Below are 57,344 nucleotides of genomic sequence, written 5' to 3' on the forward strand. Positions count from 1 at the left end.
TGATGCTGGCCTATGGCCGGGGTGAGCGCCAGATCGATGCCGGTCTGGTGCACCTCGCCATTCGCGATACCGACGATGCCAGTCGCCCCGGTCGAGGGCGCTGGTGGCCACTGTTACTACTGCTGGGGTGCGCCCTGGCTTACGGAGTCTGGCCATGAGCGTGATCAACCAGATGCTCAAGGATCTGGAACAGCGTCAGCAGGGGGCCGAGGGGGCCGTCTATGTGCCTCCCGTGCGGCAGCAGGGCTGGTGGATGCTGGTGCTGACCCTGATCTGCGGTTTGGCCCTCGGCATTCTCGGCTGGCGGACCTGGATCTACTGGCAGCAGAGCCAGCGGGTCGCACCGCAGAGTCTGGCGCAGGCGACCAGCGAGCCAGGACCGGATGCCGTTGCCCGCGCTGTGCCGGTCACACCGACGGACGAGGAGCAGGAGCAGGTGGATCTGGTGGTGGCCTTGCCCACCCCAGGCGCCAGGCCCGAGCCCCATGCGGCCGTTGACCCTGAGCCAGCGGTGGAGGATCAGGATGAAACCGGTTATGTCGAGGTGACCCCGAGCGATGAATCGCTGCAGCCAGACCTCTATGCCGAGCTGGAAGCGGAACAAGAGGCGGTCGCCCCGCCGCCGCGCAAACCGGGCGTGCTGAAGATAGAGACAGTGAACCTCTCCGAGGCCGAGCTGGCGACCCTGGCCGAGCGCAAGGCCACCACCGCCATGGCCAAGGGGCAACTGCGCGATGCCCAGGATAACTACTATCAGGTGCTGGTCCACGACCCGAACAATCAGGGCGCCCGTGAACAACTGGCGGGTCTGCTTTATGGCGAGGGTCGGCTGAGCGAGGCCACCCAACTGCTGGAAGAGGGGATCCGGCTCGATCCCGCGCAGGCGGATTTTCGGTTGTTGCTGGCGCGGCTTGCTATCAGCAGCGGCGATCAGCTCAAGGCGCTCGGCTGGTTGACCGGTTATCAACCTGATTTGGCCAGCAATCTGGATTATTACGCCACCTGGGCCGGCCTGACCCAGGAGCTGGGCCGCAACGCCGAGGCGGCCGAGATCTATGTGACCTTGCTGCGTCAGCAGCCGGATCAGGGCCGCTGGTGGCTCGGGCTCGGCGTGGCCGAAGATGGCCAGGGTCACAGCCAGCGGGCGCTTGACGCCTATCGCAACGCCCAGCTGCACGGCAACCTCGGCGAGGCATCGGCCAGCTGGATTGAACAGCGAATTGCCCAGCTTGCCCCCTGACGGGCGAGACGGTTAACTTTTTTGGAGTTTGCATGGCACAACCCAGACTGAAAATGCGCCTCGGCGACCTGCTGGTGCAAGAGCAGATCATCTCGGATGATCAGCTGCAGCTCGCCCTGCAGCAGCAGCGTCAGACCGGCCGCAAGCTGGGCACCACACTGATCGATCTCGGCTTCATCAGCGAGGTACAGCTGCTGCAGTTTCTTGCCCGCCAGCTGGACGTGCCCTTCTTCGATCTCAACAACCTCACCATAGACGCCTCGGCGGTGCCGCTGTTGCCCGAGGTGCAGGCGCGTCGCTATCGCGCGCTGGCGGTCAACCTCACCGACAACCGGGTGACCGTGGCCATGTCGGATCCGGCGGACTTGAGTGCCCTCGACGCCATCGCGGCGCTGCTGCGCCCGCGGGAGATGGTGCTGGCGGTGGCGCGGGAAGGCCAGCTGCTGGAGTATTTCGACCGCCTCTATCGCCGTACCCGTGAAATAGAGAGCTTCGCCGAACAGCTGCAGGAGGAGTACCAGGATACCGGCTTCGAACTGGGTTCCAGCAACCTCGGGGCCAACGACGAGGGGGAGGCGACGGTGGCCAAGCTGCTGCGTTCCCTGTTCGAGGACGCGGTGCAGGTGGGAGCCTCCGACATTCACATAGAGCCGGACGAGAAGGTGCTGCGCATTCGCCAGCGGATCGACGGCATACTGCACGAGAATATCCTGAGCGAGGTGCGCATCGCCCAGGCGCTGGTGCTGCGCCTGAAACTGGTGGCCGGGCTCGATATCTCCGAGAAGCGGCTGCCCCAGGATGGCCGCTTCAACATGAAGGTGCGCGGCCGGGACGTGGATGTGCGTATGTCCACCATGCCGGTGCAGTACGGCGAGTCCGTGGTGATGCGGCTGCTGGATCAATCCTCCGGCATATTGTCGCTGAGCGAGACCGGCATGCCGCCGGAGATCCTGACCCGTTTCCGTCGTCAGCTCAAACGCCCCCACGGCATGATTTTGGTGACGGGGCCCACCGGGAGCGGCAAGACCACCACCCTCTACGGCGCCCTCTCAGAGCTCAATCAGGCCAGCCACAAGATCATCACGGTGGAAGATCCGGTGGAATACCGGCTGCCCAGGGTCAACCAGGTGCAGGTGAACCCCAAGATCGGCCTCACCTTCTCCCATGTGCTGCGTTCCACCCTGCGCCAGGATCCGGACATACTGCTGGTGGGCGAGATGCGGGACAACGAGACGGTGGAGATAGGCCTGCGCGGCGCCATCACAGGCCATCTTGTGTTGACCACACTGCACACCAACGATGCGGTCACCAGCGCCCTGCGCCTCATCGACATGGGGGCGCCCGGCTATCTGGTGGCGAGCGCGCTGCGGGCCGTGGTGGCCCAGCGGCTGGTACGGCGGGTGTGCGAGCACTGCGTCGAGGAGAGGGCGCCTGACGAGGGTCAGACCACCTGGCTGACAGTGCTCTCCGGCGAGGCGCCCGGTCAGCATGCCTATCACAAGGGGCGTGGCTGCCAGAGCTGCAACTTCACCGGCTACTCCGGCCGGATCGGGGTCTACGAGCTGCTGGAGCTGGATCAACCCATGATGGATGCCCTGCGCCGCAACGATGCCGAAGGCTTCGCCAAGGCGGCGCGCCAGCATGAACACTACCGGCCGCTTGCCCTCACCGCCCTTGACTACGCCCGCCAGGGGATCACCTCGGTGGACGAGGTGCTGCGGTTGGCCGAGGATCTGGGGTAAGCCATGACTCACTTCAACGCCAACCCCCGTGCTGGTTGTCATGACGCTGTCGGTCAGGGGCACTCCTCATGAGTACCTTTGCCTACAAGGGGCGCGACAGCCAGGGCAATGCCGTCAGCGGCGTGGTGGACGCCGCCAACGAGATGGCGGCGGCCGAGCAGCTGATGCGCCGCGGCGTGATGCCGACCGAACTCAAGCCGGGCAAGACGAAATCCGCTGCCATCGACTGGTCGCTGTTGCTGGAAGGGGGCGTCAAGCTGGACGAGCTGGTGGTGTTCAGCCGCCAGATGTACGCCCTGACCCGGGCGGGGATCCCGATCCTGCGTGCCATCGCCGGGCTTGAGGAGAGCGCCCACAGCAAGCCGCTCAAGCGAGCGCTGCACGCGCTGGGGGAGGATCTTGGCAACGGCCGGCCGCTGTCGAGCTCGATGCAGGCTCACCCCAAGGTATTCGGCAGCCTGTTCGTCGCCATCATTCACGTGGGCGAGAACACGGGTCAGCTGGAAGAGGCCTTTTTGCAGCTCGCCAACTATTTCGATCTGGAGCTGGAGACCCGCAAGCGGATCAAGACCGCCATGCGTTACCCCAGCTTCGTGCTGGTGGCCATCGGTATCGCCATGGTGATCCTCAATATCATGGTGATCCCGGTCTTTGCCGGCATGTTTGCCAAGTTCGGCGTCGAGTTGCCGCTGGCGACCCGGATCCTGCTCGCCACCTCCCACTTCTTCGTCCACTACTGGTGGCTGCTGCTCGGCATACTGCTGGCCATGGTGTTTGGCTGGCGCCGCTGGGTGAGCACGGTCAAGGGCAAGCTGACCTGGCACAGATGGCAACTCAGGCTGCCCATCGTCGGCACCATCATAGAGCGCTCCCTGCTGGCCCGTTTCGCCCGCAGCTTCTCCATGATGCTCAAGGCCGGAGTGCCGCTTAATACGGCGCTGACCCTGGTGGCCGATGCGGTGGACAACGCCTGGATGGCGGGCCAGATCCGCGATATGCGGGCCGGTATCGAACGGGGTGAGAGCCTGCTGCGCACCGCTGGCAGCAGCGGCCTGTTTACCCCCTTGGTAATGCAGATGATCGCGGTGGGGGAAGAGACGGGCCAGGTCGACGATCTGTTGCACGAGGCGGCCGAGTATTACGAGCGGGAGGTGGACTATGACCTCAAGAGTCTGACCGCCCGTATCGAGCCCATCCTGATCGGCATAGTCGCCGTCATGGTGCTGGTGCTGGCGCTCGGTATCTTCACGCCCATGTGGGACATGATGCGGGCCGTGCGTGGCAAGTAAACAGGCAGCTTTACCGTCAGTGATGCGGGGAGTGGATGAGCGGCAGTATGTGGAGCGAAACGGGTGAGCAGACAGTCACAACAGGATGATCGTTGGCTGGGGGGATATAGACGGATGGCCGTGCTGATCTTGCTGCTGATCATAGTGGCGACCCTGGCCCAGAGCTATCGCACCCACAGAGCGGAGGCGCTGGCCCTCGGCCTGGCCCTGCTGGGAGAACAGTTTGCCGAGCGGGCACAAAGGTTGCACGGGCTCTGGCTGGATCAGCGCCGTCCCGCGAGTCTGTTCGCCGATGGTCTGGCCTGGCAGTTCGATGACAGGGGTTGGCCGATCGGGGCCGGATCCCTGTTGGCACCCTCGGAAAATTGCCGCCAGCTCTGGTTGTCGATCATAGGCGCACAGAGCCAGGATCTGCCGCCGCTGCAAGCGCTGGCGAGCTCGGGTGGCGAGGGATGCGAGTTCGGTTGGGAAGGTAATTGGCTGATTTATCAATTTTCGGATGGCAGAGTGCAGAAAAAGCCTTGAATGAGGCCAATTGTGTGGCTCAGTTAAATGATTTTTTTATATCTGCATGAAATAATGCGGATTATTACGGAGGGACCATGGCAACAAATCGAATGGCACCAATACATTCCGGGTTGGTGATGACACCTCGGGCGGCGGGTTTCTCGTTGATCGAACTGGTGATCGTCATCGTTATCCTGGGGATCCTGGCGGTGACCGCCTTGCCTCGCTTCCTCGATGTGACCGACGAGGCCAAGAAGGCCAGTGTGGAAGGGGTCTCCGGCGGCTTTGCCACCGGCGTTTCCCTGGTGCGGGCCCAGTGGGAAGCGGAGGGACGTGCCAAGCAGGACAGCCTCAATACCGTGCTGTATGACGGTTCCCGCTTCTATCTGACCACGCCGACCGAGACCCAGGTCAGCAATGGTGAGCTCTCCCCCGGTTATCCCATGGATACCTCGGCGGGTGGCGGTATCGATGTGGACCCGGCCAACCTGACGGCCCCGCGCTGTCTCAAGATTTGGGAGGGTCTGTTGCAGAACCCGCCCAAGGCTACTGCCAGCTTTAACGAGGTGCGCGGTAGCGGCAATGACCTGAAATACTATGTCAGTATGACCAATAACGGCCTGGACTCGGTCTGCCGCTACTATCTGGTCAATAGTTTGAGTAAGGGTAGTGATGGCAAGTATCAGGATCCGCAAGGCAGCACTGATGCATTCATGAGTTTTAGTTACCGTCCGGCTTCCGGTCAGGTGACCACCAATATCAATTGACAGAGGAAAGTAAAATGAAAAAACAGGCGGGTTTTACCCTGATCGAGCTGGTCATAGTGATCATCATTCTGGGCATTCTGGCAGTGACAGCTGCGCCCAAGTTCCTGAATCTGCAGGATGATGCGCGTACTTCCACCCTGAAAGGGGTTGAGGGATCCTTGAACTCAGCCGGTGCCATGGTTTACAGCAAGGCTGTACTCAAAGGTAAAGATAAAGAAAGTACCGCATACGCCTTGGATCTGGGTAACGGCAAGACAGTATCGACTCTGTTTGGCTACCCTGTTGCGACTTCAGCTGCGCTGTCTGCAGTGGTTGAGCTGAACGCAAATGATTGGGCGTTTGCTGCCCCGACAGGTACTAGTCCTGCATCCATCAAGATCTTCCCGAACGGAGTATCTACCAGTTCGGCAACTTGCTACATAACCTATACCGAAGCTACTTCTACTGCGGTCCCATCTGCAGTTACTAAAGCTTGTAATTAATGAAATGATGAAGGAAGCAGAGAGATTTTCTCTCTGCTTCCTTCAAATGGGTAAATATTGCATGCGACAAGCATTAATAAGCAGACATGGCTTTACCCTGATTGAACTGGTGATTGTGATCCTGTTGCTCGGGATTCTGGCCGCCTTTGCCGTGCCCAAGTTGCTGGGCAAAGGCGGCTTTGAAACTCAAACCCTCCGCGATGAGCTGTTGACCCGGCTGCGGCTGGTGCAGACCGTCAATATGCACGAACCTGCCAACCGCTGTACCCAGCTGGTTGTAGCTTCCCCCCGTTTTGCCCATCGTACCTATGGCGTCACGGCTCAAACACCTTGCCCGGGCAGCGATCCCTTGACTGGCTGGACTGACAACCAACTGACCCGTGGTCGGGTGGTAAGCGCCTCATCCGGCATGCTGCTCTCTCTGGTCGGTACCGGTAATGGCGGTTTTGTGCTCCGCTTTGATCAGATGGGGCGGCCGCTGGGCGCCTGTGCGGGCGGCTGCACTCTGCAGGTGAGCGATGGGGGCGAGACGAGTCGCATCAAGATCGAATCCGAGGGGTATATCCATGAGAGCCCCTGAGCGCGGCTTTACCCTGATAGAGCTGATCGTCGGCATAGTGCTGCTGGCGGTGGCGCTGACCGGTATTCTCGGGCTCTTGATCAATCAGGCGCCCCAGGCGGTGGACCCGGTGCAGCAGGTACGTGCCGCTCAGCTGGCTCAGCGCCTGGCCGGGGAGATACTGCAAAAGTCGTTTGATGAAAACTCGGATCACAACGGTGGCCGTTACCGCTGTGGCGAGACGGTCGTCGGCGTCACCATTCCTGCCTGTTCGACTCGTTATGGCACGGATGGCGAGCCGGCCCCTTATGCTTTCAACGATGTGGATGACTTCGATACCTCGGGTAACTGGGTGGATGCCAATCTGTTTACCCAGACGGCAGCGGGGATCAGCAGCGAGGAGTATCGCAACTATCGGGTCAAAATCGCGGTAAGTGCGGTCGATTTCAGCGATGGTTCCTTCAAGAGCTGTGCTGTGCCCTGTTCTGTGGGCAAACGCATCGATCTGCAGGTGCGGCTGCCGGATCAGAGCGTGCTCGACTTCTCCTTCTACCGGGGGAACTACTGATGAGAGGGGCGATGCGCGGTTTTACCCTGATCGAACTGGTGATGGTGATCCTGCTGCTCGGCATCATGGCAACCTTTACCAGCCAGTTTATCGGCATCGGCACCCAGATCTATGGCGATGCCAGCAGCCGCGAGCAGTTGATGAGCGATGCCCGTTTCGCCATGGAGCGGCTCAATCGCGAGCTGCGTGATGCTGTGCCGGGTTCAGAGCGGATTGAAGACCAGAATGGCAACTGGCTTGACGAGGGGGCCTGCCTGCGTTTCTGGCCCATCAGCGCCTCCAGCCGCTATCTTGCCCTCAATCGAGCCATGTCGGGCAGCGGCGCTACCCTGGAGCTGGTGATGGCAACCCCCGCCTCTGCGGCCAATCCACTGAGTCAGGATGCCAATGCCGTCAAGGCAGGGGAGCTGATGGCCGTCTTCCCGGTGCCGAATTCAGACGTGGATTCACTGACCGCTGGTTGCGACTATGGCCGTTGTGTCGCCCGAGTGACCGAGGTGCTGGCTCCGGTATCCGGGGCCCAGACCATTCGCTACAGCAGTAGCGAGACCCTGGCAGGCCTCTCGCCGGGCAGCCGGATCTACTTTGCCAGCCAGCAGGTACGTTACTGTGTGGAAGGCAGTACGATGACGCGATCCCGTGCCGCTATTGGTGCCCCTTTTGCTGCGGGCGTGCTGATGGCGGAGTCCCTTCGTACTGGCGCTTTCTATCGGGAAACCTCGGCCTTCAACGCCGAAGGGGAGTTTGGCATGCGGCTGGTGTTTGAGCGCAAAGGTGAATCCGTCGCCTTCAACCACAAGATAGGGGTGCTCAATGTGCCCTGATGCCAGGCAACCGAGACGGGCGGGGGGCAGCGCCCTGATGATAGCCCTGTTTGTCATAGTGGTGATGGCGCTGCTGGCGGCCGCCATGGGCCGCTTTCTGACCGACAGCAGCGAGAAAAACACGGTGGAGGTGCGCAGTGTGCGTGCCCTGCTGGCAGCCCAGAGCGGGCTTGAGGTCACGCTTTATCGGTTGTTCCCGAATCGCACCCTGGCGCAACCTCTGCCGCCGGCGCTCTGTGACGCCAGCTTTGTGACCTCTTTCCCCGGCAATGCGGGCCTTGCTGGCTGCAGAGCCGAGGTGAGCTGCGCCAGGGTGCCCGTTACCTACAATGGCAACGTCACGAACGGTTACCGCCTGGTCAGCACGGGGGCTTGTGGGGTAGAGGATATCAATAGTGCCAACCCGGATTTTGCCGTGAGTCGCACTCTGGCCGTTGAAGCCTATGATGGAGGTTCATGATGAAATGGCTATGGGCGCTGGCCCTCTTCACTGGCCCGGTCTGGGCATTTGACCCCATCGACACCAGCACCTTCTTCCCCGCCGTGGTGCAGGGCCATCATGGCGACAACAACAATACCTGCTATCAGATCAGCGGCGACCAGCTGAGCCAGCTCAACAATCCCAAGATCAATGGCACCGGCGGGCAGCCACTCAACTTCTGCTCCATCCTGCCCGATCAGAACAATACGCCCCGCTGCGATAACGGGGCTGGTGGTTACAAGGTCTGTGCCATCACCGGCAGCGATATTCGCGGCCTCCCTTTGACAGGGAACAACAAGTTTCCAACCATCACCTCTGTGGTGCCGCTTGCCTGCCAGCTGGGCCAGCTGACAGCCCTCTTTTCGGACTACGGGTCTGCCACTGTCGAGAACTGCACCGTGACCTTCCCGAGCCGCAGCACCTACCAGATCAAGTCGTTGAGCGTTCGCAACAACGGCATCTTGGTGCTGGGGGATGGGGATTACTTTATCGATTCATTGATCCTCGACAATGCCACCATCCGTCTGTCCGGCAGTGGCACGACCCGTATTTTTGTCAATCAGGACGTGAAGCTGCTCAACACGGTCAACATCAATGCGACCAATCAGGGCAGCCTTGTCTGGGTCAACTATGGCGACATGACCATAGACAACAACTCCCGATTTTATGGCTACCTCTACGCTGATGGTCGTTTGACTATGAACAACAATGCGGCCGTCTATGGACGGGTGACGGCCCGCTACTTGAGCATGGATACCCAATCCAGCATTAATGATGCAGCTTTGCCACCACCGTTATCGTGTTTCAGTGATGACTTCGGTACGACTCCTCTTGACACTAATAACTGGGTTGTTGCTCGTAGTAGTGGCACTTTTACGCCCTCTATTGTTAGCCAGCGCCTGCGTTTGACACAGGCGGTAGGTAACCAGTCAACGTCTACCACGTATCAGCGGCTATTCCCTGCTGCCAACAACCTTGTCACCATAGAATTTGATCATTATGCCTATAACGGAACAGGTGCTGATGGCATGGCAGTGGTACTGTCGGATGCCAAAGTGACACCTCAGCCAGGCGCTTTCGGCGGGCCGCTTGGCTACGGCTTCAAGACTGGGATCAGCGGCTTCGCTGGCGGTTGGCTCGGGGTCGGCATCGATGAATATGGTAACTTTTCTGGTGAGGGAGGCTCGGTCAACGTAGGCCAGCGGCGCCAGGCTGTGGCGGTGCGGGGATCTGGTTCGGGTACGACTGGCTACCGTTATCTGAAGGGAACCTGTAATAACGGCACCACCAATACCAACGGTAGTTGTCTCAGTCCTACGGTGGATAATAACGGTGCTGCTAACCATCGCTATCGGCTGACAGTCGATTCCCGCATAGTCGGTCAGTCCATGGTTAAGATTGAGCGCAGTACGGGCTCTGGCTATGTCACTCTGATCGATAGTTTCAATGCTGTTGGTCAGACGGGTCAAGCCGCCGTGCCTGATGACTTTTTACTGTCATTGACCGGATCTACCGGCGGCTCCACCAATATTCACGAAATCGACAACGTGCGGATCTGTGCTCTACGATCCAGCCCGGTCGGGGTGCAGATCGACCACTTCCAGCTCGATCACTCCGGTCAGGCACTGACATGCAATCCGGAGACTGTGACTATCAAGGCGTGCGCCGATGCGGCTTGCACCTCCTTGATTACCGATCCTGTCACTGCGGCTCTGAGTCTCACGCCGGTTTCCACCAGCAATGGCTGGATCGGTGGCAATACTGTGACCTTCAGTGGCGGCTCAACGACCGTTCAGCTGCGCAATAACACCGCCACTGCGGTTACCATAGGGGTGTCCGGCTCGACCCCGACCACCAAGCCATTCAGCACCACCTTGTGCAAGGCTGGCGCCGGGACGCCCGGTGCGGCAGCCTGTACCCTGAGTTTTGCCGATAGCGGCTTTTTCTTCGATGTGCCGGATACCTATTCCAACCAGCCGCAGACGGTGACCATCAAGGCGGTCAAGAAGAGCGATGTGACCAAACAGTGCGTACCGGGTTTCGCCAGCCAGAGCAAGAGCATCAAGTTCTGGAGCAGCTATCTCTTGCCGAATAGCAATAACTACAACGGCAAGATGAGTGTCAACAGCAGTGTGATCGGTACCAGTCTGGGCACTGCGACGCCAGTGTCCCTCATGTTTGATGCCCAGGGGCAGTCGACCATGACGGTCAGCTACCCGGACGCCGGTCAGGTGCAACTGGATGCCCGTTACGACGGCACGGGCAGTGAGGCGGGATTGGTGATGACCGGCGCCGACCAGTTTGTGGCGCGTCCTGTCGGCTTGTGCATTACACCCCCGCAAGGTGTGTGTGCGGCAGGGGATAGCAGCTGCCCTGTGTTCAAGAAAGCGGGAGAGACATTCCAGGTAGACATCAAGGCGATGGCCTGGGAATCCGCCAATGATGGGGATATCTGCGCCGGAAATCAGACCACGCCCAATTTCGCTCTTAACGGGATTGCCCTGGGCAGCACCCTGGTGGCCCCCAGCCCGGGCACCAATGCCACGCTCGGCACCGCCAGTTATAACCACGGTGCCGCCGCCAACAGTCTCAACAGCGTCAACCAGACTGTGAGCGAGGTGGGGGTGTTCCGGATGACGGCGACCCCGCCAGCCAACGGCTACTTCAATTACACAATCCCATCCGCCCAGAGCCAGCCGGTGGGTCGTTTTATCCCCGCCGATTTCAATCTGGTCAGCGGCGACATAGTGCCGGCCTGCAATGCCTTCTCCTATATGGGGCAGCCCTTTGGGGTCACGCTGGATGTGCGGGCTCGCAACCTGTCTGGCGGGCAGACCCAGAACTATACGGGGCTGTTTGCCAAGGGAGACGCCTATCTCTCCGTTGCCAACAACAAGGATGGTAAATCCCTGTCGGCCCGGTTGCGCAGCCTGTCTGCGCTGCCCTGGGTGAATGGGCGGTCGGCATTTACCGGTAATAGCGAGTTTGTTCGCCTCTCCGACACTCAACAGGATGGCCCTTACAAGTCTTTGCTGTTTGGTCTCTATATGAAAGACAACGATGGCGAACGTACCCTGATTGCCAGCCCCGATTTCAACGATGCCGTGGCCGGCAATTGCAGCGGCGCTGGTTGCAATGCCCGGCTGATCGACAGTGTGGCCATGCAGGTTTATTTCGGTCGATTGCTGGCGGGCACGGGGGCTGGTCTTGCCTCTGCGCCGCTGGCCGTTCCCTTGCAGATGCAATATTACGAGGCGGGCAACTGGCAGTTGAACAAGCTGGACCAATGTACCCAGCTCTCTCTGGCCAATCAGGGGTTCAGTTTCCTCAATCCGGGCCAGACCTTTGATGCGACCAGCAGCGAGCTCAACCTGGGGGGAAACCGCAAGATAAAGCTGGGGCTGGGCAGCTCGCTGCCGGGCGGCATATCGGCGGTAGCCAGGGATGGGGAGATCCTGTTCCAGTTCGCCAAGCCGGATATCTCGGTACGGATCCCCTACAAGGTCGATGTGTCGAAACAGCCATCACGGCCGCTCTGGTTGTCTGACCCTGTTACCCTGCAAGGCGAGGCCATTTTTGGCTCCAGCCGGGGCAATGACAGAATTATTTATCGGCGCGAAGTGATGCCGTAATGGAGGCGGGGCGGCGGATCTTCGTGATCTTCCCCCCTATCTTCTTGTTTATTAGCGTTTGTCAGCCCGTGCGGGTGAGTGATGACTCGCATTTTTGTCGCGCCTGATGGGTTGGCGACAGTTTGAGCGCTTGCCCATTGGGGTGGGCATTGGTAAAGTTAGCCGGTTTTCTGCACCTCCAAATTCTTAGGATTTCCCGTAGCCATGTTCAAAAAGCTCAGAGGCGTCTTTTCCAACGATCTGTCGATCGACTTGGGAACTGCCAACACCCTGATCTACGTAAAAGATCAAGGGATCGTCCTTAACGAACCCTCAGTTGTCGCCATTCGCCAAGAGCGCGGGAACGCCAAATCGGTCGCTGCCGTCGGTCATGCCGCCAAGCAGATGCTGGGTCGTACCCCAGGCAACATCTCCGCCATCCGTCCGATGAAAGACGGCGTCATCGCCGACTTCTACGTGACCGAGAAGATGCTGCAGCACTTCATCAAGCAGGTTCACGACAACAACTATTTCCGCCCCAGCCCCCGTGTGCTGGTGTGTGTGCCGTGTGGCTCTACCCAGGTAGAGCGCCGTGCCATCAAGGAATCCGCACTGGGCGCCGGCGCCCGTGAGGTTTACCTGATCGACGAACCCATGGCTGCCGCCATCGGTGCCGGCTTGCCGGTCTCCGAAGCGACCGGTTCCATGGTGGTCGATATCGGTGGTGGTACCACCGAAGTGGCCATCATCTCCCTGAACGGCGTGGTTTACTCCCAGTCCGTGCGGATCGGTGGCGACAAGTTTGACGAAGCCATCATCAGCTACGTGCGTCGCAACTATGGCAGCCTGATCGGGGAAGCCACCGCCGAGCGCATCAAGCACGAAATTGGCTCCGCCTATCCGGGCGAAGAGGTGCGCGAGATCGAAGTGCGTGGTCGCAACCTGGCCGAAGGTGTGCCGCGCAGCTTCACCCTCAACTCCAACGAGATCCTGGAAGCGCTGCAAGAGCCGCTGTCCGGTATCGTCTCTGCCGTGATGGTGGCGCTGGAGCAGTCTCCGCCGGAACTGGCGTCCGACATCTCCGAGCGCGGCATGGTGCTGACCGGTGGTGGCGCACTGCTGAAGGATATCGACCGTCTGCTGATGGAAGAGACCGGCATACCGGTAGTGGTTGCCGAAGATCCCCTCACCTGTGTGGCCCGTGGCGGCGGCAAGGCGCTGGAGCTGATCGACATGCACGGTGGCGACCTGTTCCACTACGAATAAGACCCAAAGCCGGCCAGCGCGCCGGCTCTTTTTTGACGACTCATGAAACCCATTTTTGGTAGAGGCCCTTCGCTTCAGTTACGGTTGTTTCTCGCCGTCATCATCTCCATTGCAGCCATCGTAGCGGACTCTCGCTTCGGTGTGTTTACCCATGTCCGCGTCTACCTCAGTTCGCTCGTCAGCCCGCTGCAATACATGGCCAATGCGCCAGGTATCATGCTCGATACCATGTCGACCCAGGTGCAGACCCGGGCTGGCCTGATCGAGCAGACCAAGCAGCAGGAACAACAGCTGTTCACCCTGCGTTCGCGCCTGCTCAAGATGGATCATCTGGAGCATGAGAACCAACGCCTGCGTGAGCTGCTCGGTTCTCCGGTGCACAAGGAGTCCCGCAAGATGGTGGCCGAGCTGCTGTCGGTGGATTCCGACCCCTTCAGCCATCAGGTGCTGATCAACAAGGGGGCGCTGGATGGTGTCTACAACGGCCAGCCGGTGATCAACGATCAGGGGGTGATAGGTCAGGTGCTGCACGTGGGTTCCACCACCAGCCGGGTCCTGCTCATCACCGACTCCAGCCACGGCATCCCGGTGCGGGTGCTGCGTAACGATCTGCGCGCCATTGCCTCCGGCAGCGGCGAGCTGGACAAGCTGGAGCTGCGCAACCTGCCGCGCAACACCGATGTTCAGGTTGGTGACCTGCTGGTCACCTCCGGCCTTGGCGGCCGCTTCCCGGAAGGGTATCCGGTGGCGACCGTGACCCGCTCCGACTATGTGGAGGGCAAGCCCTTCGCCCAGGTCGAGGCCAAGCCGCTGGTGGCACTGGACAGATTGCGCTATCTGCTGCTGCTGTGGACCGACAAGAAGCCGGACGTGCACGATGATGAAGAGGCGCCGACCCCGGCAGCTGCGCCGGTAGCGGCAGCCTCGGCTGCGGGAGCGACGCGCTGATGTTGCAACCCGCCAGCGGCAGGATCTGGATCTGGATCTCGATCCTGCTGGCTCTGTGCCTGTCGATCCTGCCGCTTCCCTTTCAATTTGAACCCTTCCGTCCGGACTGGCTCGCCATGGTGCTCATCTACTGGGCGCTGGCGCTGCCGCACAGGACCAACGTCGGCTCCGCCTGGGTGGCGGGCCTGCTGCTGGACGTGCTGCTGGGCAGCACCCTCGGCGTGCGGGCCATGGCCATGGCCATCACCACCTATCTGGCGGCCTTCCAGTTCCAGAAGATCCGCAACTTCTCCCTCTGGCAACAGGCGCTGATCATCGGCTGTCTCTCGCTGGTGGGCAAGGTGACCATCTTCTGGGCCGAACACCTGTTCAGCCGTGCCAGCCTCAATCTTGCCTACTTTTGGTCGACCCTGAGCACGATGCTAATATGGCCCTGGGTGTTTCTGGTCTTGCGCAAGGTGCGCCGCCGCTTCAATATCAAGTGAATATGAGCAAAAACAATGCATTGTAACTTTACCTCATCTCATTAAGTGAATATGAACAAGCACAACGAACTGCAACTGTATCTCGCCTCGGGCTCGCCCCGCCGTCATGAACTGCTTGCCCAGCTGGGATACCGCTTCGAGGTGCTCAGACTGGATGTGCCGGAACGGCGGGAAGAGGGTGAAAAGGCGCAGGATTACGTCTGCCGCCTCGCCCGCGACAAGGCGATGGCCGGCGTGGCAGCCGCCCCGACGGCACTGCCGGTGCTGGGCGCCGACACCATAGTGGTGCTGGGGGATCGGGTGCTGGAGAAGCCGTCCGACCTGCTCGATGCCAAAGACATGCTGGAGGCGCTTTCCGGCAAGGTGCATCAGGTGATGACGGCGGTGGCGCTGGCGACCCCGGAGCGCTGCGATGTGCGCCTGGTCACCACCAACGTGGCGTTTCGCAAGCTGGACGAGGCCGAGATCGAAGCCTACTGGCGCACGGGTGAGCCCTGCGACAAGGCGGGTGCCTATGCGATTCAAGGGATTGCCGGCAAGTTTGTCAGCCGCATCGAGGGGAGCTACAGCGCCGTGGTCGGCCTGCCCCTGCTGGAAACGGATCTGCTGATCAAGCATCATCTGGAACAGTCTCGGTAATCTATCCGCCAGCCGTGTTCTGCGAAGCCCGTTCAGCGGGCAGGCACAGGGTCGGAACATGGCGGTCAGAATTTGAAGCCATCACAGGCAAGGCATGGGTCGGTGAAACTCGCCGGCTGTTTCTTACTGCGTTACTCACCGGGCACGCGCCGGTTTGGCTGCCAGAATTTAAAACTAGAAAGGCAAGGTAACTTATGTCGGTAGAACTGCTGGTGAACGTCACCCCCTCCGAAACCCGGGTCGCCTTGGTCGAAAACGGTCTGCTGCAGGAAGTGCACGTAGAGCGTCAGGCCAAGCGCGGCATAGTGGGCAACATCTACAAAGGCAAGATCAGCCGGGTGCTGCCCGGCATGCAGGCGGCTTTCGTCGATATCGGCATGGACAAGGCGGCCTTCCTGCACGCTTCCGACATAGTGCCGCACACCGAGTGTGTGGCGGTGAAGGAGAAGGAGCAGTTCCAGGCCGGCAACATAGCCGAGCTGGTACGCCAGGGGCAGGACATCATGGTGCAGGTGGTGAAAGATCCGCTGGGCACCAAGGGCGCCCGTCTCACCACCGACATCACCTTGCCATCCCGCTATCTGGTGTTCATGCCGGGCAGTGCGCATGTGGGGGTTTCCCAGCGCATCGAGTCCGAAGCGGAGCGGGAGCGTCTCAAGCGTACCGTGGCCAGCTATGTGGATGATCTCGGTGGCTATATCATTCGCACCGCCGCCGAAGGGGTGGGGGAGCAGGAGCTGGAGCAGGACGCCGCCTTCCTCAAGCGGCTGTGGCGCAAGATCCTGGAGCGCAAGCAGAAGTACCCGCCCTGCAAGATCCTCTATGAAGATCCCAGCCTGGCCTTCCGGGTGGTGCGCGATTTCGTCGGCGCCGAGCTCGACAAGATCCGGGTCGACTCGCGCCAGAGCTTCGATCAGCTCAAGCGCTTCACCGAGGAGTACGTGCCCGAACTGGCCGGCAAGCTGGAATACTACTCCGGCGAGTCTCCCATCTTCGATCTCTACGACGTGGAGAACGAGATCCAGCGCGCGCTGGATCGCAAGGTAGAGCTGAAATCCGGCGGTTACCTCATCATCGACCAGACCGAAGCCATGACCACGGTGGACATCAACACGGGTGCCTTCGTCGGCCATCGTAATCTGGAAGAGACCATCTTCAATACCAACGTCGAGGCGACGGCGGCCATCGCCCGCCACCTGCGCCTGCGCAACCTCGGCGGCATCATCATCATCGATTTCATCGACATGCAGTCTGAGGATCATCGCCGACGGGTGCTGCACAGCCTAGAGCAGGCGCTCTCCAAGGACAGGGCCAAGACCAATGTCAACGGCTTCTCCCAGCTCGGCCTGGTGGAGATGACCCGCAAGCGCACCCGCGAGAGCCTGGAGCACGTGCTCTGCTCCGAGTGCCCCGAGTGCAAGGGGCGCGGTCGGGTCAAGACGGTGGAGTCGGTCTGCTTCGAGATCCTGCGGGAGATCATCCGGGTCAATCGCGCCTACGATGCGGATCAGTTCACCGTCTACGCCGCACCGGCCGTGGCCGACTACCTGCGGGGTGAAGAGTCCCACAGCCTCGCCGAGCTGGAGGTGTTCATCGGCAAGCAGGTCCGGGTGGTGAGTGAACCGCTCTGCGGCCAGGAACAATTCGATGTGGTGATGATGTAATTGGTCTATCGCTGGCTGAGTCGGGGCTGGTTAGCCCTCGGGGTCTTTTTCGTGCTGCTGGCAATCCTGGTCAGTCTGGTGCGCTTTGGCGGCCCCTTGCTCAACCAGCACAGGCAGGCACTGCTCGACACCCTGCTGGCCGACAGCAAGCTGGAAGCCAGCGTCGATCGCATCGGCCTGGACTGGACCCAGCGCGGCCCGGCTCTCGAGCTGCAACAGCTGGTGATAGCGCCGGATTCCGGCCGTTTTGCCCTGCGCCTTGGCAAGGTATGGGCGCACCTCGACTTCTGGCGCTCCCTCAATGAACTCAGGCCTGTGTTTGGCCAGCTCATACTGAGCGATGGCGACATAGCCCTGGATCTGGCCCAACCGGCCGACCCCGAGCCCAGTGACGGCCGTGATCAGCAGCAGGCATTGCTGCGCTTCCTGCTGACCCAGCTCTCCACCTTCGACATTCACGACACCCGCCTCAGCCTGACCACGGCGCTGGGGGAGGTGCGGGCCCTCGACATCGCCCAGCTGCGCTGGCAGAACCGCGGCAAGCGCCATCAGGGGGTCGGCAAGGCCTATCTCATCAACGGAGTGGGCGAGAGCACCATAGATCTCATCCTGGATGTGGATGCCCCCGAGGTGCGGCTCGATCGGCTCAAGGGTCAGCTCTATCTGGGGGCCAGCCAGCTCGACATCAGCCCCATGCTGGCACGGATCCACGCCGGCGAGCCACGGGTGGCCGGCCAGCTCGATTTCCAGCTCTGGGGCACGTTTGCCAGCGGTCAGCTGGGGGAGTCCCTGCTGGCGTTTGGCAACAACTACCTGATCTGGAAGGATGAGAAACAGGGTGCCATGCACCGTCTCGGCCTGCAGGGGGGCAAGATCCAGCTGCGCCGGGATGGCGAAGAGTGGCAACTCGCCAGCCATGACGTGACCTTCAAGCTCGACGGCAAGCCCTGGTTGCAGAGCCGGTTGCAGCTCGAGCGGATTGGCTCCCGCATCCAGGGTTATGTACCCGCCATCGATCTGGATCAGGTCGCCAATCTGAGCCAGCTGGTCTCCGGCCTCTACCCAGAGTTGACCGAAACCCTCAAGCGCACCCAGCCCAAGGGCCAGCTGCAGGATCTTGTCCTGCAGGCCGACGCCGACTGGCGCGGGCTCTCTCTCAGCGGCCAGCTTTCCCACATCAAGGTCACCGCCTGGCAGGACGTGCCCGGCGTGCAGGATCTCAACGGCGAGTTCTGGTTGACCCCGACCGGCGGCAGCGCCCGGCTGGCGCTGCACAAGGACAAGCTGGATCCGGCTCGCCACTTCAAGGAGCCGATCCCGGTTGACAGCTTCTCGGCACGGCTCGACTGGTGGCAGGATCCCAGGGGCTGGGTGCTCTATGGTCAGGACGTGGCGCTGGACAACCCGGATCTGACCCTCGCCAGCCGTTTCAGGATGGATCTGTACGAACACACCTTCCTCGCCCTGACCGGTCGCATCGACGTCAAGAATGCGGGCAATGCGGATCGCTACTACCCCTTGCAGGTGATGGACAAGAGCCTGGTGGACTACCTGAGCGGCGCCATCAAGGGCGGTCAGGCCAAGGGCGCGGATCTGCTCTGGTACGGCGAGTTCAAGGATTTCCCCTACGGCAAGGGCGAGGGCATCTTCCAGGTGGCAGTGCCGCTGGAGCAGGCCACCTTCCAGTTCTTCCCCGGTTGGCAACCGCTCACCGAGCTGCAGATCGATCTCTTGTTCCAGAACGCCAGCCTCGACATGAACAGCCGTTCCACCCACCTTGGCAAGGCCAGCTCAGACTCGGTCCATGCCTGGATCCCGGATCTCTACCCAGGCGCCCACCTCTATGTGGATGCCAAGGTGGCGGGCGAGGGCAAGGCCATCAGCGACTACCTGCAGGACTCTCCGCTGGGGGATTCCGTCGGTCAGGCACTGCGGGAGGTAGAGATCCGGGGCCCGCTCAAGGGCTCGGTCAAGCTGGATATCCCCCTCGATGGCGAGAGCGAGGTCAAGGCGAGCGGCGACGCCCTGTTCAGCAACAACAAGGTGCGGGTCGCCAGCCTGGATCTGCCGCTGGAGCAGGTGCAGGGGCGGCTCGAATATGACAACGAGCAGACCCGTTTCAGCAACCTCAAGGCCAGCCTGTGGAACCAGCCGCTGACCCTGGATTATCAGGGCCGGCAGCAGCCGAACCGCTATCAGGTCGACCTCAAGTTCAAGGGCTTGTGGGACAGCAATCGCCAGCGCCGCGATCTGCCCGTGCTCGACATCCTCAAGGGGCGTGGCAACTGGGCCGGTACCCTGGGGCTGACCCTGCCCAACGACAAGCCGTTCAGCTTCCAGCTGGCGCTGGACTCCAACCTGCAGGGCATGGGGCTGGATCTGCCCTCGCCGCTGGCCAAGACCGCCAACAGCCGTTTGCCACTCAAGGTGACCGCCCGTGGCCGCGACGGCAGCGCAGACATTCGCGCCGTGCTGGGGGCGGATGTGGATATGCAGAGCCGGCTGGTCTATGGCGATGGGGTGCCTTACCTCAGCCGGGTGCGGGTGGACGTGGGCCAGCCCGGGGCCCGGGTGCTGCGTGACAAGCCCATGCTGCTGGCCATCAACCAGCAGCAGGCGGATGTGGCCGGCTGGCTGGCTCGACTCAAGCAGTGGTTGCCGGCGAGCACGGCGCCGGGCGGCAATGCCGTGGTCGGCCCCGCCTTCCTGCCCCAGGAGTGGTGGGTGGATGGCCAGCTGGCCCGCGCCGACATCGGCAGCGCCAACCTCAAGGCGGTGCACTTCACTGTGGGGCCGGTCCAGCAGGCGACCGAGGTAATGATCGACAGCCCGGACGTGATGGGGGTGGTGCGCCTGCCGGTGACCGAGCGTCAGCCCATAGACGCGAAATTTGCCCGCATCTATTGGTCCGGCAAGAGTTCGGATCTGAGCCCCGAGCCCGATGCCAGACAGGACAGGGCAATCATGGACGCCATTCCCTGGCTCACCTTCAGCTGCGTGGATTGCCGCTTCGGCGCCCTGCCGCTGGGGGAGGTGAAGGGAGAGCTAGTGCCCGGCGCCAACAAGCTGACCCTCAAGGGGTTGGAGATGCGGCTGGCGGGCAGCCAGCTGACCGGCACTGTGGACTGGCTGGCCCAGCCCGGCCGGATGCAGACCCATGCCCGTGCCAGCATCAGTAGCAACAACAGCGAGCTGCTGCTCAAGCGGCTCGGCTATACCTCGCCCATCGGCGATGCGCCCGGCAAGATGGCGCTGGACCTGAATTGGAACGATGTGCCCTATCGGCTGGATGTGCCGACCCTGGCCGGCAGCGCCAACTATCAGCTGGAGGGGGGCACGCTGCGCGAGGTCAATGACAAGGGCGCGCGCCTGCTCTCTCTGCTCAGTCTCGATTCCCTGCTGCGCAAGCTGCGGCTCGATTTCCGCGATGTGTTCGACAAGGGCTTCTATTTCGAATCCATGTCCGCCTCCGCCAAGATCAAGCAAGGGGTGGTGGACAATCAGGATTTCTACATGAAGGGAGCTGCGGGCAACCTGCGCGGCGAAGGCATCGCCGACCTGGTACGCTGGCGACTCGACTACGAGCTGAGCTTCTCCCCCAACCTGGGCGGTACCCTGCCGGTGGTGGCGGCCTTCTCCCTGACCCCGATCACCGGCCTCTATGTGCTGGCCCTCTCCAAGCTGCTGGAGCCAGTAGTGGACGTGGTGACCCGCATCGATTTTCGGGTATCGGGTCCGCTGGATGCTCCCAAGCTGATCGAGGCGGGGCGGGACCGGGCCCGCATCAAGCTCAACCAGCAGCAGAAGGACGCGGTCGATTCGGTGGCGCCCAATCTGCCGGCGCAGGAAGTCACCCCCTTCCTGCTGACCCCCAAACACGCGGGGCCCGCCCAGCGCTGAGGCTGGTGGCGGGTCTTGCCATCACAAGGAGTGAGCCATGATCCGACATATTCTGCTGATTACCTTCAAGGGTGAGGCCAGCCCCGATGATATCGCGGCCGTTAGAGCGGCATTTCTCGCCATCCCGCACCAGGTCAGCGGCGTGCTGGCCGTGGAGTGGGGCCAAAATGACAGTCCGGAGGGGCGTGCCGAAGGCTTTACCCACAGCGTGCTGATGACCTTCGCTAACGAGGTGGCCCGCCAGCGCTATCTGCCCCATCCAGCTCACGATGCCCTCAAGGCGCTCTTTCGTCCCGTGCTGGAACGCATCATAGTGCTGGATTACACGCTGCATGCGGGGGATCAGGTGATGGCCGAGAGGTCGTTATGATGGTTGATGAGCGAAGGTCTGCCATCCCGCCACTGCAACGTGCGCTGCTGGACTCGGTTATTGAACATGGCGCAGCCCATCCCGCCATTGAGGCTGGTGTGGTCGTCGGGTCGCTCGCCAAGGGTAAGGCAGACCGGGTATCTGATGTCGATCTCTTGCTGCTGGCCGAGCCGGGCTTCCATAAGCAGGGAGACGCGCTGGTGCGCACTATCGTGGGGGACCGGCCCATCTTTCACTGCTGGCAAGGACGTCATGAAGATAGCAGTTCTTACTGGCGGTTCATCTTCCTCGACATGTCCAGTATCGAGATCCACATCCTTGATCGGGGGGCTGAGTTTCCCCTTGCCAAACCTTACTTGCCACTGTTCGATAAGACCTCCTCTCTTCATGCGCTGGAGGTAGCTGGCCCGGCGCCCAGCCATTGGGACTTTCCCGCCTATATGGCGGAAGGGGATGGTCTGGTATGGGAGTTGTTCGATTGCCTCAAATGGGCGGAGCGGGGTCACCGGAGATTGGTCAGGCATCATCTTCGCAAGCTGTTGGCCGAGATGGATAAAGACCCGAATGTTGTGGATCGCGATTAACGCGGACAAGGAGAGAGTCATGTGGTTAGCCGCAATACAGCTGGTGTCCGGCCGTCGCTGGCAGGATAACCGGGCACAGATCGACGCCGAGCTGGCGGCGCTGCCAAAAGAGCGTCCGCTGCTGGTGCTGCTACCGGAGAACTTCGCCCTGTTTGGCGAGCGGCAGGGCTATCTGGACGGTGCCGAGGCCATCGGTGTGGGGCCGATCCAGGCCCAGCTGGCCGAGTGGGCCCGTCACTACGGTATCTGGCTGGTGGCCGGTGCTATGCCGACAAGAATGCCTACCACCATCGCCGGTTCTGAGCATATCCACACCAGCTCGCTGGTGTTCGACCCGAGTGGGAAGCTCAAGGGACACTACCACAAGATCCACCTGTTCGATGTGGACGTGGCCGACAACCAGGGCCGCTACCGGGAGTCGGAAACTTTCAGCCCAGGGCGCGAGCTTGTACTGGTGGACTCCCCCTTTGGTCCCCTCGGCCTCTCTATCTGTTATGATCTGCGCTTTCCCGAGCTTTACCGCCAGCTGACCCGGGCCGGAGCACGCGTGCTGCTGGTGCCTGCCGCCTTTACCTCCGTGACCGGCGAGGCGCACTGGGAACCGCTGCTGCGGGCCCGCGCCATCGAGAATCAGTGCTATGTGGTGGCCGCCAATCAGGGCGGTACCCACGAGACAGGGCGTCAGACCTGGGGCCACAGCATGGTGATCGACCCCTGGGGCCGGGTGCTGGCCTGCCAGCCAACGGGCCGCGCCACAGTGCTGGCACAGATGGATGCCGGGCTTGTCGATGAATTGAAGCGCACTATGCCGGTGCTGAGCCACGCCCGTCTGCTTTGACGGTATGGTGGCGAATTGAAACGCAGCCGCTGACCGGTACTAAGCCGGGGCCGGCTGTTGTCGGGTCGATTGGGCAAGCCTGATTGGCCGTGATGCAGACCCTATGCAATTGGATTCGCAGCCATTCGATGATGCCGCCATGCGGCCAACCGACCCTGCGAGTCGACAAACGGTTAAAACATCTCGTTACGAGAGTGGAGAAGAAGATTGAGTCTATTGAGCCAGGTTAGTGCCTCCCTGTTGGCCCCGCACGATCTCGACGAAGGGCGCCTGCAGCAGCTGCTCGGCAGCCTGATGAGCCATCAGGTGGAGTTCGGCGACCTCTATTTCCAGCGCAGCTGGCACGAGTCCTGGATGCTGGAAGACGGCATCGTCAAGGATGGCAGCTACAACATCGACCAGGGCGTAGGGGTTCGCGCCGTCAGTGGCGAGAAGACCGGCTTTGCCTACTCGGATGAACTGAGCCTGCTGGCGCTGCAACAATCGGTTACAGCTGCCCGCGGCATTGCCGCTGCCGGTGCGCAGGGCACGGTGAAGGCCTGGGCTCGTACCGAGGCCAACCTGCTCTATCCGGCCATGGATCCCCTGCAGACCCTCGACAAGCACCAGAAGATCGCCCTGCTGGAGCAGATGGACAAGTTTGCCCGCAGCCTGGATCCCGCCATCAATCAGGTGATGGCCTCCATCAGCGGCGTCTATGAAGAGATACTGGTGGCTGCCACCGATGGCACGCTCGCCGCCGATGTGCGCCCGCTGGTACGTTTGTCGGTGACCGTCATCGCCGAGAAGGGGGATCGCCGCGAGCGCGGCAGTGCCGGCGGCGGTGGTCGCTGTGGCTATGATTACTTCCTGGAGCTGGACGGGCTGGAGAGCCGGGCCTTTGGCTATGTGCGCGAAGCTGTGCGTCAGGCGCTGGTCAACATGGAGGCCATCGATGCACCAGCCGGCACCATGCCGGTGGTGCTTGGCGCCGGCTGGCCCGGCGTGCTGCTGCACGAAGCCGTGGGTCATGGTCTGGAGGGGGATTTCAACCGCAAGGGCTCGTCCGCCTTTGCCGGTCGCATCGGCGAGCAGGTCGCCTCCAAACACTGCACCATAGTCGATGATGGCACCCTGCCGGGTCGGCGCGGCTCCGTCAGCATAGATGACGAGGGGACGCCGGGCGGCTACAACGTCTTGATCGAAAACGGGATCCTGAAAGGCTATCTGCAGGACAAGCAGAACGCCCGCCTGATGGGGGTGCCGCTCACCGGCAACGGTCGCCGCGAATCCTACGCCGCCCTGCCGATGCCGCGCATGACCAACACCTACATGCTGGCGGGTCAGTACGATCCAGCGGAGATCATCGCCTCGGTGAAGAAGGGCATCTATGCCCCCAACTTCGGCGGCGGCCAGGTGGATATCACCTCCGGCAAATTCGTCTTCTCCGCTTCCGAGGCCTACCTCATCGAGGATGGCAAGATAACGACCCCCATCAAGGGTGCGACCCTGATCGGCAATGGTCCCGAGGCCATGAGCCAGGTTTCCATGGTGGGGCGTGATCTTGCGCTCGATCGTGGGGTCGGCGTCTGCGGCAAGGAGGGGCAGAGCATTCCAGTCGGGGTCGGCCAGCCCACCCTCAAGCTGGACCAGCTCACAGTGGGCGGCACCTCCTAGGTTGGCGCGTCACCCGACGCGGTATCTGCAACATCAAACCCCGGCTCCTGCCGGGGTTTTGTCATTCAGGCAGACGGCAACCAACAAAAAGCCCCGGCACATGGCCGGGGCTGGTAGATAGGGTGACTGGGTCAGTTGACCGATATGGCTCTGGCGTCTATGTAGAAGCGAGCATTGCCTTGTGGATCGACCCTGATCTGGGCAACCAGCCGATCGCTCTGCTTGTACTCCCACCGTGTTTTTATCCTGGCCAGGGCGGGGCTGGCTGCACCGACCACATTCAGATATTCATGAAACAGGCTGTAGCTTCCAATCTCGGTCAGCATCTTTTCCATTTGCACATCTCCTGCAGTGAGTGGGTGTCTTCACCCACAAACCTATCAAGCACACTCTGAATCGAGTCTGTACGAAAATCACACTAACTCATCTGTGTATCAGCAACATGATCAGGCGCAAGATCAGTGACGATTATCGGCGGTTATGACACCGTTTTCAGTCAGGGCTGGCGGGCATTTTCCAATTGTTCGAGTGCACCGGACACATGTGGCAATGCCGGTGCCGTTTGTGCCGCAGGGGCGCCGTGGAACACGGGATCCTGCGCCACTTCCTTGATGCCGTTGATGCAGAACTGCATGCCCATGCACACCAGCAGGAAGCCCATGATCCGGGTCATGGCGTCTATGCCGGTGGCGCCGAGGATCTTGCAGACAGGATCCGCCAGCTTGAGCACGCCCCAGCTGAGTGCGCTCATCAGGGCGAAGGCGGTCACCATGGCGGCATAGATGGTGAAGCGGTTGTACTCGTCGGGCAGCTCGGCGATCTGGGCGGCGCCGCTGATCACCAGCGCCATGGTACCCGGCCCGCACATGCTGGGCATGGTCAGCGGTACGAAGGCGATGCTCTGGTTGATATCGACTCCGGCCGCCTGGCTCGGGGCCGGGAACAGCATGCGAAAGCCGATGAAGGCGATGATGAGCCCCCCAGCCAGGCGCAGGCCGGGAATGGAGATCCCGAACAGATCCAGAATGGAGGAGCCGATGAAGAAGCTGACACAGAGGGTGCAGAACAGATAGATGGCTGCCAGATTGATCTGGCGGCGCACGTGCTCACGGGACATGCCCTTGCTCAGCCCCAGCAGCAGGGTGGCCGTGGTGGGCGGATTGACCATGGGCAGCAGGGCAAGCAAGGCGAGAAATACGACCTGAAAGAACATCTTGAGCCTCGGATAACAGAAATGGAAGGGGATAGTCCCGGGCCGGTCAGTCACCAGGCCCAGGAGGGAGGCTATCTTATGTCGGCCAAGCTGAACATACGCCGTATCAAAAAGCCCCTAAGGTCCGCGGGGCTCCCGGGTTGTTCAGGCGGCTTGTGGCGCCGTCTGTCGCTGGTTGCGCTGTTGCAGCCAGAGCAGCAGGCCGATGGCAAAGCCCAGTGCCGACAGGCTCACCACATAGTGGGAGGGGGCCAGCATGTCGTTCTTCATCCACAGGGTCACCAGCATGGGGGTGAGGCCGCCGAAGATGGCGTAGGCGACGTTGTAAGAGAAGGACAACCCGGAGAAGCGCACTACCGCCGGGAAGGCGTTGACCATGACGTAGGGCACGGCGCCGACGATCCCGACCGCGAAGCCCGCCAGCATGTATAGCGGTACCAGCTGCTCTGTGCCCGCTGCCAGGCCGTGGTAGAAGGCGTAGCTGGCGCCTGCCAGCAACAGGGATCCCAGCATGAAGGTGGGACCACTGCCGAGGGCATCGATCAGCCGGCCATAGACGATGCAGCCCAGGGTCAGGGCCAGGATGGCCAGGGAGTTGGCGGTCAGGGCATCGGCGGGGCTGATGCCATGCACTTTCTGCAGGTAGGTGGGGGTCATCAGGATCACCACGACTATGCCGGCGGAGAGCAACCAGGTCAGCAGCATGGAGATCACCACGCTGCCCTTGTGGTCGCGCAGTACAGTCTTGAGCGGCAGCTCTTCCGCCAGCGCCTTGTTGGCCTGCATCTCGGCGAAGACAGGGGTCTCGTGCAGCCAGCGGCGCAGGTACATGGCGACTATGCCGAAGATGCCACCGAGCAGGAAGGGCACCCGCCAGCCCCAGTCGCTCACCTCGGCCGGGGTCAGACTCTTGTTGACCGCGGTGGCGATGAGGGAACCCAGCAGTATGCCGGCCGTCAGCCCGGCGGTCAGGGTGCCGCAGGCGAGCCCGACCCGACGGGTGGGGACGTGCTCCGCCACGAACACCCAGGCACCCGGCACTTCACCCCCGATGGCGGCTCCCTGCAGGATGCGCAGACCCAGCAGGGCCAGCGGTGCGCCTATGCCCAGCACGGCGTAGGTGGGCAGCAGGCCTATCATCAGGGTAGGCAGTGCCATCAGCAATATGCTCAGGGTAAACATCCGCTTGCGACCGATGAGATCGCCGAAGTGGGCCATGATGATGCCGCCAAGGGGGCGCGCCAGATAGCCGGCGGCGAAGATGCCGAAGGTCTGGAACTGGCGCAGCCACTCGGGAATGTCGGCCGGGAAGAACAGCTCGCCGATCACCACAGCGAAGAAGACGAAGATGATAAAGTCGTAGAATTCGAGGGCGCCGCCGAGGGCGGCCAGGCTCAGGGTCTTGTAATCCTGTCGGTTGAGGGGACGGCTGTGGTCGTAAGCTTGCGTGACTGTCGTCATATCCTTATGTTTCCCATCGTTTTTTTAGTTATTGTTCCCCATCCTTTCAGGGGACACGCTCATTACCGAGGGTATGCTGTTGCATCCCGGTATGTAAATCGCACAATTCGCAACACTGTCTTGCAGCTTTTTGGTGCAGCGAAGCGGGGGAACCTGGTTCATATCCAAGGGCCTGCTTCCGGGGCGAATGACAACGACTATGCCCGGGTACTCAACTAGTTTTCGGGCACAAGACAGCTGGAGAAATCATGAAGAAAACCAAGGTGTTGCTCTCCTGGAGCAGCGGCAAGGACAGCGCTTGGGCGCTGCACACATTGCGGCAGGATCCGGCCATCGAGGTAGTGGGTCTGTTTACCACTCTCAATCAGACCTTCGAGCGGGTGGCCATGCACGGGGTGCGCAAGCAGCTGCTGATGCAGCAGGCCGAGTGCGTTGGCTTGCCGCTGACCACCATAGACCTGCCCTGGCCCTGCACCAATGAGGATTATGCCCGCATCATGACCGACTTCATCGCGGGCGTAGTGGCAGAGGGGATCCACCACATGGCGTTTGGCGATCTGTTTCTCGAAGATGTGCGCGCCTATCGGGAGAAACAGCTGGTGGGAACGGGCATTGAGCCGCTGTTTCCACTGTGGGGCAGCGACACGGCCGAGCTGGCGCAGCAGATGATGGCGGCCGGCCTGAAGGCCAGGATCAGCTCCCTGGATCCGAAAAAACTGGATGCCAGTCTGGGCGGCCACGAGTTTAATTCCACCTTGCTGGCTGCCCTGCCCGCCGGTGTGGATCCCTGCGGCGAGAATGGCGAGTTTCATACCCTGGCCTGGGATGGCCCCATGTTCCTGCGGCCGCTGGCCATACGGGTCGGGGAGACTGTGGTGCGGGACGGCTTCGTCTTCACCGACCTGTTGCCTGCCGATCTCCCCATCCTCTAGTCGGCGCTTGTCTCCTGCTCGCCCTTGTCGTCGTTGTAGCGCAGGGCTATGTCGTGAAACTGCGGGTGGATGCGGGCGAAGGTATCCGTGATGTCGGGGTCGAAGTGGCTGCTGCGTCCCGCCAATATGATGGGAACCACCTCATCGTGGGACATGGCGGCCTTGTAGCAGCGCTTGCTGATCAAGGCATCGTACACATCCGCCAGCGCCATCAGCCGGGCCGAGAGGGGGATCTCGTCCCCCATCAGGCCATAGGGATAGCCGGTGCCATCCCACTTCTCGTGGTGGTAACAGGCGATCTCCTTGGCCAGGCGCAGAAACTCGACTTCTACCCCCAGCGCCTCCTCGGCATGGACTATGGCCTCCTTGCCGAGGATGGAGTGATGCTTCATCTGGGCAAATTCGTCTGCATCCAGCTTGCCGGGTTTTAGCAGTATCCGGTCCGGCACGCCGACCTTGCCGATGTCGTGCAGGGGCGCCGATTTGAACAGCAGTTCTATGGTCTTGGGGGTCAGCTCGGCGCGAAAGCGGGGGTGATCGCACAGGGTCTCCGCCAGCAGCCTCACGTAGTGCTGGGTGCGCAGAATGTGGTTGCCGGTTTCGTTGTCGCGGGTCTCGGCCAGAGAGGCGAGGGAGTGGATGGTGATGTTCTGGATCAGCTCGTTCTCCCGGGTTCGACGCTCCACCTCCTGCTCCAGATAGGCGTTCTGGTCGTGCAGCAGATCCCGCGCGGCTTTCAGTTCCAGGTGGTTTCTGACACGGGCCAGCACGATGGCGGGGGTGATCGGCTTGTGGATATAGTCCACCGCGCCCAGCGCCAGACCGTGCGCCTCCGCGCTCTCCTCCACCTTGGCGGTCAGGAAGATCACCGGAATGTCCCGCATCTGCGGCATCTCCTGCAGCGCCTGCATCACCTGATAACCGTCCATCTGGGGCATCACCACATCGAGCAAAATCAGATCCACCCGGGTGCCTGCCGACAGTATCTCCAGCGCCCGCTGGCCGCTGATTGCCACCTTGACCCTGTAGTGAGGACTCAGCAAGGCACTGAGCAGGGAGAGATTCTCCGGCGTGTCATCAACCACCAGCAGGGTGCGTTTGGTGTCGGGATCCAGCAAGTTGAGCATGATGGTGCCCTTACTCTTGGTTGAACAGATCGGGCTTGAGGGCCCGGACTTGTTGCAGATGTGCCAATGCATCGGTGAAGCGGAACCGGGTCATGGCGTTGGCTATGGCCGGCGCGGCCTCCTCCAGCAAGGGGGTGAGCCTGCCCTGATGGTGCTGGAACAGGGTGAATGCCTCGGCATCATCCTCCAGCAGCAATTGGGTCAGCCGTGTCAGTACGGACGCTATGTCCGGTTGCGCCAGCTCAGGTCGATCCGGGCGGACCTGGGCTGGCAGCAAGACGAGCAACCCATCGGTCAGTTGCTGCTGCATCTGCAACCCCTGCTCGGCCAGGGGCAACAGGCTGCTGACATCGTCTCCCCGGGCGACTGCACCCTCCAGCTGTGCCGCAATGTCCCGCAGCGGGTCGGCGCCCAGGGTGGCGGCTATGCCTTTGAGGGTGTGGGCCTGGCGGTGCGCTTCTTCTCGGTCGTTTTTCAGCAGGGCGGCAATCAGATGCTGCATGGGTTGAACGCCCTGCTGGGCGAAGCGGCGCAGCAGATCCCGATACCACTCCCAGTTGTGCATCAGGCGTTGCAGGGCGGTGTCGGCCTTGAGCCCAAGCGCCTGCAGCAGCGCCAGCAAGGGCTCCTCGTGCTGTGTCGCCGAGGCCTTGACCCGCCCCCCGGTTTCACGGCTGAAGGAGGTTGCCCAGTGTTGCAGGGCAGCATAAAGCTTGGCGGGATCTATGGGTTTGGCGATGTGATCATCCATGCCAGCCTCCAGGCAGCGTTCCCGATCGCCAGCCATGACGTTGGCCGTCATCGCCAGGATCGGGATGTGATGCCCATCATGCTCCTGCAGGCGAAGTAGCCGGGTGGCGGCCAGCCCGTCCATCACCGGCATCTGCATGTCCATCAGGATCAGGTCGTAGCGCGCTTGCTCCGCCATCTTCAGGGCGATGGCGCCATTGGCGGCTATGTTGACCTCGGCCCCGACCGCTCGCAGCAGCTCCCGTGCTACCTGCTGGTTCAGCTCGTTATCTTCCGCCAGCAGGATCCTGAGCCCGTCGAAGCGGTAGCTGTGGGCCGGTTGTTGTGGCTTGAAGGCGACCGTCGTGGCTTGCTGGCCAAACAGACCTATGACGGTATCAAACAGCACTGAGGCGCACACCGGCTTGACCAGTACCCGGTCAAATCCGGCGGCCTCCGCCTCGCGAAATACCTCCTCCCGTCCGTAACCCGTCACCATGACCCGGTAAGGGCGCTGGGTGAAGCCACGGGCGATGAGGCGGCGACCCGTCTCTATGCCATCCTGCCCCGGCATGTGCCAATCCAGCAGCACTACCTCATAGGCTCTCCCCTCCTGCTCGGCGCTGGCGATCATCTGCAGTGCTTGCTGGCCAGACTCTGCGGTGTCCACCACGAAGCTCATGCTGCTCAGCAGGGCGGCCAGTATGGTGCGGGCGCTGGCGCTGTCGTCGGCCACCAGCATGCGGCGGCCGCGCAAATCCAGGCTGGGCAGGTAGCGGGATCTGTACCTGCCCCGGCCAAGCCGGGCGGTAAACCAGAAGGTGCTGCCCTGGCCCGGTTCACTCTGCACCCCCACATCGCCCCCCATCAGTTCCGCCAGCTTGCGGGAGATGGCGAGGCCGAGGCCGGTGCCGCCGTACTTGCGGGTGGTGGAGCTGTCCGCCTGCTGGAAGGACTGGAACAGCCGCTGCTGCTGTTCCTGGCTCATGCCGATCCCCGTGTCCTGCACAGAGCAGTGCAGCAGCACCTCCTGCGGCAGCTTCTCCAGGCAGCTGACTTTGACCAGGATCTCGCCCTGCTCGGTGAACTTGACCGCGTTGTTGGCATAGTTGATCAGGATCTGGCCGAGGCGCAGCGGATCGCCATAGAGCAGGGTGTCGAGCTGGTGGTCGACCTCGAACAGCAACTCTATGCCCTTGGCTTCGGCCTTCTCGCCCACCAGGGTCGCCAGGTTTTCCAGCACATGGTCGAGATCGAATTCGATCCGCTCCAGATCCAGCTTGCCGGCCTCGATCTTGGAGAAGTCGAGGATGTCGTTGATGATGCCGAGCAGGTGCTGGGCGGAGCGCTGGATCTTGCCCACGTAGTCGAACTGCTGCGGGTCGAGCCGGGTTTGCAGGGCGAGGTGGGCCATGCCGAGGATGGCGTTCATGGGGGTGCGGATCTCGTGGCTCATGTTGGCGAGAAAGTCGCTCTTGGCCCGGGTCGCGCTCTCTGCCAGTTCATAGGCTTGTTCCAGCTCCTGATTCTTGGTCTGCATCACGGCGAATAGCTCTTCCCGGGTCGGCTCGGCGAATTGCTGTTGCATCTGTTGCAGCATGCTGTCATCCGGCCAGCGGGGCAGGTGGCAGACCAGGGCGATGGCACTGTCCGAGTGAGATACCAGCCGTATGGTGCCATGGGTGGCACCGGGTGAACCGGGTTGCAGCGGTTCATCGGCGGCCAGAGAGAGCCAGAGCTCCTGCGTCTTGCTCTCCAGCCACAACTGCAGTTGCAGCCAGCCGGTCGTCGCCGCCAGCTGGCGCACCAGCTCCGAGGTGGCCCCCGCCAGCGGCGCCACGAAGGTGGGGCTCTTGTCGATGCAGGTGAGTACCTGGATCACCTTGCGTCTGGCGGTGAGGGCCGCCGCCGGGCCGGAGAGCCGGATGTCGCCTATCAGCTGTTGCATCTAGCCTTCCTCATCCGTTTTTACCCGCAACACTATGCAGCTCGCATCGTCCGTACTGCGGCCGCTGTGGGCTATGACCTGGCGAGCCAGGATAGCGGGAGCCGCCCCCAGATCCAGCGCGCCGTCGCGCAGGTTGAGTGATTCGCTGATGCCATCCGAGTAGAGCATCACCACATCCCCCGGCACTATGGGTTGACGCTGCAGCAAGGGGGTGGGGAAACGCTCCCCCAGCACGCCGTCGCGTGAGATGCCGCGCCAGGGCTCGTGGCCACGCAGGCAGATGCGGGTATTGCCGATGCCGGCATAGCTCAGCTCGCCGCGTTCGCCATTGATCAGCGCCACGCCGGCGGCGGCTCCCCGGGTGCCGATGCAGTGCTGATGGAGCAGTTGCAGCAGACGGGCGGGCTCCTGCTCCTGGCTGTTGTGCAGTGCCTCCTCCAGGGTCTGCACCAGCTTGTTGGCCGAGGCGCCGTGACCGCTCACATCGATCAGCACCAACGAGACCCCGTCGGGGCCGGGGCGAATAAACGCCAAGTCGCCCGAGACCCGCTCCGGATAGCAGGGCCGGTTCTCGCTGGCCCACACCAGAGTCAGCGCGCGGGTGTTCGACACCGTAGGGGGCAGAGTGACGCGCGTCATCAAGGGCGCCGGCCCGAGCCACTTGCGGGCCTGTACCTGGGTGCCCCCTTCGGGCGATGTGCTGATGGTGACTTCGGACATCATGCGCCGCACGCCGGGCAGCCCCAGCCCAAGTGTGCCCGAGGTGCTGTAGTGATCCTGCATGGCCTGGTGCACATCCGGGATGCCGGGCCCCTTGTCACGGGCGATGATGTCGATGCAGGGGCGTCCCTTGGGGTGATGGAGAGCCAGGGTGATCTCCCCCTGCTTGGCGTATTTCAGGATATTGCTGCCAAGTTCGGAGACCACGGTGGAGAGCATGGTGCGGTCTACCTCGGACAGGCTGGCGATGAAGGGGAGGCGACGCACCGCCATCACCGTCAGGTGCAGGTCGATGTCGTGGCGCAACGGATACCTGGCTTCCTGCGCTGTCTGTTCCAGTTGCATGGGATTCACTCCTCGGCCTTGAGGCGATGGACATGGGCGAAGGCATCGTCCATGTCGATGAAGCAGCGCAGCTGTCCCGGCTGCGCCTCGGCCAGCGCCAGAAAGGCGGCGATCCCGGCATTGAGCCCAACCAGCAGGCAGATGGCGCCGAGCAGGCGGCACACGTCGGCCAGCTTGCACACCTGTCTGAATTCGTGGTGATCGAGCAGCATGACGCCGGAGAAGTCGAGCAGCACGGCGCGTTGACGGCCCTGTACCAGCCGCTGGGAGAGGGTCTGCATCAGCAGTTGCATGCCGTCGTCACCGAGATCGGGACGCATGCTGACCACGATGCAGTCAGCCACGTCGGCTATGCCCAGATCGTTGTTGAGCTGCATGGTCATGCTCGTCTCCTAAAGGGTGGAGCCGACCCGCTTGAGGGCAATTTCGAAGGCATCCCTCAGAGTCGCCGTGGTGCGGATATCGCCGACCGAGACCCCCAGCTCAACCATGGTGCGGGCGATGGCGGGAGAGACCCCTGAAATGATGGCCTCGCACCCCATGAACTGGGTCGCCTTGGTGATCTTGATCAGCTGGTTGGCGACCCCGGTATCCACGGTGGCAACGCCGGCTATGTCCAGCACGAAGACCCGGGCCCGGGTTTCGGCAATCTTGGTGAGCGACTTGTTCATCACGTCGGCGGTGCGCATGGAGTCGATGATTCCCACCAGTGGCAACAGCAGGATGCCGTCCCAGATGGGGGTGACCGGTGTCGACATCTCCTGCAACGACTTGTGCAGCTCCTCGCGTACCCTGGCGGCCTCTTCCGCCTCCTCCATGGCTCGCTTGAGCTGACGGTGCTGCTCCACCTGGGCCGTGATGTTGGTGGCAAACTTGACGATCTTGCTGGGCTTGCCGTTCAGATCCAGCACCGGATTGTAGGAGCCCTGGATCCAGACCTCCTCGCCCTGCTTGCCGAGCCGGCAGAACTCGCCAGCCAGGTACTCGCCGCGGCGCAATGTCTCCCAGAAGGCGCGATAATCGGGCGACTGGGCGTAATCCGGGTCGACCAGCAACCTGTGGTGCTGGCCTTTCAGCTCCTCCAGCTGGTAGCCCACTATGTCGAGAAAACGCGTGTTGGCATCCAGAATGGTGCCATCCAGCGAGAACTCCACCTTGCCCATGACCCGGCTCAGGGCATTGATCTGGCCCTCGAAGTTTGCGTTGAGCTGCTTTTGTTCGGTCAGATCCATGGTGTATTCGATGATCCGGGTCAGCTTGCCCTGTGCATCCTGCATCGGGCTGCAGGTGCCCAGGGTCCACACATCGCGCCCCTGCTTGTCCCGCCGGTGAAACTCCCCCTCCTGTGGCTGGCCGTTGCGCAGGGCCTCCCAGAAGGTGGTATAGGATGGGGATTGCGCCTCGTCCCGTGAGAGCAGCACTTCGTGGTGCTGGCCCTTGAGTTCGTCCAGCGAATAGCCCATGAGGGTGAGAAAGCGCGGGTTGGCGTCCAGAATCTGTCCGTCGGGGGAGAGTTCGAGCCGCGCCAGCACCTTGTCGATGGCGTCCATCTGGGCCTGATGAGGGGATGATGCTGAGCCAGTCTTGGTGGAGTGAGCAGAGGTGTGTGCGTCCATGGCATCTCCAGTGAGAGAATGTCGTTGATGTTGATATCAATAAAGGATGTTAAGCAGTTATAGCTCACTCGGGCTCTTTAGGCCGGAATTAAGGGTCAAGAGGGGCTGGTGGCGGGCAGATGCGACGATCGCTCGGGTGAGGCTAAATTTACGCGGCGCCTGGCGTTCATCCCGCGTGGAAAACGCCGGTTGGAGCGAGTCACCTGGTTCCGTTTTGTGGCCTGTTTCACGGTTTCGGTCGACCGCATGGGGCAGGATTGGCACCCGGTTTCGTTCACGCCACGAGTCATACCATGCCCGCTTTCCCCCGTCTTGCCCTGCTAGCCTCCCTGCTCGCCGCGACCCTCAGCCTGCCCGCCATGGCCGATCAGGCCGTGACCAGCCCGACCGGTGTCACGACTGTGACTCTGGCCCGGCAGGCGCCCATTCACTGGGTGTCAGTGACGCAGATTGCCACCAGTCTGGATGGCTTGCCGCCGATGGCGGTGGGCTTCGACATCGACGATACCCTGCTCTTCTCCAGCCCGGGCTTCTATCGCGGCAAGCAGGAGTTCTCGCCCAGCGACGAGAGCTACCTCAAGAATCCCGCCTTCTGGGAGAAAATGAACAACGGCTGGGATGCGTTCAGTGTGCCGAAAGAGGTGGGCAAGGCGCTGATCGCCCTGCACCTCAAGCGCGGCGATCACATCTATTTCGTCACGGGTCGCTCGGCGACCAGGACCGAGACGGTGAGCCGGACGCTGCAGCAGACTATGGGGATCCCGGCCGATCGGCTCAATCCGGTGATCTTCGCCGGCGATCAACCGGGTCAGAACACCAAGGTGCAGTGGCTCAAGGATAAACAGATGAAGATCTTCTACGGCGATGCGGACGGGGATATCAAGGCGGCGCAGGCCGTGGGTGTGCGCGGCATACGCCTGCTGCGGGCAGCCAACTCCACCTACCGGCCACTGCCGCTGGCGGGCGCTTTGGGCGAAGAGGTGATAGTCGACTCCCAGTTCTGATCGCCGTCTGGCGGTTGGCAAAAGGGCCGGCTTCTGTCAGGAGCCGGCCCTTTTTCCGGGCGTCTAGCGGGCGGCGAAGGTATTGCAGCTGGCGGGTTTGCCGCTGTCAAAGCCGCGCTTGAACCAGGTGTAACGCTGGGCCGAGCTGCCGTGGGTGAAGCTGTCCGGGATCGCCCGGCCCTGGCTCTGCTGTTGCAGGCGATCGTCACCTATGGCCTGGGCGGCGTTGAGTGCCTCTTCCAGATCGCCATGCTCCAGCACCTGTTCCCGCTCCATGTAGTGACCCCAGACACCGGCGAAACAGTCGGCCTGCAGCTCCAGCTTGACCGACAGCTTGTTCTGCTCAGCCCGGCTCAGTCCCTGCTGTTGCTGGCGCATTTTGTGCTCTATGCCGAGCAGGTTCTGCACGTGGTGACCCACCTCGTGCGCCACCACATAACCCTGGGCGAAGTCGCCGTCGGCTCCCAGCTTGTCGCGCATCTCCTGATAGAAGGAGAGGTCTATATAGACGGTGCGATCCGCCGGGCAGTAGAAGGGACCCATCACCGACTGGCCCTGACCGCAGCCGGTGCGGGTTGCGCCGCGATAGAGCACCAGTTTGGGGGCCTGATAGGGGTTGCCGCTCTGCTGGAAGATCTCTGCCCAGGCATCTTCGGTGGAGGCCAGCATCACTGAGGTGAACTTGGCCAGAGGATCCTTGGCCGGTTGAGACACCTCCTGACGCTGAGTCTGGCTCTGGGGGGCCGATCCACTGAGCAGCGGGGAGAGATCCAAGCCGTAATAACCGGCCACCATGACCACCACCAGCAGGATCTGGCGCCCCTTGCCGCCGATGGGAAGCCCGCCACCGCCGCCCTGCTGGCGCCTATCTTCAACATTGTTGCTCTCACGGCGATTCTGCCAGCGCATAATCTTGCTCCCCTCATGTGCAATGGCAGTAATGATAATGGCTGGCGGGGCGGCTTGCCTAACGGGGCCAGGCCAGCGGCAGGGCCGCAATCGGCTGGCAAGCGCGTTTATTCGGCCCAGGGCATCTCGGGCAGGGAGTCCAGAAACTGGGCGTAACGCTCAAGGTTGAAGGGACCCTGTTCCGTCTCCATCGCCATCAGCTCGGCACCGAGGGCACAGGCGATGTATTGCAGGGCCTCTTCCCGTGGGGTGCCCTTCATCACCAGCCGCATCAGGGTCGCCTTGACCTGCAACGGGTGACCATCGATCAGCTGGTTGTCGACCATTTCCAGCAGGGTCTGTTCGTCAAAGAACTCGGTGGGTTCGCTCATGCTCAACTTCCTCGTCATGTCATAAAGGGTGCCAGTATAGCCATGATGGCATTAACACATTGAAATATTTCGATAAAAACATTTCTGCGAGGTCGCTTTTTGTTACCCATACTTACTGTGGGTTTGCTGTCGGCAAACGAAAACCATCATAAAATTGCATGGACGGATATCAAGATGCCCACCATAGACTCGCTGTTATCCAAGCCCCAGAATCTGCCCAATGTGCCCGAAGTCATGCGCGATCTGGTGCAGACCTTTAGTGAGAAGGAACCGGATATCCTGTTGATCGCCAAGAAGATCAACAAGGATCCCGTCATTTCGGCCAAGCTGCTGCGGCTGGCCAATTCCGCCAAGTTTGGCGGCAGTCGCCAAGTCGGCACCGTCAACGAGGCTGTCGTGCGACTCGGGGTCGATGTGGTGCGCAACATGGTGCTGGCCTGCGGCCTGACAGGTTCCATCAATGCAGTGCCCGGCATCGACCTCAAGCATTTCTGGGGCAAGGTGTTCGACGTGGCCGAGCTGGCAAGACGGCTCGCCAAGCTCAAGGGCATGAAGGGGGAGGAGGTGTTCACCTGCGCTCTGCTCTTCGACATGGGGCGGCTCATCATGCATGTGGGGTTGCCGGAGAACATGGTGAACCACATCAAGGATCTGGAGCCCAGCAAGGGGCGCGCCAAGGCCGAGGAGCTGGTGGTCGGCTTCAATTATGCTCAGACAGGGGCCGAGATGGCCAGGCGCTGGCAATTTCCCCTCAGCATCTGCCATGCGGTGGAGTATCACTACAACCCTTTGCTGGCCAAAGAGTTCTCTGACGAGGCTGCGCTTATCCACTTGGGCATAGTGCTGGCGGCGCAGTCGGATGTAGGGGAGGAGGCGCCACCCGAGTGGCCCACTCAAGTGGCCGAGCGACTTGGCCTGCCATGGCCGGATTGCGCCGCCGTGTTCATGGCCTTGCGCGAGCAGGGTAATGGCTATGCGGGTCTGCTGGCGGCCTGAGCCTGCTCATCCTGTTATCGGGGTCGCACTGCGGCCCTTTTTCATGGAGTTTGCCTTGCCAACGAGGCGGAGCAGGGGCAGTCTTGAGGGCCTGTTTTTGCTGAAAGAGTCCTTGCCATGATCCTCTCCGAGCGCCTGCAGCTGCGCGAACTGACCACAGCCGATGCCCCCTTCATTCTCGAATTGCTCAACGACAGCGACTTTCACCGTTATATCGGTGATCGCGGCATACGTACCCTGCTCGACGCCGAAAACTACATCCAGCAGGGGCCTGCAGTCAGCTATGGCCGCCATGGCCACGGCCTCTATCTGGTCGCGCGCAGGAGCGATGAGGCCAAGCTCGGCATCTGCGGCCTTATCAAGCGCGATACCTTGCCCTGCGAAGACATAGGCTACGCCTTCCTGCCCGCCTATCGGGGTCAGGGTTACGGCATAGAAGCGGCGCAGGCGGCGCTGCAGGATGGACGGGAAAGGCTGGGGATTGTGCGGGTCATCGCCATCGTCACGCCGGGCAATAAGCGATCGGTATCACTGCTGGCCAAGCTGGGGCTGGTGCGCAGTCGTCTGGTCAAGCTGAGCGAGGATGCTGATGAGTGTCTGCTGCTGGAGGCGGTCGGAACTCAAACCTGCCCGGTCTGAAGCCTGCAACGGCGAGGCTGACACTCTGTGATGGAAGGCGCTGCGAGTAGCGCTGGTGCAGGAGAATAAGTCCAAGAGGTGAAACAAAGAGGCCGCCGTGAGTTGCGGCCTGTCTGCATCGGGCGCTGCCGGTTGGCAGGCAGGATCAGTTGAGGTCTTCGATGGAGAACTCGCCAGCGATACCATCACAGGAGATGGCGAAACCGCCGCTGAAGCGGGTGCTGAACTGGATCAGGAACGCATCGGAATCCTGCTCTTGTGGAGGCAGGTTGATGGGTTTGCTGCGACGCAGGGGCTTGTGTGTATGTATGGCTTTCATCATGGTATTTCTCTATATAAATTAAGTGTTTGCTCCTTGTTTTTGCAAATTTCAGGTTAATGGGCGCGGTCAACCGCCAGGGTCGACAAGCGCGCAGGAATACCCAGCCCAAGTCACGGGCGTCTGCACTGTCAAGGAATATGCTGATGCATAAATCAAAGTGGGTGGGCAGAACGGGTCTGCGCCGTGAGAGCCGGGCAACGCAGGCAGACAGCCTGACGGTTCTCGAGGCGAGTAAATCAGAAGAAGGTTATGCGGATACTGACAGGATTCATCGTGAGGTGAAGCATTGCAGGGTAAACATAAACAGGGCTGATTAACTAGCCGGCGCGCATTCTCTCCTCGATATGAATAAAAAGCAAACAATTATTTGGTGATTTTGTCTCAAATCCGTTTTTTCCAGTATTGCCAGCCACAAAAAGGGCTCCCGTCGGGAGCCCTTTTGCATGGTGCCAACCGGGGTCAGCGGGTGACTCAGTAGTCGCCGCTGGCCTTCTTGGCGGCGGTGATCATAGGGGTGATGGTCATGCCCTGCACCACGATGGAAAACATCACCACCGAGTAGGTCATCACCAGGATCACTTCCCGCAGATCGACGCCGTGTTCCGGCAGCATCATGACGCCAGAGGGCAACGCCAGCGCCATGGCCATGGCCAGACCACCGCGCAGACCACCCCAGGTGAGGATCCGCACCGAGAACTTGTTGTAGCTGCGATAGCGGCGGAAGGCCATGTAGGGCAGTGACACGCTGATGAAGCGGGCGGCCAGACAGAGGGGAACCGCGATGACCAGCAGGATCCAGTCTTGCCAGGCGAGCTCCAGCAACACCAGCGCCAGACCGATCAGCAGGAACAGCAGGGCGTTGAGGAACTGGTCCATCAACTCCCAGAAGTGATCCAGGTGATGGCTGCTCTGCTCGGAGAAGCCCGAGTGGCGCGTCCAGTTGCCGATCATGATGCCGGTGACCACCATGGCCAGGGCGCCGGAGACGCCGACCATGTTGGCCAGCGCAAAGCCGGCGGTCGGGATGCACAGGGTCAGCAGCAGCTCGAGAGAACCGTCATCGGTGGCGCTGATCATCACGTGGGCGATGAGGCCCAGCACGGCGCCGAACAGTATGCCGCCGAGGGCTTCATGCAGGAACAGGCCGGCCACGCTGCCGAAGGTGGGTTCCACTCCGCCAAAGGCGACGGCAAACACGGTGGCGAAGATCACCAGACCGACACCGTCGTTGAACAGGGATTCCCCTTCGATCTGGATGGCGATCTGGGGTGGCGCCTTCATCTTCTTGACGATGGCCAGCACGGCTATGGGGTCGGTAGGGGAGATCAGGGCCCCGAACAACATGCAGTAGACCAGCGGCAGTTCCCAGCCCAGCAGTTTGGCGATGAACCAGAAGCCGTAGCCGATGATGAAGGTGGAGAGCAGGGTTGCCACTATGGAGAGAATGGTGATCTCCCACTTCTGGCTACGCAATGCCTTCAGATTGATGCCGAGACCACCGGCGAACAGCAGGAAGCCCAAGATCCCCTTCAGCAGGAAGTTCTGGAAGTCTATGCTCTCCATGGTTTTGACGGCCAGGGGTTCGAGATTGAACCAGCCCAGCTTACCGAACAGCACCAGCAGCGCGGAGATCAGCATGGATCCGGCTGTGATGGCGATGGTGGTCTGGATCTTCACAACATACTGATTGGCAAAGGCGATGAAGATCGCCAACGCTGCCAGGAAGCAGAGTGTGTAGTAGACGCTCATAGTTATTTTTCTCTTTTGTAAACAGCAAGCACGTATCCATATTGAGGACGGGCATAGGGTACTCTGGGGTTACATGTTACTCATTACCTATTTATGAGTATATGGGCTGCAGTTACGGACAGATAGACGGCTAGATTTCCATTTGATTTGTTTGCTGCTAGGATGAAGTTCACGCAGTTGCATGGATGTAAGAGGAACGAGCGGTGTCGAGCATAGAGTCGAATAAAAAGTCGGACATAAAGAAGAAGCTGGAATCCTGTCTCAAGGAACGGATCCTGATCATCGACGGTGCCATGGGCACCATGATCCAGGGCTACAAGCTGGGTGAGGCGGACTATCGGGGCGAGCGCTTTGCCGACTGGCACACCGACATCAAGGGCAACAACGATCTGCTGGTATTGACCCGGCCTGCGGTGATCCGCGAGATCCACGATCAATACTGCGCCGCCGGGGCCGACATCCTCGAGACCAACACTTTCAACGCCACCCGTATCGCCATGGCCGATTACGAGATGGAAGCCTTCTCCGCCGAGATCAACCGCGAAGCCGCCCGTCTGGCCCGCGCCGTGGCGGACGAGTGGACGGCCAAAGACCCGGCCAAGCCGCGCTTCGTGGCAGGGGTCTTGGGCCCCACCAACCGCACCTGTTCCATCTCGCCGGACGTGAACGATCCCGGCAAGCGCAACGTCACCTATGACCAGCTGGTGGCTGCGTACACGGAGTCGACCCACGCCCTGATCGAGGGGGGGGCCGACCTCATTCTGATCGAAACCATCTTCGATACTCTCAACGCCAAGGCTGCCGCCTTCGCGGTGGATCTGGTGTTCGAGGAGCTGGGCTATGTGCTGCCGGTGATGATCTCCGGCACCATCACGGATGCCTCCGGCCGCACCCTCTCCGGCCAGACTACGGAAGCTTTCTACCATTCGCTTCGCCACGTCAAGCCCATCTCGTTTGGCCTCAACTGCGCGCTCGGCCCCGACGAGCTGCGCCAGTATGTCGAAGAGCTGTCGCGCATCAGCGAAACCCATGTCAGTGCCCACCCCAATGCCGGTCTGCCCAATGCGTTCGGCGAGTACGATCTGGACGCGGGGGAGATGGCGGACCATATCCGCGAGTGGGCTTCGAGCGGCTTCCTCAACCTGGTAGGGGGCTGCTGCGGCACCACCCCGACCCATATCCGCGCCATGAGTGATGCGGTGGCGGGCATCAAGCCGCGCGCGCTGCCCACGCTGCCGGTCGCCTGCCGACTGTCTGGCCTCGAGCCCCTCATCATTACCGCGGACTCCATGTTTGTGAACGTCGGGGAGCGTACCAACGTCACCGGCTCGGCCAAGTTCAAGCGGCTGATCAAGGAGGGGCTCTACGACGAGGCGCTGGATGTGGCCAAGCAGCAGGTGGAGAGCGGCGCCCAGATCATCGACATCAACATGGACGAGGGGATGCTGGACGCCGAGGCGGCCATGGTGCGCTTCCTGAACCTGATTGCCGGCGAGCCCGACATAGCCCGAGTGCCGGTGATGATCGACTCCTCCAAATGGGAGGTGCTGGAAGCGGGCCTCAAGTGCGTGCAGGGCAAGCCGGTGGTCAACTCCATCTCCATGAAGGAGGGGGAGGAGAAGTTCATCGCGCAGGCCAAACTGCTGCGTCGCTACGGCGCCGCCGTCATCGTCATGGCGTTCGACGAGGTGGGCCAGGCCGATACCCGTGCCCGCAAGTTCGAGATCTGCCAGCGCGCCTACCGGATCCTGGTGGATCAGGTGGGCTTCCCGCCGGAAGACATCATCTTCGATCCCAACATCTTCGCGGTGGCGACCGGCATCGACGAGCACAACAACTATGCGGTGGACTTCATCGAGGCGGTGAAGGACATCAAGACCCATTTGCCCCACGCCATGATCTCCGGCGGCGTCTCCAACGTCTCCTTCTCGTTTCGCGGCAACGAACCGGTGCGCGAAGCGATCCACGCCGTCTTCCTCTACCACGCTATCCAGAACGGCATGGACATGGGGATAGTCAATGCCGGTCAGCTTGCCATCTATGAAGACATTCCGGCCGAGCTGAAGGCGAAGGTCGAGGCCGTGGTGCTCAACTTGAGTGACAGTGCCACCGAGGATCTGCTGGCCATCGCCGAGAAGTATCGTGGCGCTGGTGCCCAGGCAGAGGATCCGCGGGATCAGGAGTGGCGCAGCTGGCCGGTAGGCAAGCGGCTGGAGCACGCTCTGGTCAAGGGCATCACAGACTTTATCGAAGAGGATACCGAGGAGGCGCGGGCCGGCGCCGAGAAGCCGCTGCACGTGATCGAAGGGCCCCTGATGGATGGCATGAACGTGGTCGGCGATCTGTTTGGCGCAGGCAAGATGTTCCTGCCCCAGGTGGTCAAATCCGCCCGGGTGATGAAGCGGGCTGTGGCCTATCTGCAGCCCTATATCGAAGCCGAAAAACAGGGCGGCTACAGCAATGGCAAGATAGTGCTCGCTACCGTGAAGGGGGACGTGCACGACATCGGCAAGAACATCGTCGGGGTGGTGCTGCAGTGCAATAACTACGAGATCGTCGACTTGGGGGTTATGGTCTCCTGCGAGACCATTCTCAAGACTGCCCGTGAAGTAGGAGCGGACATCATAGGGCTGTCGGGCCTGATCACACCGTCTCTCGACGAGATGGTGCACGTGGCCAAAGAGATGGAGCGCCAGGGCTTCAAGCTGCCGCTCTTGATCGGCGGGGCCACCACCTCCAAGGCGCACACCGCGGTCAAGATCGAGCAGAACTACAGCGAACCCGTGGTCTATGTGTCGAACGCATCGCGCGCCGTCGGGGTGGCCCAGAGCTTGCTCAACCCTGAGCTCAAGCCTGCCTTTGTCGCCCGCATCGACAAGGAGTACGAGGTTGCCCGTGATCAGCATGCCCGCAAGCAGCCGAGATCCCGGCCTGTCAGTCTGGCCCACGCCCGCGCCAACCGGCAGCAGCTGGACTGGGTTAACTATCAACCGCCGGCCCCCTGCGAGCCCGGCGTGCAGACGTTCGAAAACGTGTCCGTCTCGGTGCTGCACCCCTATATAGACTGGACGCCGTTTTTCCTCAGCTGGGAGCTGGCGGGCAAGTATCCGCGCATCCTGGAAGACGAGATCGTAGGTGAGGAGGCGACCAAGCTGTTTGCCGATGCCAACGCCATGCTCGACAAACTCGAGCGTGATGGGAGCGTGCGCTGCGCCGGTATCATAGGTTTGTTCCCCGCCAACGGGGTGGGCGACAGCATAGAGGTCTACACCGACGAGTCGCGCACCCAAGTGCGCAAGGTGTTGCACCATCTGCGCCAGCAGAGCGAGAAGCAGGGCTTCCCCAACTACTGTCTGGCGGATTATGTGGCGCCGAAAGAGAGTGGCCAGCCGGACTGGATCGGTGCCTTTGCCGTGACCGGCGGCATCGGCGAGGAGGCCATAGCGCACGCCTACAAGGCCGATCACGACGACTACAACGCCATTCTCATTCAGGCGGTGTGCGACCGTCTCGCCGAGGCCTTCGCCGAGTATCTGCACGAGCAGGTGCGAAAGCGGCACTGGGGCTATGCCCCCGACGAGGCCCTTAGCAACGAAGAGCTGATCCGCGAGAACTATCGCGGCATACGCCCGGCGCCCGGCTACCCCGCCTGCCCCGAGCACACCGAGAAGGGCAGCATCTGGGAGCTGCTGGGCGTCGAGCAGGCCATCGGCATGAAGCTGACGGAATCCTACGCCATGTGGCCGGGCGCGGCCGTGTCGGGCTGGTACTTCTCCCACCCCGACAGCAAATACTTCGCGGTGGCGCAGATCCAGCAGGATCAGGTGGAAGATTACGCCGCCCGCAAGGGGATGACGCTGGCGGAAGCAGAACGCTGGCTGGGGCCGAACCTGAACTGAATAGTGATCTCCCCTGTGGTACGGGTTGATCTTTGACGAGAAACGGCGGCATCCTTGGGCTGGTTGACAGACCAGCTTAGGACCGCCGTTTGACATATCGGTGACAACGGGATTGCAGTGTGCAGTTCTGTGTGGTTTGTCTTGTTGTCAGGAGAAACAATTGGCGTTGTCTTGGCGCTGTGGCACCTTATACTCTCCCGCCCCATCCTGCCCAGGCACTGCCTTCTAGCGGAATTTTCATGAAGATCGCCATTTTATCCCGTGAGCCCAGAAACTATTCCACCCGCCGTCTGGTCGAGGTGGCACAGGCGCGCGGTCATCAGGTAGAGGTGCTCGACACCCTGCGCTGCTACATGAATATCGCCTCCCACAGCCCCTCCATTCACTACGAAGGACGAGAGCTGGAGAGTTACGACGCCGTGATCCCGCGCATCGGCGCCAGCATCACCTTTTACGGTACCGCCGTGCTGCGCCAGTTCGAGATGATGAGCACCATGGCCCTCAACAGCTCGGTGGCCATCTCCCGTTCCCGCGACAAGCTGCGTGCGATGCAGCTGCTGTCACGCCACGGCATAGGTCTGCCCATCACGGGTTATGCCCACAGCACCCACGATGTGCCGGATCTCATCACCATGGTGGGGGGCGCCCCTCTGGTAGTGAAGCTGCTGGAAGGGACCCAGGGGATTGGGGTTGTGTTGTGCGAGACCCAGAAGGCCGCCGAGAGCGTGATCGAGGCCTTTATCCAGACCAACAACAACATCCTGGTGCAGGAGTATATCCGCGAGGCCAACGGCGCCGACATTCGCTGTCTGGTGGTCAATGGCAAGGTAGTCGCAGCCATGCGCCGCCAGGCCCAGCCGGGGGAGTTTCGCTCCAACCTGCACCGTGGCGGCACCGCCGAGGCGATCAAGATAAGCCCCGAAGAGCGGGCGACTGCGGTGCAGGCCGCCAAGATCATGGGGCTGGATGTGGCCGGGGTGGATATTCTGCGCAGTGCCCGAGGCCCGCTGGTGCTGGAGGTGAACTCCTCCCCCGGCCTGCAGGGGGTAGAAGCGGCCTCCGGCAAGGATGTGGCGGGCAAGATCATCGAATTCCTCGAACTCAAGGCGAGCCGCAAGAACAAGCCTGCCGAATGATCGCAGCAACCCGGATGGTTGGAACAGACAAGGCGCCTTCGGGCGCCTTGCTTTTTTTGGCTCGCCACTCGGATGAGGGCTGGGCCGCCAGGGGGCGCTCGACCTGGCCGTCGGAGCAGCGCAACGCACCCGAGTTCAGGTGCCGAGGGCTAGAGCAAGAGGGGATGCAGAAGGTCATAGCGCTGCGCGAGAAGGAGGGCTCCAGAAGGGTCAGGCCGGCGAAACGATTGGTAAGATTTGGTTTCAAATGAGACTCTCGTTTGCGTTATCATCTGTTGCAAAATTGCACCATCTCAAGATCAAACACCAAGGCTTAATTATTTTCTGGATGAAGTGGCTGGATTGCGGTGCCGCACTTGCCTCTCGGTGGCACAAACGCTCTACTTGGCGCCCTTCGCACGTCGCGGAACATAAAAATTTAATAAAACTATCTGCGGATTTTTTGCACGAATACGCCATTCGCGCCGACTTCCGTCATGATTTTACCTTGTCATAGGCAGACTACGCAGCATGAACAACCAAAAATTAACATCCAGAGACATAGTCGCTCTGGGCTTCATGACCTTCGCGCTCTTCGTCGGCGCAGGCAACATCATCTTCCCACCCATGGTCGGGTTGCAGTCCGGTGAGCTGGTGTGGAGCGCCGCCCTCGGCTTTCTGCTGACGGCGGTTGGCCTGCCGGTACTCACCGTGGTGGCGCTGGCCAAGGTGGGGGGCGGTGTGGATGCCCTGAGCGCGCCCATCGGCCGCAAGGCCGGGCTCCTGCTCGCCACCGTCTGCTATCTGGCCGTGGGGCCGCTGTTTGCCACTCCGCGCACGGCGACTGTCTCCTATGAGGTGGGACTGGCTCCCCTGTTTGGCGATGATGGCTCGGCCCTGCTGATCTACAGCCTGGTCTACTTCACCCTGGTGATCGGCATCTCCCTCTACCCGGGTCGGCTGCTCGACACAGTGGGTCATGTGCTTGCGCCGATCAAGATCCTGGCGCTGGCGGCGCTGGGCCTCGCTGTCCTGTTATGGCCTGCCGGCTCTGCCATCCCGGCCATCGAGAGCTACCAGCATCAGCCTTTCTCCAACGGCTTCGTCAATGGCTACCTCACCATGGACACCCTGGGGGCCATGGTGTTTGGTATCGTCATCGTCAACGCGGCCCGCTCGCGCGGGGTGAGCAGTGCCGGGTTGCTTACCCGTTACACCATACTGGCCGGCCTTATCGCCGGGGCGGGATTGACCCTGGTCTACCTCAGCCTGTTCCGCCTCGGCTCGGTGAGCGGTGAACTTGTGCCCCATGCCCAGAATGGCGCCGAGATCCTGCACGCCTACGTCCAGCACACTTTCGGCAGCATGGGCAGCGGTTTCCTGGCGCTGCTCATCTTCATCGCCTGTCTGGTGACGGCCGTCGGCCTGACCTGCGCCTGTGCCGAGTTCTTCGCCCAGTACCTGCCGCTCTCCTACCGTACCCTGGTGCTGCTGTTGGGGGGCTTCTCCATGCTGGTCTCGAACCTGGGGCTGAGCCACCTGATCCAGCTCTCGGTGCCGGTACTGACCGCCATCTATCCCCCCTGCATAGTGCTGGTGGTGCTGAGTTTCACCCTGCGCTGGTGGGGCAATGGCACCCGAGTGGTGGCGCCTGTCATGCTGATCAGCCTGCTGTTCGGTCTTATCGATGGGCTCAAGGCCTCGGCCCTGGCCGGCCTGCTGCCGGCCTGGAGTCTCGCCCTGCCGCTGAACGAGCAGGGGCTGGCCTGGCTGCCGCCTTCACTATGTGCCCTGCTGCTGGCAGCCCTCTGGGATCGCCTGCAGGGTCGCCCACAGGTGGCCGCCTGTCAGTAAGGGCCTGGCCCGAATGAAAAAACCGGCCCCTTGGCCGGTTTTTATGACGGAAACAATGAACAAGGCGCCCTCGGGCGCCTTGTTCATTGTTACTCCCGCATCGCCAGTCTGGCGCTGAAGATGCCATCCTCCAGCCGGGTCTCTATCTGCCAGTCCAGCTTCTCGCAGATGCGCTGGATGATGGTGAGGCCGCAGCCATAGCCCAGGATCTGATCCGGCGCCGCCGCGGTCGGGTTGCTGATGGTGAGCAGGGGCCCGCACAGTTCGATCTCGATGTGCCCCTCGGCATAGCTCAGGGCATTCTTGAGCAGGTTGCCGAGTGCGATGGCGAGCAATGAGAGGGGGGCGCTCACCTCGCTCTCCTCGTCCAGATGCAGCCGGATGTCCAGCGTCTCCCGCTGCAACAGCGGGGCCAGGCGTGCCAGCTCCTGCTGGATCAGCGGCGCGACCCGTTGCAATGGCCGCTCCACCGCCTCCTTGCGGCCCAGCAGCAGGAAGGTCTCGGTGAGCAGCGCCATCTCATCGGCGGCGGCGCGAATGCGCAGGGTGGCGCGGGCGGCCGGCGCCGGCAGGTCAGTCACCTTGCCGAGCAGGGCGGCGGAGCCCTGGATCACCATGTTGGGGGTGCGCAGCTCGTGGCTGGCGAAGCGGCTGAACTCCTGCTCGCGGGCGAACACGGCGGCCACCTCGTGCTTGCCGGTCAACAGTGCCAGCTCTATGTCCCGCAGCTCCTGCCAGGGGGCGTCGGGTACGAAATCCGCCTGATCCGGCGTGAGGTGAGCCACCCGTTGACGCAATCGCTCAAGGGGGCGCGTGATGTGGCGCACCAGCCAGATGCCGAAGCCGATGCAGGCGAGCAGCAGGGCCAGCCCGATCAGCCGGGTCGCCAGATGCAGCTGGTCTTCATAGGGATCAAGGTAGTCGTCGGCATCATCGTTGAATACCAGGTAGAGCAGCCCCTCGCCGGACGGATGGGGCCGCACCAGGAAGTGCTTGTCCTCATCCCCCAGCACATGTTCGTAGAAGCCCGGGCTCTGATAGGGCTTGAGCCAGGCGGGCAGCCGGCCGGCCTGGGTCCAGTAGCTGGAGAACTGACGCGGGCTGGGGGCGGGGGCCGCCACGCCGAGCCGCAGCCAGTCGTCGTTGTAGCGGGTCACCTCGGCTTCCAGCCAGTGACGCAGGCTCAACTCCTCCATTTTGTCTTCGGCTACCACCATCAGCAGGCTGATGATGATCAGCAGCAGCATGCCGGCCCCGCTCAGGGTCAGGATCAGGCGACGGTGCAGGCTGGGCAGGCTGTCCTGGGCATCTGGCTGTGCCTGGTCAAGGCCTTCGGCAGGCTGGCCCATTGAGTCACCCGATAAGGATGGGTCATGGCCTTCGGGTTTGGTCATGAAGTCACCAGCCGATAGCCCTGGCCGTGCAGGGTTTCCAGCATGGGGGTGGCAAAGGGTTTGTCGAGGGCGTTGCGCAGGGCATAGATGTGGCTGCGCAGGGCGTCGGAGTCGGGCTCTTCATCGCCCCAGACGGTGTCGAGCACCTCCTGACGGCTCACCAGATGGGGGGCGCGACGCATCAGCAGGGTGAGGATCTGGAACGGGATCTTGCCGAGCTTGAGCTCGACTCCGGCGCGGGTGGCGCGGCCACTGGCGGGATCCAGCGTCAGCTCGCCCACGCACAGCGCCCCCATGTCGCTGCGGGGGCCGCGCAGGGCCAGTGCCTGCAGCCGTACTTCCAGCTCCTCCATGGCGAAGGGCTTGACCAGGTAGTCATCGCCACCGGCCCGGAAGCCCGCCAGTTTGTCATCTAGGCTGTCGCGGGCGGTGAGAAACAGCACCGGGGTCGCGACCCCGTCGGCTCTCAGCCGCTCTACCGTGCTCAGGCCGTCCAGGCGCGGCATCATGACGTCCATGATGATGACGTCGAAGCGCTGCTGCGCCAGCAGTTGCAGCGCTGCCTGACCGTGATAGGCACAGTCCATCCTGTGCCCGGCCAGCTCCAGGTAATCCATGATGGTTTCCGCCACCTGGGGATTGTCTTCCACCACCAGTATTTTCATGTTTTGATCTCCTGGTTTTGACCGGCATTTCACGCTCGTCTCACACTGGACAAGCCATCCTTTGTGGCAGTGTAACCCCGAGGATCCCTGATGAAGAAGTCTCTCTGCGCGCTCTTGCTGTTTATCTTGTTGCCACTTGGCACCGCGCAGTCGGCCGAGTTCAAGTTGACCGGCCGCACCACCTGGCAGCTGGGCCAGCTGATGGTCAACGGCATTCCCTTCGTGCTCGATGAAGGGACCCGCTTCAAGGACGGGCTGAGCGAGGACGATCTTGGTGGCACCTGGGTCGATCTGGAAGGGGTGATAGAGGGCGAGCTGAGGGTGATCCGCAAAGTGGAAGCGCTGGAGGAGGACGATGAGATGGAGCTGGAAGGGCCGGTCGCACAGGGGCGTATCTGGGGATATGTCACTTCGGATGACAGCTTGGCCCCCTTCGAAGGCCGCTGGCTGGAGCTGGAGTGCAAGTTTGACGGCATGCGGTTGAGCCGCTGCCGCGAGGACGACTGAACACAAGCTTCATTTGTCTACCGGCAAAATGGCCTGCTCAGATCCATAGTTAAACCTCAACACGAGTTTGACCATGGGCTTATTGCTATGACGCGCACCTATCTTCTGTTGCTGGCACTGCCGCTCTGCACCCTTGCCGCCGATGGTGAGCTCTGGCTGGTGGAACTGGAACACAGCGACGGCATTCGCCTGCAATTTCAGGGGGCCGAACTGGAGCTTGGCAGTGCACGCCTGAGCGGGGTTCGCCACGCGGGTGAGCTCAGACCCGGCATGCGGCTTGCCATCCTGAGTCGCAACGGCGTCGCCGAGCATATTCGCCGCACAAATTTCGTGCCAGAGTCAGCGGCGGCCGTTCACTGGCGACGGGCAGAGGCTCCCTTGCTCGCGGTGGCCGGCCACTCGCTGCAATTGCAGGGGCTGGGCACAATCACCTTCGATGCCGGTACCCGCTGGCTCAACGGCGGTCCCGCCGATCTGCAACCGGGTCGCCAACTGGTGCTGAGTCGCGATGAAACGGGCCGGGTAACCGAGATCCTGATCCCCAACCCCGAGGATGAACCGGAATAAGGATCATGCAGTCAAACGCTTAATATTTATTTTGCTAAATTAGAAATATCTTTTTTATCTATATTCCAAAAGATGATTAAGTGACGAATAAAATAATAGAGCGGATGCTCTGATATTATATCAATCAATATTGGTCGAAGTGAAATTAATAACTTTGTTTATGTGTTTCACATATTAAAGTGTGGGCTGGATCGCATGTTGCGATTAACATGACTGATATTGTCGTACCCACATGCCACCCGCTGATATATAAAGTTGGTGAATGCATGTCAATGTTAAATATATTGGGGTTGCTATGAAAAAATTAAAACTAACTGGCTTGTCATTAATCATATCCGGCCTGCTGATGGCACAGGTGCAAGCGGCTGAGCCCGTCTACCCAGACCAGCTCCGCTTGTTTTCATTGGGCCAAGAGGTCTGTGGCGACAAGTATCGCCCCGTCAATCGAGAAGAGGCGCAGAGCGTTAAAAGCAATATTGTCGGCATGATGGGGCAATGGCAAATAAGCGGGCTTGCCAATGGCTGGGTCATTATGGGGCCGGGTTATAACGGTGAGATAAAACCAGGAACAGCATCCAGTACCTGGTGTTATCCGACCAATCCTGTTACCGGCGAAATACCGACGATGTCTGCCCTGGATATTCCAGATGGTGACGAAGTAGATGTACAGTGGCGGTTGGTACATGACAGTGCGAATTTCATCAAACCAACCAGCTATCTGGCCCATTACCTCGGTTATGCCTGGGTGGGCGGCAATCACAGCCAATATGTCGGTGAAGACATGGATGTGACCCGTGATGGCGATGGCTGGGTGATCCGTGGCAACAATGACGGTGGCTGCGATGGCTATCGCTGTGGTGACAAGACCTCCATCAAGGTGAGCAATTTTGCCTACAACCTGGATCCTGACAGCTTCAAGCATGGCGATGTGACCCAGTCCGACCGTCAGCTGGTCAAGACGGTGGTGGGCTGGGCTATCAACGACAGCGACACCCCCCAATCCGGCTATGACGTCACCCTGCGCTACGACACCGCCACCAACTGGTCCAAGACCAATACCTATGGCCTGAGCGAGAAGGTGACCACCAAGAACAAGTTCAAGTGGCCACTGGTGGGGGAAACCGAACTCTCCATCGAGATTGCAGCCACCCAGTCTTGGGCGTCCCAGAACGGGGGCTCGACCACCACCTCCCTGTCTCAGTCCGTACGACCGACTGTGCCGGCCCGTTCCAAGATCCCGGTGAAGATCGAGCTCTACAAGGCCGACATCTCCTACCCCTATGAGTTCAAGGCCGATGTCAGCTATGACCTGACCCTGAGCGGTTTCCTGCGCTGGGGCGGCAACGCCTGGTATACCCATCCGGACAATCGTCCGAACTGGAACCACACCTTCGTCATAGGTCCGTACAAGGACAAGGCGAGCAGCATTCGTTACCAATGGGACAAGCGTTACATCCCGGGTGAAGTGAAGTGGTGGGACTGGAACTGGACCATACAGCAGAACGGTCTGCCTACCATGCAGAATAACCTGGCCAGAGTGCTGCGCCCGGTTCGGGCCGGGATCACCGGTGATTTCAGTGCCGAGAGCCAGTTTGCCGGCAACATCGAAATCGGTGCTCCCGTACCGCTCGCGGCTGACAGCAAGGTGCGTCGTGCTCGCAGTGTGGACGGCGGTGGTCAGGGTCTGAGACTGGAGATCCCGCTCGATGCACAAGAGCTCTCCGGGCTTGGCTTCAACAATGTCAGCTTCAGCGTGACCCCTGTTGCCAACCTATAATGGCAGTGTGTTGCAGTAAGAGAACCGGGCCCATGGCCCGGTTGTTGTTTGTACTGGTCGGGCTGGTTAAAGGCTTGTGCTTTCCATTTCCCCACTTATACTGGCGCCATCTTGTCGGAGTGCCAACCGTCGAACGACGCAAGGCTGAGACCGTTAATTCGGGATCCGTGGAACCTGATCAGGCTAGAACCTGCGAAGGGAAACAAGGGTAACCAGTGGGTTGCCGCGCCGGGGAGGAACAAGCTTCCCCGCTCGCCGAGAGGAGTGATCCGACCGGCAAGCCAGTGCGCACAAGAGGGAGCCTGCCATCCTGTTCTGTCACCTTGTCCATCAGGGGGGAAGTGCAGAAGATGCGCAGGAGGAAGCCAAGGCTTCAGTTTTGCTCCCTCTTGAATGCAAACCTCACCCACAGGTTCATCACTTCTCCTCGAACTCCAGACAAGCAAACACCCATAACTTCAACCAGTTAATGAGAGTTTTGCTATGTCTACTTCCGTATCATCCGCCACTGAACAGGCCGTATCCGAGCAGGCTGTTTCCGAACAGCGCAAGCCAGCCCCCAGCCGCCGCGAGCAGCGTGCCAGTGCCCAGCGTTTTATCGACAATCTCAAGGGGATGGCTCACCCCAACTCCAGCCGCATCTTTATCGAAGGTTCTCGCCCCGATATCCGGGTGGGGCTGCGCGAAATTGCCCTGGCCGACACCCTGGTGGGTGGCAGCAAGGATAACCCGCAGTTTGAAGCCAACGAGCCTGTCCCCGTCTATGATACCTCGGGTGCCTACGGTGATGAGCATGCGGTCATCGATGTGCGTCTCGGTCTGCCGCGCCTGCGGGAAAGCTGGGTACGGGAGCGCGGTGACAACGAAGAGCTCGATGATCTCAGCTCCGCCTTCACTCAGGAGCGTCTGGCCGATGAGGGGCTGGACCACCTGCGCTTCGATAACTTGCCCAAGCCTCGTCGCGCCAAGCCTGGCCGCCGGGTAACCCAGCTGCACTATGCCCGTCAGGGGCTGGTCACCCCCGAGATGGAATTTATCGCCATCCGCGAGAACATGGGCCGCGAGCGGGTGCGCTCCGAGCTGCTGCTGCGCCAGCATCCGGGTCAGGGTTTCGGTGCCCGCCTGCCCGAGAACATCACCCCCGAATTCGTGCGCGATGAGGTGGCTGCCGGCCGCGCCATCATTCCCAACAACATCAACCACCCGGAAACCGAGCCCATGATCATAGGCCGCAACTTCCTGGTGAAGATCAACGCCAACATAGGCAACTCGGCGGTCAGCTCCAGCATCGAAGAGGAGGTGGAGAAGCTGGTGTGGTCCACCCGCTGGGGCGCCGACACCGTCATGGATCTCTCCACTGGTCGCAACATCCACGAGACCCGCGAGTGGATCCTGCGCAACAGCCCTGTGCCCATAGGCACAGTGCCCATCTATCAGGCGCTGGAAAAAACCAACGGCATCGCCGAAGACCTCACCTGGGAGCTGTTCCGCGACACCCTGCTCGAACAGGCCGAGCAGGGGGTGGATTACTTCACTATTCATGCTGGCGTCTTGCTGCGCTACGTGCCCATGACCGCCAAGCGCCTCACCGGTATCGTCTCCCGGGGCGGCAGCATCATGGCCAAGTGGTGTCTGTCGCACCACAAGGAGAACTTCCTCTACCAGCATTTTCGCGAGATCTGCGAGCTGTGCGCCGCCTATGACGTGGCCTTGTCGCTTGGGGACGGTCTGCGCCCCGGTTCTGTCTATGACGCCAACGACGAGGCCCAGTTCGCCGAGCTGCGCACCCTGGGCGAGCTCACCAAGATCGCCTGGGAGTACGACGTCCAGGTGATGATAGAGGGGCCGGGTCATGTGCCCATGCACATGATAGAGCGCAACATGACGGAGCAGCTGGAGCACTGTCACGAGGCGCCTTTCTATACCCTGGGCCCGCTCACCACAGACATAGCTCCCGGTTATGATCACTTCACCTCCGGCATAGGCGCCGCCATGATCGGCTGGTACGGCTGCGCCATGCTCTGCTACGTCACCCCCAAGGAGCACCTGGGGCTGCCCAACAAGGAGGACGTGAAACAGGGTCTCATCACCTACAAGATCGCCGCCCATGCCGCTGACTTGGCAAAGGGTCACCCGGGGGCCCAGATCCGCGACAACGCCATGTCCAAGGCGCGCTTCGAATTCCGCTGGGAGGATCAGTTCAATCTGGCGCTGGATCCCGAGACCGCCCGCGCCTACCACGACGAGACCCTGCCCCAGGAGTCCGGCAAGGTGGCGCACTTCTGCTCCATGTGCGGTCCCAAGTTCTGCTCCATGAAGATCACCCAGGACGTGCGCGACTACGCGGCCAGTCTGGAGGCGGTCGAGGTGAAACTGGTGGGCATGGATGGCCAGCAGGAGCGGGTAGTGGCCGAGGTTGAGAGCGGCATGGCGCAGATGGCAGAAACCTTCAAGGAGAAGGGGAGCGAGCTCTACCATCAGGCGGCGGCCCTCAAACCGGCGCGGGAGGAGGCATGAACAGCCGACCCATCGTCTGGACCATAGCCGGTTCAGATTCCGGGGGCGGTGCCGGCATTCAGGCCGATCTGCATACCTTGCACGATCTCGGCGTGCACGGTTGCTCTGTCATCACCGCCATCACGGCCCAGAACTCGGTGGCGGTGAAGATGGTCGATCCCGTGCTGATGCAGACCTTCACCGCCCAGATCGATGCCCTCGGTGTCGACTTGCCCCCAGCGGCCATCAAGATAGGCCTGCTGCCGACTCGGCTCCATGTGGAGGTGCTGGCCCGGCGGCTCGATACCCTGACGGCCCCCTTCGTGGTCTACGACCCGGTCGCCATTGCCAGCACTGGCACCCCCATGGCCGAAGCCAACATGCTGGCGGCGGTGTGTGAACATCTGCTGCCGCGCCTCTCCCTCATCACCCCGAACGGCCCCGAACTGGAGGCGCTGACCGGCATTCCCGCCAGCAGCCCTGAACTGGTGCGGGCGGGGGCGGCGCGACTGCGCGAACTCGGCGCCAGGGCGGTGCTGGTCAAGGGCGGGCATCTGGGCTGGAGCGAAGAGCTCTGCCTCGATTACTACCAGGACGAGCAGCGCGAGTTCTGGCTGGCGGCGCCGCGTATCGACACCCGCCACGGCCACGGCACCGGTTGCTGTTATGCCAGCGCCATCGCCGCCGTGGTGGCGCAGGATCACCCGGTCGATGACGCCATCACCCTGGCGCGTGCCTACCTGCAACAGGGGCTGGCTGGGGCGCAAGGGGTGGGGGCCGGCCCTGGCCCCATCGCCCATCTCGGCTGGCCAGCGGATCTTGCCCACTTCCCCCGCGCCGTGCTGGCAGGGTCGAACCTGGATCGCCGCTTTGGTCTTTATCCCGCCTGCGAGGCCCGCCTGCCCGAGGGCCCCTTTGCCGCGACCGAACAGCATCTGGGTCTCTATCCTGTGGTGGATTCGGTCAAGTGGCTCAGGCGTCTGCTGGGGGCCGGGGTCAAGACCCTGCAGCTGCGCATCAAGAACCTGCCCGCCGCCCAGGTTGCGCCGGCCATTGTCGAGGCGGTGGCGCTGGGTCGCCGCTTTGGTGCGCGGCTCTTTATCAACGACTACTGGCAGCAGGCCATAGCCGCGGGTGCCTATGGCGTACATCTGGGGCAGGAGGACATGGAGACGGCGGATCTCGCCGCCATCCAGGCCGCCGGCCTGCGCCTCGGTCTCTCCACCCACGGCTACTTCGAGTTGATGCGGGCCCGGGAGCTGGCCCCTTCCTACATAGCGCTGGGTCATATCTTCCCCACCAACACCAAGCAGATGCCGTCCCGCCCCCAGGGGCTGGTGCGACTGCAACGCTACCAGGCACTCATGCGCGACTGGCCGACGGTCGCCATCGGTGGCATCAGCGAGGATCGCGTGGCTGCGGTTCAGGCAAGCGGGGTGGGTAGCATTGCGCTGGTGTCTGCCATCACTGCAAGCGACGACTGGCAGGGGGCCACAGCCCGATTGCTGGCAGCAGTGGGGGCGGGGGATGAGCCCTGCTCTGCGCTTATCCATCAGGCCATCACGCAGCAGGAGGCCGATCATGCTCTCTGATGTGGAGTACCTGCGCTACGGCAGGCAACTGATGCTGAGCGAAATCGGCGAGGCGGGGCAGGCGAGGCTGAAAGAGGCATCCGTGCTGATCGTCGGCCTCGGCGGGCTCGGCTCGCCGTTGGCCCTCTATCTGGCCGGAGCCGGGGTGGGTACCTTGTGGCTGGCCGACGGCGATACTGTGGATACCAGCAACCTGCCGCGCCAGATCCTGTTCGATGGAGAGGGGCTGCGCCGCTCCAAGGCCGAGCTGGCCCGGGAGCGGTTGGCGGCCCACAACCCCCATGTAGAGCTTATCGCCATCAATCAGCGGCTCGATGAGCAGAGCCTGCCCGCCTTCGTGGTCGAGGTGGATCTGGTTGTCGACTGCTGCGACAACCTGGCCAGTCGCCACGCCATCAACGCCGTCTGTGTGGCTCAGCACAAGCCCTGGATCTCGGCCGCCGCCGTCGGCTGGCAGGGACAGCTGATGGTACGAACCGCCCCCGAGCATGCCTGCTACGCCTGTCTCTATCCGCTGGATACCGAGATCAAGGAGAGCTGCCAGAGCAGCGGCGTTACCGGCCCCCTGGTGGGGGTGATGGGCGCCTTGCAGGCGCTGGAAGCCTTGCGTCTGCTGCTGGGCAAGCCCAGTCCGGTGGCGGGCACCCTGCGCCGTTTCGATGCCCTGACCCACGAGTGGCAGACCCTGGGGTTGTCCCCCGATCCTGCCTGTTCCGTGTGCGGCGCCTCTACCTTTGCCAATCCCATGGAGGATGCGCAATGAAGATCCGATTGAACAACAGCGAGCTGGTGCTGACGACCAGCCCGGATAACCAGATCTGCGTGGCCGAGCTGCTGGCGGCCCGCGAGGTAGCCCCGCAGGGGGTGGCGGTGGCCCTCAACGGCGCCGTGCTGCCCCGCAGCCGCTGGCCAGACACCCGGCTCAATGACGGGGATGAACTCCACCTTTTCACTGCCATCGCCGGAGGCTGAGATGC

The 57,344-nt window shown here is 61.7% G+C and carries 51 protein-coding genes and 1 riboswitch (2 of these 52 running past the window's edge); of the genes, 37 read left to right on the plus strand and 14 right to left on the minus strand.

Annotated features, from left to right (window positions below; translation table 11 throughout):
* The 22 genes from BN1128_RS10900 to tldD form a co-directional block, all read left to right on the plus strand.
* Window positions 1-158, plus strand: the end of a protein-coding gene (locus BN1128_RS10900) for an ExeA family protein (protein ID WP_042868602.1). Its footprint begins 733 nt before the window's first position; 158 of the gene's 891 nt are visible here — the last part of the coding sequence; its start codon lies off the left edge, out of view; the stop codon is at window positions 156-158.
* Window positions 155-1,240, plus strand: a complete 1,086-nt coding sequence (locus BN1128_RS10905; RefSeq protein ID WP_042868604.1) for a tetratricopeptide repeat protein — start codon at window positions 155-157, stop codon at window positions 1,238-1,240. The genes BN1128_RS10900 and BN1128_RS10905 overlap by 4 nt, the downstream gene beginning before the upstream one ends.
* 32 nt (window positions 1,241-1,272) lie before the next feature.
* Window positions 1,273-2,982, plus strand: a complete 1,710-nt coding sequence (gene mshE / locus BN1128_RS10910; protein ID WP_042868606.1) for an MSHA fimbrial ATPase MshE — start codon at window positions 1,273-1,275, stop codon at window positions 2,980-2,982.
* Between the two features lie 68 nt (window positions 2,983-3,050).
* Complete coding sequence (gene mshG / locus BN1128_RS10915) at window positions 3,051-4,271, plus strand: MSHA fimbrial biogenesis protein MshG (protein ID WP_042868608.1); 1,221 nt, start codon at window positions 3,051-3,053, stop codon at window positions 4,269-4,271.
* A gap of 63 nt (window positions 4,272-4,334) precedes the next feature.
* The gene (locus tag BN1128_RS10920) at window positions 4,335-4,796 is read left to right on the plus strand and encodes a hypothetical protein (protein ID WP_042868610.1); all 462 of its coding nucleotides are present in this window, start codon (window positions 4,335-4,337) and stop codon (window positions 4,794-4,796) included.
* Between the two features lie 77 nt (window positions 4,797-4,873).
* Entirely contained in the window at window positions 4,874-5,545 is a 672-nt protein-coding gene (gene mshB, locus BN1128_RS10925; RefSeq protein WP_042868612.1) for an MSHA fimbrial major subunit MshB, read from the plus strand.
* A gap of 14 nt (window positions 5,546-5,559) precedes the next feature.
* Complete coding sequence (locus tag BN1128_RS10930; RefSeq protein ID WP_042868614.1) at window positions 5,560-6,027, plus strand: prepilin-type N-terminal cleavage/methylation domain-containing protein; 468 nt, start codon at window positions 5,560-5,562, stop codon at window positions 6,025-6,027.
* 61 nt (window positions 6,028-6,088) lie between these two features.
* Window positions 6,089-6,607, plus strand: a complete 519-nt coding sequence (locus BN1128_RS10935) for a pilus assembly FimT family protein (RefSeq protein WP_042869338.1) — start codon at window positions 6,089-6,091, stop codon at window positions 6,605-6,607.
* Window positions 6,594-7,154 carry a type IV pilus modification PilV family protein gene (locus BN1128_RS10940; protein ID WP_042868616.1) on the plus strand — a complete coding sequence of 187 codons (561 nt, stop codon included), beginning with the start codon at window positions 6,594-6,596 and terminating at the stop codon, window positions 7,152-7,154. The genes BN1128_RS10935 and BN1128_RS10940 overlap by 14 nt, the downstream gene beginning before the upstream one ends.
* Entirely contained in the window at window positions 7,154-7,978 is an 825-nt protein-coding gene (locus BN1128_RS10945; protein ID WP_042868618.1) for a PilW family protein, read from the plus strand. The genes BN1128_RS10940 and BN1128_RS10945 overlap by 1 nt, the downstream gene beginning before the upstream one ends.
* The gene (locus tag BN1128_RS10950) at window positions 7,968-8,438 is read left to right on the plus strand and encodes an MSHA biogenesis protein MshP (protein ID WP_042868620.1); all 471 of its coding nucleotides are present in this window, start codon (window positions 7,968-7,970) and stop codon (window positions 8,436-8,438) included. Before BN1128_RS10945 ends, BN1128_RS10950 begins: the two co-directional genes overlap by 11 nt.
* Window positions 8,435-12,091 (plus strand): DUF6701 domain-containing protein, encoded by a 3,657-nt coding sequence (locus tag BN1128_RS10955; protein WP_042868622.1) that lies wholly within the window; start codon window positions 8,435-8,437, stop codon window positions 12,089-12,091. The genes BN1128_RS10950 and BN1128_RS10955 overlap by 4 nt, the downstream gene beginning before the upstream one ends.
* A 204-nt stretch (window positions 12,092-12,295) precedes the next feature.
* Entirely contained in the window at window positions 12,296-13,336 is a 1,041-nt protein-coding gene (locus tag BN1128_RS10960; RefSeq protein ID WP_005308111.1) for a rod shape-determining protein, read from the plus strand.
* Window positions 13,337-13,378: 42 nt separating this feature from the next.
* Window positions 13,379-14,284, plus strand: coding sequence for a rod shape-determining protein MreC (mreC, locus tag BN1128_RS10965; RefSeq protein WP_042868624.1), 906 nt, complete (start codon window positions 13,379-13,381; stop codon window positions 14,282-14,284).
* A complete protein-coding gene (mreD, locus tag BN1128_RS10970) occupies window positions 14,284-14,769 on the plus strand; it encodes a rod shape-determining protein MreD (protein ID WP_042037959.1) in 486 nt (161 codons plus the stop codon). The genes mreC and mreD overlap by 1 nt, the downstream gene beginning before the upstream one ends.
* 51 nt (window positions 14,770-14,820) lie before the next feature.
* The gene (locus tag BN1128_RS10975; RefSeq protein WP_042868627.1) at window positions 14,821-15,408 is read left to right on the plus strand and encodes a Maf family protein; all 588 of its coding nucleotides are present in this window, start codon (window positions 14,821-14,823) and stop codon (window positions 15,406-15,408) included.
* Window positions 15,409-15,602: 194 nt separating this feature from the next.
* The gene (rng, locus tag BN1128_RS10980; RefSeq protein WP_042868629.1) at window positions 15,603-17,072 is read left to right on the plus strand and encodes a ribonuclease G; all 1,470 of its coding nucleotides are present in this window, start codon (window positions 15,603-15,605) and stop codon (window positions 17,070-17,072) included.
* A complete protein-coding gene (locus tag BN1128_RS10985; RefSeq protein ID WP_042868631.1) occupies window positions 17,073-20,972 on the plus strand; it encodes a YhdP family protein in 3,900 nt (1,299 codons plus the stop codon).
* Between the two features lie 37 nt (window positions 20,973-21,009).
* Window positions 21,010-21,342, plus strand: a complete 333-nt coding sequence (locus tag BN1128_RS10990) for a Dabb family protein (protein ID WP_042868633.1) — start codon at window positions 21,010-21,012, stop codon at window positions 21,340-21,342.
* On the plus strand, window positions 21,342-21,926 hold the full coding sequence (locus tag BN1128_RS10995; protein ID WP_042869340.1) for a nucleotidyltransferase domain-containing protein: 585 nt from the start codon (window positions 21,342-21,344) through the stop codon (window positions 21,924-21,926). The genes BN1128_RS10990 and BN1128_RS10995 overlap by 1 nt, the downstream gene beginning before the upstream one ends.
* 19 nt (window positions 21,927-21,945) lie before the next feature.
* On the plus strand, window positions 21,946-22,764 hold the full coding sequence (locus BN1128_RS11000; protein WP_042868635.1) for a carbon-nitrogen hydrolase family protein: 819 nt from the start codon (window positions 21,946-21,948) through the stop codon (window positions 22,762-22,764).
* Between the two features lie 207 nt (window positions 22,765-22,971).
* On the plus strand, window positions 22,972-24,420 hold the full coding sequence (tldD, locus tag BN1128_RS11005; protein WP_042868637.1) for a metalloprotease TldD: 1,449 nt from the start codon (window positions 22,972-22,974) through the stop codon (window positions 24,418-24,420).
* 131 nt (window positions 24,421-24,551) lie between these two features.
* Here tldD and BN1128_RS11010 read toward each other — a convergent pair whose 3' ends face one another.
* From BN1128_RS11010 to BN1128_RS11020, 3 genes are all read right to left on the minus strand, one after another.
* Window positions 24,552-24,755 (minus strand): hypothetical protein, encoded by a 204-nt coding sequence (locus BN1128_RS11010; RefSeq protein WP_042868639.1) that lies wholly within the window; start codon window positions 24,753-24,755, stop codon window positions 24,552-24,554.
* A gap of 161 nt (window positions 24,756-24,916) precedes the next feature.
* Entirely contained in the window at window positions 24,917-25,633 is a 717-nt protein-coding gene (locus BN1128_RS11015) for a MarC family NAAT transporter (protein WP_042868641.1), read from the minus strand.
* Between the two features lie 144 nt (window positions 25,634-25,777).
* Window positions 25,778-27,094, minus strand: coding sequence for an MFS transporter (locus BN1128_RS11020; protein WP_042868643.1), 1,317 nt, complete (start codon window positions 27,092-27,094; stop codon window positions 25,778-25,780).
* Window positions 27,095-27,342: 248 nt separating this feature from the next.
* Here BN1128_RS11020 and BN1128_RS11025 point away from each other — a divergent pair, with 248 nt between their 5' ends.
* Window positions 27,343-28,026 carry a Dph6-related ATP pyrophosphatase gene (locus BN1128_RS11025; RefSeq protein ID WP_042868644.1) on the plus strand — a complete coding sequence of 228 codons (684 nt, stop codon included), beginning with the start codon at window positions 27,343-27,345 and terminating at the stop codon, window positions 28,024-28,026.
* On the opposite strand, the gene BN1128_RS11030 is transcribed toward BN1128_RS11025, so the two are convergent.
* Genes BN1128_RS11030 through BN1128_RS11050 form a run of 5 tightly spaced genes read right to left on the minus strand, consistent with a single transcriptional unit; the run spans window position 28,023 to window position 34,511 of the window.
* Window positions 28,023-29,225, minus strand: a complete 1,203-nt coding sequence (locus tag BN1128_RS11030; protein WP_156140210.1) for an HD-GYP domain-containing protein — start codon at window positions 29,223-29,225, stop codon at window positions 28,023-28,025. The genes BN1128_RS11025 and BN1128_RS11030 overlap by 4 nt on opposite strands.
* Window positions 29,164-31,830, minus strand: a complete 2,667-nt coding sequence (locus BN1128_RS11035; RefSeq protein WP_042868646.1) for a response regulator — start codon at window positions 31,828-31,830, stop codon at window positions 29,164-29,166. Before BN1128_RS11035 ends, BN1128_RS11030 begins: the two co-directional genes overlap by 62 nt.
* Complete coding sequence (locus tag BN1128_RS11040) at window positions 31,831-32,895, minus strand: ATP-binding SpoIIE family protein phosphatase (protein WP_042868647.1); 1,065 nt, start codon at window positions 32,893-32,895, stop codon at window positions 31,831-31,833.
* 5 nt (window positions 32,896-32,900) lie between these two features.
* Window positions 32,901-33,272: an STAS domain-containing protein gene (locus BN1128_RS11045; protein WP_156140276.1), complete on the minus strand. Its 372-nt coding sequence runs from the start codon at window positions 33,270-33,272 to the stop codon at window positions 32,901-32,903.
* 15 nt (window positions 33,273-33,287) lie between these two features.
* A complete protein-coding gene (locus BN1128_RS11050; RefSeq protein WP_042868649.1) occupies window positions 33,288-34,511 on the minus strand; it encodes a PAS domain-containing protein in 1,224 nt (407 codons plus the stop codon).
* 293 nt (window positions 34,512-34,804) lie between these two features.
* On the opposite strand from BN1128_RS11050, the gene aphA reads away from it, so the two are divergent.
* Entirely contained in the window at window positions 34,805-35,515 is a 711-nt protein-coding gene (aphA, locus tag BN1128_RS11055; RefSeq protein ID WP_042868650.1) for an acid phosphatase AphA, read from the plus strand.
* A gap of 63 nt (window positions 35,516-35,578) precedes the next feature.
* On the opposite strand, the gene ypfJ is transcribed toward aphA, so the two are convergent.
* The gene (gene ypfJ, locus BN1128_RS11060) at window positions 35,579-36,424 is read right to left on the minus strand and encodes a KPN_02809 family neutral zinc metallopeptidase (RefSeq protein WP_042868651.1); all 846 of its coding nucleotides are present in this window, start codon (window positions 36,422-36,424) and stop codon (window positions 35,579-35,581) included.
* 107 nt (window positions 36,425-36,531) lie between these two features.
* Window positions 36,532-36,795, minus strand: a complete 264-nt coding sequence (locus BN1128_RS11065) for a hypothetical protein (protein ID WP_042868653.1) — start codon at window positions 36,793-36,795, stop codon at window positions 36,532-36,534.
* Between the two features lie 174 nt (window positions 36,796-36,969).
* Here BN1128_RS11065 and BN1128_RS11070 point away from each other — a divergent pair, with 174 nt between their 5' ends.
* Both BN1128_RS11070 and BN1128_RS11075 read left to right on the plus strand, forming a co-directional pair.
* Entirely contained in the window at window positions 36,970-37,791 is an 822-nt protein-coding gene (locus BN1128_RS11070; RefSeq protein ID WP_042868655.1) for an HDOD domain-containing protein, read from the plus strand.
* Between the two features lie 117 nt (window positions 37,792-37,908).
* Window positions 37,909-38,430 (plus strand): GNAT family N-acetyltransferase, encoded by a 522-nt coding sequence (locus tag BN1128_RS11075; RefSeq protein ID WP_042868657.1) that lies wholly within the window; start codon window positions 37,909-37,911, stop codon window positions 38,428-38,430.
* A gap of 145 nt (window positions 38,431-38,575) precedes the next feature.
* Here the strand turns inward: BN1128_RS11075 and BN1128_RS25370 are convergent, their stop codons facing one another.
* Window positions 38,576-38,752 carry a hypothetical protein gene (locus tag BN1128_RS25370; protein ID WP_098980954.1) on the minus strand — a complete coding sequence of 59 codons (177 nt, stop codon included), beginning with the start codon at window positions 38,750-38,752 and terminating at the stop codon, window positions 38,576-38,578.
* A 471-nt stretch (window positions 38,753-39,223) separates the two neighbouring features.
* On the minus strand, window positions 39,224-40,501 hold the full coding sequence (locus tag BN1128_RS11080; RefSeq protein WP_042868659.1) for a cation:proton antiporter: 1,278 nt from the start codon (window positions 40,499-40,501) through the stop codon (window positions 39,224-39,226).
* Between the two features lie 203 nt (window positions 40,502-40,704).
* On the opposite strand from BN1128_RS11080, the gene metH reads away from it, so the two are divergent.
* The 3 genes from metH (at window position 40,705) to brnQ (ending at window position 47,369) form a co-directional block, all read left to right on the plus strand.
* Window positions 40,705-44,400, plus strand: coding sequence for a methionine synthase (gene metH / locus BN1128_RS11085; RefSeq protein WP_042868661.1), 3,696 nt, complete (start codon window positions 40,705-40,707; stop codon window positions 44,398-44,400).
* Between the two features lie 239 nt (window positions 44,401-44,639).
* On the plus strand, window positions 44,640-45,536 hold the full coding sequence (gene rimK / locus BN1128_RS11090) for a 30S ribosomal protein S6--L-glutamate ligase (RefSeq protein ID WP_042868663.1): 897 nt from the start codon (window positions 44,640-44,642) through the stop codon (window positions 45,534-45,536).
* A 510-nt stretch (window positions 45,537-46,046) separates the two neighbouring features.
* A complete protein-coding gene (brnQ, locus tag BN1128_RS11100; protein ID WP_042868667.1) occupies window positions 46,047-47,369 on the plus strand; it encodes a branched-chain amino acid transport system II carrier protein in 1,323 nt (440 codons plus the stop codon).
* 89 nt (window positions 47,370-47,458) lie between these two features.
* Here the strand turns inward: brnQ and BN1128_RS11105 are convergent, their stop codons facing one another.
* Together BN1128_RS11105 and BN1128_RS11110 are read right to left on the minus strand one after the other, a co-directional pair.
* Window positions 47,459-48,718: a sensor histidine kinase gene (locus BN1128_RS11105; RefSeq protein WP_042868669.1), complete on the minus strand. Its 1,260-nt coding sequence runs from the start codon at window positions 48,716-48,718 to the stop codon at window positions 47,459-47,461.
* 41 nt (window positions 48,719-48,759) lie between these two features.
* Window positions 48,760-49,428 carry a response regulator transcription factor gene (locus tag BN1128_RS11110; protein ID WP_042868671.1) on the minus strand — a complete coding sequence of 223 codons (669 nt, stop codon included), beginning with the start codon at window positions 49,426-49,428 and terminating at the stop codon, window positions 48,760-48,762.
* Between the two features lie 90 nt (window positions 49,429-49,518).
* On the opposite strand from BN1128_RS11110, the gene BN1128_RS11115 reads away from it, so the two are divergent.
* The 8 genes from BN1128_RS11115 to BN1128_RS11150 form a co-directional block, all read left to right on the plus strand.
* Complete coding sequence (locus BN1128_RS11115; protein WP_042868673.1) at window positions 49,519-49,935, plus strand: hypothetical protein; 417 nt, start codon at window positions 49,519-49,521, stop codon at window positions 49,933-49,935.
* 87 nt (window positions 49,936-50,022) lie between these two features.
* The gene (locus BN1128_RS11120; RefSeq protein WP_042868675.1) at window positions 50,023-50,502 is read left to right on the plus strand and encodes a hypothetical protein; all 480 of its coding nucleotides are present in this window, start codon (window positions 50,023-50,025) and stop codon (window positions 50,500-50,502) included.
* Window positions 50,503-50,797: 295 nt separating this feature from the next.
* A complete protein-coding gene (gene aerA / locus BN1128_RS11125; protein ID WP_042868677.1) occupies window positions 50,798-52,279 on the plus strand; it encodes a beta-barrel pore-forming toxin aerolysin in 1,482 nt (493 codons plus the stop codon).
* A 105-nt stretch (window positions 52,280-52,384) separates the two neighbouring features.
* Window positions 52,385-52,498: riboswitch (TPP riboswitch) on the plus strand.
* A 264-nt stretch (window positions 52,499-52,762) separates the two neighbouring features.
* On the plus strand, window positions 52,763-54,796 hold the full coding sequence (gene thiC, locus BN1128_RS11130) for a phosphomethylpyrimidine synthase ThiC (RefSeq protein WP_042868680.1): 2,034 nt from the start codon (window positions 52,763-52,765) through the stop codon (window positions 54,794-54,796).
* Complete coding sequence (thiE, locus tag BN1128_RS11135) at window positions 54,793-56,367, plus strand: thiamine phosphate synthase (RefSeq protein WP_042868682.1); 1,575 nt, start codon at window positions 54,793-54,795, stop codon at window positions 56,365-56,367. Before thiC ends, thiE begins: the two co-directional genes overlap by 4 nt.
* Window positions 56,357-57,130 carry a HesA/MoeB/ThiF family protein gene (locus tag BN1128_RS11140; protein ID WP_042868684.1) on the plus strand — a complete coding sequence of 258 codons (774 nt, stop codon included), beginning with the start codon at window positions 56,357-56,359 and terminating at the stop codon, window positions 57,128-57,130. Before thiE ends, BN1128_RS11140 begins: the two co-directional genes overlap by 11 nt.
* A complete protein-coding gene (thiS, locus tag BN1128_RS11145) occupies window positions 57,127-57,339 on the plus strand; it encodes a sulfur carrier protein ThiS (protein WP_042868686.1) in 213 nt (70 codons plus the stop codon). The genes BN1128_RS11140 and thiS overlap by 4 nt, the downstream gene beginning before the upstream one ends.
* Before the next feature lies 1 nt (window position 57,340).
* Window positions 57,341-57,344, plus strand: partial view of a thiazole synthase gene (locus BN1128_RS11150; RefSeq protein ID WP_042868688.1) — the beginning only. The gene runs 764 nt beyond the window's last position; the window shows 4 of its 768 coding nt (coding positions 1-4); its start codon is at window positions 57,341-57,343; its stop codon lies off the right edge, out of view.

Origin of the sequence: Aeromonas piscicola, from assembly GCF_000820005.1 — a bacterium.
Lineage (GTDB): Bacteria > Pseudomonadota > Gammaproteobacteria > Enterobacterales > Aeromonadaceae > Aeromonas > Aeromonas piscicola.

Excerpts from the sequence above, each read along its gene's own strand:
- mreC (WP_042868624.1), top strand. The coding sequence starts at position 13,379 with ATGAAACCCATTTTTGGTAGAGGCCCTTCGCTTCAGTTACGGTTGTTT.
- BN1128_RS10960 (WP_005308111.1), top strand. The coding sequence starts at position 12,296 with ATGTTCAAAAAGCTCAGAGGCGTCTTTTCCAACGATCTGTCGATCGAC.
- mreD (WP_042037959.1), top strand. The coding sequence starts at position 14,284 with ATGTTGCAACCCGCCAGCGGCAGGATCTGGATCTGGATCTCGATCCTG.
- thiS (WP_042868686.1), top strand. The coding sequence starts at position 57,127 with ATGAAGATCCGATTGAACAACAGCGAGCTGGTGCTGACGACCAGCCCG.
- BN1128_RS25370 (WP_098980954.1), bottom strand. The coding sequence starts at position 38,752 with ATGATGAAAGCCATACATACACACAAGCCCCTGCGTCGCAGCAAACCC.
- thiE (WP_042868682.1), top strand. The coding sequence starts at position 54,793 with ATGAACAGCCGACCCATCGTCTGGACCATAGCCGGTTCAGATTCCGGG.
- BN1128_RS11140 (WP_042868684.1), top strand. The coding sequence starts at position 56,357 with ATGCTCTCTGATGTGGAGTACCTGCGCTACGGCAGGCAACTGATGCTG.
- BN1128_RS11105 (WP_042868669.1), bottom strand. The coding sequence starts at position 48,718 with ATGGGCCAGCCTGCCGAAGGCCTTGACCAGGCACAGCCAGATGCCCAG.
- mshB (WP_042868612.1), top strand. The coding sequence starts at position 4,874 with ATGGCAACAAATCGAATGGCACCAATACATTCCGGGTTGGTGATGACA.
- BN1128_RS11015 (WP_042868641.1), bottom strand. The coding sequence starts at position 25,633 with ATGTTCTTTCAGGTCGTATTTCTCGCCTTGCTTGCCCTGCTGCCCATG.
- BN1128_RS10905 (WP_042868604.1), top strand. The coding sequence starts at position 155 with ATGAGCGTGATCAACCAGATGCTCAAGGATCTGGAACAGCGTCAGCAG.
- BN1128_RS10955 (WP_042868622.1), top strand. The coding sequence starts at position 8,435 with ATGATGAAATGGCTATGGGCGCTGGCCCTCTTCACTGGCCCGGTCTGG.
- BN1128_RS11075 (WP_042868657.1), top strand. The coding sequence starts at position 37,909 with ATGATCCTCTCCGAGCGCCTGCAGCTGCGCGAACTGACCACAGCCGAT.
- BN1128_RS10935 (WP_042869338.1), top strand. The coding sequence starts at position 6,089 with ATGCGACAAGCATTAATAAGCAGACATGGCTTTACCCTGATTGAACTG.
- BN1128_RS11010 (WP_042868639.1), bottom strand. The coding sequence starts at position 24,755 with ATGGAAAAGATGCTGACCGAGATTGGAAGCTACAGCCTGTTTCATGAA.
- BN1128_RS11000 (WP_042868635.1), top strand. The coding sequence starts at position 21,946 with ATGTGGTTAGCCGCAATACAGCTGGTGTCCGGCCGTCGCTGGCAGGAT.
- ypfJ (WP_042868651.1), bottom strand. The coding sequence starts at position 36,424 with ATGCGCTGGCAGAATCGCCGTGAGAGCAACAATGTTGAAGATAGGCGC.
- BN1128_RS10940 (WP_042868616.1), top strand. The coding sequence starts at position 6,594 with ATGAGAGCCCCTGAGCGCGGCTTTACCCTGATAGAGCTGATCGTCGGC.
- BN1128_RS11065 (WP_042868653.1), bottom strand. The coding sequence starts at position 36,795 with ATGAGCGAACCCACCGAGTTCTTTGACGAACAGACCCTGCTGGAAATG.
- aerA (WP_042868677.1), top strand. The coding sequence starts at position 50,798 with ATGAAAAAATTAAAACTAACTGGCTTGTCATTAATCATATCCGGCCTG.
- mshE (WP_042868606.1), top strand. The coding sequence starts at position 1,273 with ATGGCACAACCCAGACTGAAAATGCGCCTCGGCGACCTGCTGGTGCAA.
- BN1128_RS11050 (WP_042868649.1), bottom strand. The coding sequence starts at position 34,511 with ATGGACGCACACACCTCTGCTCACTCCACCAAGACTGGCTCAGCATCA.
- BN1128_RS10990 (WP_042868633.1), top strand. The coding sequence starts at position 21,010 with ATGATCCGACATATTCTGCTGATTACCTTCAAGGGTGAGGCCAGCCCC.
- aphA (WP_042868650.1), top strand. The coding sequence starts at position 34,805 with ATGCCCGCTTTCCCCCGTCTTGCCCTGCTAGCCTCCCTGCTCGCCGCG.
- BN1128_RS10930 (WP_042868614.1), top strand. The coding sequence starts at position 5,560 with ATGAAAAAACAGGCGGGTTTTACCCTGATCGAGCTGGTCATAGTGATC.
- BN1128_RS11035 (WP_042868646.1), bottom strand. The coding sequence starts at position 31,830 with ATGCAACAGCTGATAGGCGACATCCGGCTCTCCGGCCCGGCGGCGGCC.
- brnQ (WP_042868667.1), top strand. The coding sequence starts at position 46,047 with ATGAACAACCAAAAATTAACATCCAGAGACATAGTCGCTCTGGGCTTC.
- BN1128_RS11080 (WP_042868659.1), bottom strand. The coding sequence starts at position 40,501 with ATGAGCGTCTACTACACACTCTGCTTCCTGGCAGCGTTGGCGATCTTC.
- BN1128_RS11040 (WP_042868647.1), bottom strand. The coding sequence starts at position 32,895 with ATGCAACTGGAACAGACAGCGCAGGAAGCCAGGTATCCGTTGCGCCAC.
- BN1128_RS11070 (WP_042868655.1), top strand. The coding sequence starts at position 36,970 with ATGCCCACCATAGACTCGCTGTTATCCAAGCCCCAGAATCTGCCCAAT.
- BN1128_RS11045 (WP_156140276.1), bottom strand. The coding sequence starts at position 33,272 with ATGCAGCTCAACAACGATCTGGGCATAGCCGACGTGGCTGACTGCATC.
- BN1128_RS11030 (WP_156140210.1), bottom strand. The coding sequence starts at position 29,225 with ATGCATTGGCACATCTGCAACAAGTCCGGGCCCTCAAGCCCGATCTGT.
- BN1128_RS11110 (WP_042868671.1), bottom strand. The coding sequence starts at position 49,428 with ATGAAAATACTGGTGGTGGAAGACAATCCCCAGGTGGCGGAAACCATC.
- rimK (WP_042868663.1), top strand. The coding sequence starts at position 44,640 with ATGAAGATCGCCATTTTATCCCGTGAGCCCAGAAACTATTCCACCCGC.
- BN1128_RS10995 (WP_042869340.1), top strand. The coding sequence starts at position 21,342 with ATGGTTGATGAGCGAAGGTCTGCCATCCCGCCACTGCAACGTGCGCTG.
- BN1128_RS11115 (WP_042868673.1), top strand. The coding sequence starts at position 49,519 with ATGAAGAAGTCTCTCTGCGCGCTCTTGCTGTTTATCTTGTTGCCACTT.
- BN1128_RS10950 (WP_042868620.1), top strand. The coding sequence starts at position 7,968 with ATGTGCCCTGATGCCAGGCAACCGAGACGGGCGGGGGGCAGCGCCCTG.
- BN1128_RS11025 (WP_042868644.1), top strand. The coding sequence starts at position 27,343 with ATGAAGAAAACCAAGGTGTTGCTCTCCTGGAGCAGCGGCAAGGACAGC.
- BN1128_RS11020 (WP_042868643.1), bottom strand. The coding sequence starts at position 27,094 with ATGACGACAGTCACGCAAGCTTACGACCACAGCCGTCCCCTCAACCGA.
- BN1128_RS10975 (WP_042868627.1), top strand. The coding sequence starts at position 14,821 with ATGAACAAGCACAACGAACTGCAACTGTATCTCGCCTCGGGCTCGCCC.
- BN1128_RS10945 (WP_042868618.1), top strand. The coding sequence starts at position 7,154 with ATGAGAGGGGCGATGCGCGGTTTTACCCTGATCGAACTGGTGATGGTG.
- BN1128_RS11120 (WP_042868675.1), top strand. The coding sequence starts at position 50,023 with ATGACGCGCACCTATCTTCTGTTGCTGGCACTGCCGCTCTGCACCCTT.
- thiC (WP_042868680.1), top strand. The coding sequence starts at position 52,763 with ATGTCTACTTCCGTATCATCCGCCACTGAACAGGCCGTATCCGAGCAG.
- rng (WP_042868629.1), top strand. The coding sequence starts at position 15,603 with ATGTCGGTAGAACTGCTGGTGAACGTCACCCCCTCCGAAACCCGGGTC.
- mshG (WP_042868608.1), top strand. The coding sequence starts at position 3,051 with ATGAGTACCTTTGCCTACAAGGGGCGCGACAGCCAGGGCAATGCCGTC.